The sequence below is a fragment of the Vibrio sp. 10N.286.49.E11 genome (assembly GCF_041469505.1).
In the GTDB taxonomy this organism is placed as follows: Bacteria; Pseudomonadota; Gammaproteobacteria; order Enterobacterales; family Vibrionaceae; genus Vibrio; species Vibrio crassostreae_C.
On sequence record NZ_JBFRKQ010000042.1, the window covers coordinates 57,672 to 105,897 of the forward strand.

Sequence of the window (48,226 nt, forward strand, 5' to 3'; positions counted from 1 at the left end):
CAACCTGGCGACACTATCCTAGGTATGTCTCTTGACGCTGGTGGTCACCTTACGCACGGTGCACGCCCTGCGCTTTCAGGCAAATGGTTCAACGCAGTTCAATACGGCGTAGACCGCGACACTCTTGAAATCGATTACGAAGCGGTACGCGCTCTCGCTATCGAATGCCAACCTAAAATGATTATTGCAGGTGGTAGTGCTATCCCACGCGTTATCGACTTCGCTAAATTCCGCGAAATCGCTGACGAAGTTGGCGCTATCCTTATGGTAGATATGGCACACATCGCGGGTCTTATCGCGACAGGTGCTCACCCTAGCCCACTACCACACGCACACGTTGTTACAACAACAACGCACAAAACACTTCGTGGCCCACGCGGCGGTATGATTCTGACGAACCACGAAGACATCAACAAAAAGATCAACTCTGCAGTGTTCCCTGGCCTACAAGGCGGCCCACTCATGCACGTTATCGCGGCTAAAGCAGTGGCGTTTGGCGAAGCACTTGGCCCAGAATTTAATACTTATATTGATTCAGTGATCGACAACGCAAAAGTTCTTGCTGAAGTGTTGCAAACTCGCGGTTGTGACATTGTGACTGGCGGAACAGACACGCACCTAATGCTGGTTGACCTTCGTCCTAAGGGCTTGAAAGGTAACGTAACTGAAGAGGCATTAGAGCGTGCAGGGATCACATGTAACAAAAATGGCATACCATTCGACACAGAGAAGCCTATGATTACTTCGGGTATTCGTTTAGGTACGCCAGCTGGAACCAGTCGTGGTTTTGGCACTGAAGAATTCAAACTTATCGGTGAATGGATCGGCGATGTACTTGATGGCTTAGTTGAAAGCCCTGAAGGCAACGCTGAAGTTGAGCAACGTGTTCGCAAGCAAGTTAAAGAGCTTTGCAAACGCTTCCCTCTTTATCGTTAAACCGTTTTTAAGATTTAAATTAAAACCTCATAAATTTTTGGAGAATAAGCAATGGACAATACACTAAAGTTTGCAGACAGCCACGAATGGGTAAAAGACAACGGTGACGGTACTGTGACTATCGGTATTTCTGAGCACGCTCAAGAGATGCTAGGTGACGTTGTGTTTGTTGACCTGCCTGACACTGGAGACGAAATCGAAGCTGGCGAAAGCTTCTCTCTAGTTGAATCAGTGAAAGCAGCTTCTGATATCTACGCACCAATCTCTGGCGAAATCGTAGAAATCAACGAAGAATTAGAAGATAGCCCAGAGTTAATTAACGAAGAATCTTATGAAGGTGGTTGGATTGTTAAAGTGAAGATGTCTGATGCGTCTGAACTAAACAACCTTAAAGATGCGGAAGAATACCTAAGCTCTATCGAAGAAGACTAATAGGTTCCTCATTACGATAAAGCTGCTCTTTGGAGCAGCTTAATTTTAGGGGCTAGCTCACGGCTCCAAAGAGAAAGTAGAACATATCATGACTGAATTACTTCAAAGCCAATTACTAAAAGACTTGGGTACTCAAAACGAGTTTGTTGCTCGTCATAACGGCCCAAATAAAGCAGACCAGCAGAAAATGCTTGAAGCGATCAACGCGACTAGCTTAGACGCTCTGATCGACGAAACGGTTCCTGCACAAATCCGTCTTGAAAAACCAATGACACTTGCTGCGCCACTGAGCGAAATGGACATGCTGACCTCTCTTAAAGAGATCGCTAACCTAAACCAAGTGAAACGTACTTTCATTGGCCAAGGCTACTACAACACATTCACTCCAAACGTTATTCTACGTAACGTTTTAGAGAACCCAGGCTGGTACACAGCTTACACACCATACCAACCAGAGATTTCTCAAGGTCGTCTTGAAGCTCTACTCAATTACCAACAAATGGTAATGGACCTAACCGGTATGGAAATCGCGAACGCATCCCTTCTCGATGAAGCGACAGCGGCTGGCGAAGCTATGACACTGTGTAAGCGTGCTGGCAAAAGCAAGAGCAAAGTATTCTTCGTTGCTGACGATGTTCACCCTCAAACACTAGAAGTTGTTAAAACTCGTGCTGAGTACATCGGTTTTGAAGTAATGGTTGGCGCTCTTGAAACACTTCCAGAGCAAGACGTATTTGGTGCATTAGTTCAATACCCTGGTACAACGGGCGAAGTTCGTGACCTAACAGACATCATTGCGAAAGCTCAAGCAAACAAAACTCTAGTAACCGTTGCTACTGACCTACTCGCATCTGCTCTACTTAAGCCTGCTGGCGAAATGGGCGCAGACGTAGTAATCGGTTCAGCACAACGTTTCGGCGTTCCTATGGGGTACGGCGGTCCACACGCTGCATTCATGGGTACTCGTGAAAAGCATAAGCGTACAATGCCAGGTCGTGTAATCGGTGTTTCTATCGATACTCACGGTAACCAAGCACTACGTATGGCAATGCAAACTCGTGAGCAACACATCCGCCGCGAGAAAGCGACATCGAACATCTGTACAGCTCAAGCACTTCTAGCAAACATGGCGTCTTTCTACGCGGTTTACCACGGTGCAGAAGGCCTACGTACTATCGCTCGTCGTACACACCACATGACAGCTATCCTAGCGGCTGGCCTGACTAAAGCGGGTTACGAGCTAACAAACAACAGCTTCTTCGATACCATCACAATCAACTCTGAAGAGAAGACAGATGCACTGTACGCGAAAGCACAAGCAGCAGACATCAACTTGCGCCTTCTTAAAGGTAAGATCGGTATCAGCTTAGATGAAACAACCACAGTCGACGACGTGAATGCCCTATTCGCTATCTTCGACGTAAAAGAAGACGTTCAAGCGCTATCTTCTGACATTGCATCAAATGAGTTTGCGGCAATTCCAGAAAACTGCCGTCGTGAATCAGAGTTCCTAACTCACCCAGTATTCAACACGCACCACAGCGAAACGCAAATGATGCGTTACCTAAAACAGCTTGAGAACAAAGACTTCTCTCTAACGCACGGCATGATCCCACTGGGCAGCTGTACGATGAAGCTGAACGCTGCTGCTGAGATGATTCCAGTAACATGGCCTGAGTTTGGTTCAATTCACCCATTCGCACCTCTAGAGCAAGCGGCTGGTTACACAGCACTAGCGAAAGATCTTAAAGAGAAGCTATGTGAAATCACTGGTTACGACGATTTCTCACTACAGCCTAACTCTGGTGCATCTGGTGAATACGCAGGTCTAATCGCGATTCAACGTTACCACGCAAGCCGCGGTGAAGGTCACCGTAACGTTTGTCTGATTCCTAGCTCTGCGCACGGTACTAACCCTGCAACAGCATCAATGGTTTCAATGAAGGTAGTGGTTGTTAAGTGTGATGAAGATGGCAACATCGACATGACAGACCTAGCAGCGAAAATCGAGAAGCACAAAGAAAACCTATCAAGCATCATGATCACTTACCCTTCTACGCACGGCGTATACGAAGAGCAAGTGAAAGAAGTGTGTGAACAAGTACACGCAGCGGGCGGTCAAGTTTACCTAGACGGCGCGAACATGAACGCTCAAGTAGGCCTAACTTCACCTGGCTTCATCGGTTCAGACGTATCTCACTTGAACCTACACAAAACATTCTGTATCCCACACGGTGGTGGCGGTCCGGGTATGGGTCCTATCGGCGTTAAATCGCACCTAGCACCTTTCCTACCAGGTCACATCGAAAACGGTGTACAAGGTTCAGACTACGCGGTTTCAGCTGCAGATCTAGGTAGTGCTTCAATCCTACCTATCTCTTGGGCTTACATCGCTATGATGGGCGAACCTGGCCTAACAGACGCAACGAAAGTAGCGATTCTGAACGCGAACTACGTGATGGAAAAACTACGTCCTCACTACCCTGTTCTTTACCGTGGCACTAACGGACGCGTAGCGCACGAATGTATTATCGATATTCGTCCACTTAAAGAAGACACAGGCATCAGCGAAGAAGATATTGCTAAGCGTCTAATGGACTTCGGTTTCCACGCACCGACTATGTCTTTCCCAGTAGCTGGCACGCTAATGGTAGAGCCAACTGAATCAGAAGATTTAGAAGAGCTAGACCGTTTCTGTGAAGCGATGATCGCAATCCGCCACGAAATGGCAGCAGTGAAAAACGGTGAATGGCCACTAGACAACAACCCTCTAGTGAACGCACCGCACACACAAGTTGATCTAGCTGGCGCAGAATGGGATCGCCCTTACTCTCGTGAACTTGGTTGCTTCCCATCGAAAGCAACGAAGAACTCGAAGTACTGGCCAACAGTTAACCGTGTAGACAACGTATACGGCGACCGTAACCTAATCTGTTCTTGCCCAAGCATCGACAACTACGAAGACTAATTCGTAGCGGCACTAAACAGCAAAACATAACAAAAGGCGAACCAAATGGTTCGCCTTTTTGTTTCCTGAAATTCGACGTAAACAAATGCATTGACCTTACCGTAAGGTAAAGGTTTAAGGTGACATGAAATCCACGACGAATTAGGAAACGATTATGGGATGTTGCAATAAAGCGCCAAAAGGTGGAGCCCCTCTTGGCCTGCTTCTAAAAGTCACGCTTGGAATTGGGCTTTTTGTGTTTCTGCTGGCTTTGTGGCAGTAGGAAGCTTATACGGCTCTAGGTTTAAAGGTGTAATAGATAGCGCCAAGTTGATATTGGCTCTACAGTTGTTTGTTAGCTTACAACTCTACAGGCATAAGATCCCACGTTTGTGCGTCAGGCTCGCACTTGAATACCCTACAGCCAAATGACTTCAAGAAATCGAGATCATCCTTAACGCGTTGTTCATGTGCTCCCTCTTCGATGCGAGCAACATTGCGGTATACATTAGCTCCAAGGTAAATTTCTTTAATACCTGACTTTGGGACTTTATAACAAAACAAGGGTTGTCCTAGATAACTATTTCTAACCTTATTCCACCTGCCATCATTTGTCAGAAACTGATCTTCCTTAGTGTGATAGCCAAACTTAAAATCGGTAAGGCTTTTTATGACACGAACTTCTTCTTCATAACCCCACTCTAATGATTTATATAAAAATGCTTGCTTTAAATAGTTCTTAATCTCAGGACTGAAAACCGTCGAAGTTCGTAGTTCATCTAGATGCTTTTGAGATGGCACACCATTTAAGTCTTTATTTTTTGTACTGACATAAATTATCTCACCTAATTGAGCAGGGATTATAAATTCTTGGTTTGAAGTAAGCCCACATTCTTCAGCATCAATACCAATCACAACCCCTCTATGACTATCCCCATAGTGCGACCACATTAGAGAGTTGAGAGGGTTTCTAGTTAACGATGACACCGCATATTTTCGCGAAAAATGCCCTTTGAAAACTCGAACAGCATTACGTGGTGAAATACTACCTGTGGCAGAAAAACCAAAATTTGTCCCCTCAAACGGGTCATTAAGATCCTCTAACCCAGTGAAACCGAGCGAGAGATTCTTAAGCATGAGGATTGCGGAGTTAAAAGACATATATTTATAAAGCATCATACTATTACTACTCAGTTGATATTTTCAATTGTATACAGTTATTAGACCGAAACATTCCCCATTTAAATACAGAATGCTTCTATCTAGTTCTTTATGCCACCAATTGTACTAGCCTTTGTCTTTCCATAACAATCACTTATACCGTCACCTTAGTGATTAGCGCGGCAAATATAGAATTTACCCGTCTAGTATGATTTCCACTAAATCATGAACTTACGTGCGTTAGACCCGTGTTGTAACCATCAGAACCTATCCGTACCTCGGAGTAAGTGAAACTCTATAAAGCCAATGCTTGACCCTATACGGTAAGGTGTTTATATTGTCGCCCGTCCAACGGGGCACATCCTAAAATGCACACCGGCCATCCTGCCATCACTGGTGCATTTATATTGGTGTTTTGAACTTCCATGCTAACGAAACTTCGTCCTTTTACTCGTGAATCGGGTGCGCTTATGCATCTTTCGATTCCAATCATTTTGACTCAAATAGCTACCCAAGCGATGGGATTTGTCGATACGACAATGGCTGGCCAAGTAAGCCCTGCTGATCTTGCCGCTATTGCACTTGGCACCAGCCTTTGGATTCCTGTGTTGCTGCTACTGCGTGGCGTGATTATGGCGTTAACGCCTGTTGTCGCTTACCACCGCGGCGCACGTGACTTTCAAAGTATCTCTGTTGAATTCTTCCAGATGGTTTGGTTGGCATTAATTGCTAGCGTACTGCTTATCGCTTACTTGGTGAGTGCGAAACCGATCTTAGAATGGATTGGCGTAGCCGCTGAGATCATTCCAATTGGCAGTGACTATGCGTTTGCCCTAGCCTTTGGTGTACCGGGTATTGCCCTGTTCTACACCTTGAACGGCTTCTGTGAAGGTATGAACAACACCAAAGTACCAATGATCATTTCTGTGGTTGGTTTGTTGGTGAATATTCCGGTCAACTACGTGCTTATTTACGGTAAGTTCGGCTTCCCTGAAATGGGCGCTGTGGGTTGTGGCTGGGCGACAAGCTTAGTGTATTGGCTAATGTCGGGAATGCTCTATTCCTACATTAAAGGTCATCACCACTACAAAACCATCATCAGCTTTGCTGACGCTAAACCAAAAGCAAAAGAGATGCTTCACCTTCTTAGGTTAGGTTTACCTATCGGTATGAACATCGCGGTATGTGGCAGCATCTTTGCGGTAATCGCATTGATGATTGGCCGTATTGGTGCAGAGAACGTGGCAGCCGCACAAATTGCACTTAACATATCGAGCCTAACTTACGTGATTCCGATGAGTATCTCTTTTGGTATTACGATTCGTGTTGGGCACGCTTTGGGTGAAAAAGATGAACTTGGCGCGATTGAACGCAGTAAAGTCGGTATCTTGGTTGCAGCGTTGATTTCATTGCTTTCAGTAGCGATGTTCCTGCTGTTCCCTGAGTGGATCATTAGGCTTTACACAACCGACCCTACAATAAGCGCGACAGCAGCGGTATTGTTGACCTTTACGGCGATGTACCAATTCAGTGATGCTCTGCAAACCTCTGCAAATGGTGCTCTGCGTGGCTATAAAGATACCAAGATCCCGATGATCTTAGCTATCGCTTCATACTGGGGCTTAGCGTTACCACTGGGTATGGTGTTGGGCTTAACAGACCACATTGTTCCAGCAATGGGTGAAGAAGGCTTTTGGATTGGTATTCTAACGGGCTTGAGTGTGTCAGCCGCTCTGATGCTACTTCGCTTACGTTACGTGATTAAGAAGCGTGACTTGCCACCAGCAGATGCGGTAACAGCAAATTAAGATAAACCAATAAACTGATACAAAAAAGCGTGTTACTGCCATTGCCGATAACGCGCTTTTTATTCGAAGTCTTAAAATCAGTTACAGGGTTCGGTTTAACAATTGTTGTTTACAATACGAACTGTACACTCACATCCTTCATCAGGACATTGGCTGCCATTTGTTCGGCCAAAAGAGTCATAAAGAACAAAGCAACCTTGGCGCGTCTCTAGATCCGCATCCGTTATGTTCGTACTATCTAATTCAGCTTGGGTAAAGTCGTATTCATACCCGATCACAGTGTGTCGATTACCAAAATCAGAAGTTAAGCTGTCATCATCTGATAAGGTCATAAAATCGATCATCGTCAATTTGTCGCCCGACTCCCCTCGGCTTTCCGGACAAAGTGTGCCCCAGTCAACCTCAACACTACCGATACCAAAATCGATCACATAGTTGCTCTGATCACCTGGGTTTGTTGCGTCAGGATCAAGCCCTGCGATAATAGCTTTAGAGGTTACTTGTGTGATCACCCCTTCCATTGCACCCGCAACACCTTCAAGCACCGCTTCTCTCGCTGATTCTTGGATATTAAGAAACCTCGGCGCTGCCGTTACAGCAATAATACCGAGTATCACGATGACAACGATTAATTCCATTAACGTAAAGCCGCTTTTCTTCATAACACCCGCATCTTTTGATAACTTAAATATTCAATAATCCAATGAATTACCTATAACTATACACCTCAAATAGGACTCATAACACTCCACGGCTATCGCTTTTTATAACGCTGGTTGTGGTATTTGTTCCCTTTAGAGGCTGAAAAGGTAACTGGAAGCGTTATCACATAAGGTGTCAGCGGGTTTAAATTCGATCAAATGCGTGGTGCAACTGAAAGTATCGATGGAAGAAGGTTTAATTGATTTATTTGAACTGAGGCTCGCTGCGTATAATCAAAGTTAGACCATTTTTGAGTCGCCCTTTGTGTTTCTACACTTAAGAAAGCAAGAAATGAAATAGAATCCATAAAAAAGCGCGTTATTGCCATTTGGTAATAACGCGCATCTATAATCGTTGTACGACTATCGCAACATTAGTTCACTGCTTTCACGTAAGGAAGCACTCGGAATCCATCACGTACTTTTTGGCTTGGAATGTAATGACGGAAAGCTAAGTTAAACACACCAGAATCGTTTTCTGTTTTGATGTTGTTTACTGCATCATCACCACAACCAAAGCTTACGGTGTAAGTGCCGTCTGCATTTTTCTCAGCCGTGTTTGAGCTAACGTTCGCCACTTCACCAAACATGAAACCTTGCTTGTTGTAGACCGTTACCGACCAAAACGCTTGGTTTTTAGGGTCATCAAAGGTCGCCTGATGACAAGTGTCTGCTAGGAAGTTACCTGAGACTTCGTAAATATTGTCATCTAACTGCGCGCCACCCCAATCGATAGCCGCACCCACTGCGTACTTCTCTTTGGTAAACATCTCTTTTGAAGCATCTTCAGGGCTGGTAAACATACCAAACGTCGCTTGAGCGCCATCTCGCTTAAGTATTGTTGGCATTTCCATCTTAAGGCTCGTCTCTACCTCTTCAAAAGATTTCTCATCCACTTGCATAGCAGTAAACTCGCCATCCGCTTTTGCATCAATGCTCATTTTATCTTGGATTTCATGAACTTCATTTTTCGAGAATGTCGCGTCGGTACGAACAATGACGTAAACGTGATCACCGCTATGAGTAGAAAGATCAAACGTACCTGAACCGTATTGCATTGGCTGAATGCGGTGATCTTCAGTAATCACTTCCATCGACATGTACTTGCCTTCAGGGATCTCAGGTAACGTGACGGTCGCCCCCTTTGATACATTAATTGCTGCCATTGAGTAGTAGGTGTCTCGGTTCATTCGAACCACATCCTGTTCATCTGTTGGCGTTAGCTCGCGTTACGTTCCTCTCTTTGATTAAAACACTTAACGACACCAATAAGTTTAGATCCAGCCGAGAAAGCTGTTGTTCGATAGTCATCATAAGACATGCATCTGAGTAATATCACTCGTTAAATAATTGCACCATTGTGACTAACAAACAAGTCTCTGTTTAAACGATGGCATTTATATCCAACTAAAAAGGCGAACCCATCGCCTTAATCATTTTGTTCGCCAGAATCGTTTAGTCGTTACGAATGGGTGATAACAACTCAGGGTTAACCACCAAATTTCTCACACCGTGGGCGTGATCTTCGTTAAAGTCATTGCCTTCACACCAGCTACCTACTGTCGCGATATTTACTTTCGCGACTTGTGGTCTAACGCTCCATGTTACTTGGAAAGGTGAACCTTGCTCATTATAACCAGGACCCGTTGTAGAGCCTGCGTATTGGATCGCTGAGCCCGTATCTTGTGGGATGTTTGGTGCTTGGTGTAAGCCGTTCACTTTTGAATGTTTAGCGAGCGCTTCAAAGTCGGGTGCTTTGTCGTCATTCACTAATACGTAAACTTGGGTTTCTACACGCAGTTGCGGGTTGGTAATCGCATCGTTAAAACAAGCACCCAGTGTTTCACCCGGTTCAACTTGCGCCGTTGAATAAACATAGTGAACTTCAATGGTGTCACCCGAATGCAAAGAACCATGCTCGCTCGGACAAACCTTGCCCTCAAATGGTTTCAGCTCAGCAGAACTCAGCTTGCCTGTGTATTTAAAGCCACTCTGGAATCCCTTACCATCACCGTTACCAGCGTATTGAGTAAACTCTCCACCTTTATGCTCAGCATTTTTATGGAAGTGAATATTACATAAGTTCATCGCTGTTGAATCAGGGGCATCCGAGAACAGCCTAGTATTTGTACCTTCTAATGAACCCAAATCTCTTGGAGCTTGCGGTCCAAAACCTTGTCCTTGGGTATTTTCAGAAAGCTTTGCTCTTTGTTCTGCGATAACACCATCTGATACAGACTCATGGTTCGCGTCTGATGCACTTGCATGAGCTGACAACATCACCAATGCGGCACTTAAAAACACACTCTTATTCTTCATTTTTCTTCCCTAGAATATTGATAACTAAACCCAAACCGACTTAACAGCAAACATCTTACTATGCTCATAAGTGAATATAAGGCTTATCTTTGTAAGATTAGATTTCATTGCTTACTTTGGGATGAGTATTAGAACCCTTGATGCATATAACAAGTCAAACAGGGTAAATTCGGCGACTCCCTTCCAGAACGAATAATTTCCTATTTACGTTAACCGTCGCCTGACTCAGCGCTCAGATAAGTGAGCACGATTCTTAGGAAGAACGGTGGCCAGATTTAGAAGATCAAAAAAGGCGAACCACTTGGATCGTCTTCACGTCTCATTTTATCTATTGGTTTGCTTTCTTGGTTGACGGTTTAACCGTTACCGGTGGCAAATATCCCAAACGTCATGACGTTCAATGCATCTGTCACGCCCTCTAGTGATTTAATCACCGTCTTAGTCGGTTTATTATGACGAATAAAATAGCTTCCGATGCCTTTTTCACCGCCACTCTTAGCATCGCTTTCAGTTGTTTCTGTCGCTTCTATTTGAGAAGGCTCCACTGATTCTGGCTCTGCATTGGCGTGAGCTATCGTGTCTTTATTTGAATCAAGGTTAGTGAGTGGTTGATGATTAACGATTGAATCATGGGAAGAATCAACGCTGGTCTCAGCGTTTGTATCCTTTGAAGTCTCGAGATTACTCTCTCCCTCTATACTTTTCGACATAGCGTCTTCGTTGCTCAATGTCTCGTCGTCTAGCTGATGATTACTCGTTGAAGAACAGGCTGTTAAGAAGAACAGGCTAACGATGAATATGAGTAAGTTTCTCATCATAATGATAAAGCACGAATTAATGAAACATTGTTCGATTGTATTTTATTTGGCTGACGACATCCAGTGATAAGCGGAGTAAACACGAACAGTCACGGTCTTGAAGAGTAAACAAAAGCGTACGGGTTTAGTGCTTAAGAATAATAATTCGAGAGCTCAATTAGGTTGCCCGCCGCTTATCATCTGAAAGGTGGTGTCAGTTAGGCTTGGGGATTCACACGCTATAAGCTTAATCTTTACTGGAACACAGTTCAGAGATTCGGTCACACATGGCTTGGTTGACTGCGAAGTGGGTGTTGAGGAATGCTAGTTGGGCAAGTGCCGATTCAGCGGTGCGCTCGTAGCCTTGGGTAAAGGTTGGTAGCAATTGGGCAAACTTAGGGAAGCGTGCTTCTAGCCTTCTATCCGACATAAATTCATCAACGAATTCAGGCTCAGACTGTTCAGTTTGATCCACAAGATCGATCAAACGATCGAGTGCGTAAGATTGAACGAACCGACTGCCCGACAGCTTTTCGCCTCGGTTATAACGAGACATACCCACATAAAGATTGGTTAGAGCCTCACCAATGATCCAATCTTGGGAATTAGTGTCTGTCTCCCCTTTTATTGGTGAAACACAACACTGTGTATCAAATTCATGTTGCTGCCAAACAATACGCCCTTCAGCAAACGGAATGTGCGCTAACTCGTGGGGTTCAAACACTGCAAACTCACAAAAGATTCCGTCAGCGTACAGAACTTTATAGCCATCGACGGTATTTCTCACTGCGTAGTCGATTGAGTGAATATCAGATAGCCAATGCAAACTGTCTAAGAAATACTGCTTGTGCCCTGTTTGCACTATTGCGAAAAAATCGACATCTGAGTACTGATCAAGTCGTTCTGTTTCAATACCTACTGAGCCCAATCCCAGCAAAGCATGAGCCTTACCCGATGCTTCCAAAGACTCCCCAATAGCATCTAAACGCTGGAGTAATTTTTCTGGTGTGTTTATGTGTCTTGTCTGTATCACTTTGTCCGTCTGCATTGCTCAATCCCTATCAAGTTGAATGCCACTCAACCTAACTGATAGTTAGAACATCTAAGAAGCTTAATTTATAAAATGTGTGTTTTGGATAACGATCTGCGCAAGTTATTGTTTGAATTAAGGTGGGATTTAGAGGTGAGAAAGAGTGTGTACAAGCTATAAACAACACTCTTCTATCATGACTTATCTTTTTAGCAGCTCATATTTGCAACAACGTTGACGCCATGCTCACGAAGTTTGCTTTTCTTCCAAGATCTCGCGTCTGCCGACATATGAACAGAGACCGTAAAATCCAATTTGGCACTCATGATACCGATCGACATGCCTAGATTACCCGTGGATCCTACCGCAATGCTGTATTGTTGGAAGAAGTCACGGAATTCAGGTTCGAGCAACTTACTATAGTCATCGCTCTCACACAGTAACCCGGCTTCAATCGCAAGCTTCTCGGCATGCGTTAGTACTTCATAAATACCACCGCGAGCTTTGATTGAACCTGAAATTGGCAAATGGCTGTCTTTCTTCATCATCAAACGCCCTTTTATAGGCTGCTGATAATGTACTCCCAATGCTGATTTCATAGATGGAATGTCAATAAGCTCAGACTCGATGATGCCATTGGTCGCTTGAGTTTCAGGAAACGCCTTGGCTAGATAAGGAGCAAACCTTTGTAGCCTCATGCTCGCATCGTGAATATCTTGTTCGCCTAATCCCACATAAAGCAAACCGCGCTCCAGAGTCGTCACATTTGGGTTAAACCAAACCACTTCTTCCAATGCAATCAATTGTTGAAGCAGTGGGAAGTCCGAGATGAGCTTGTCGATATTTAATACAGTCATGGGTGACTTTTCTGGCTAAGCGCGCACTGCGCAGGTTCAATCATTAGTAAACCTATTTAAACGGTATTTGTGTAATCATTCAATGATCTGTAGGCTAGCCTGTCTTCTCATAAGCAAACAGTAGAACAACCTATGAGCGCCTCTCTTCGTAATAGCATTTTCGTGATGTTAGGGATTCTATTCCTAGCACTTAACCTTCGTGGGCCTTTTACGAGCTTGGCTCCTGTGCTTTCTCAGGTTATGGAAGGCCTCAACCTTACGTCATCGGCTGCAGGCTTCTTAACAGCTTTGCCACTGTTAACTTTTGCCTTATTCTCACCATTAGTCACCAAGATATCCCAACGAATTGGTCTAGAGCCTAGCCTGTTATTAGGCTTAGTTCTGATCACTACGGGTATTACACTGCGCTCTGCTGGATTAACCCCAACCTTGTATATCGGCACGGTGATGATCGGGCTTGGTATCGCGATTGGTAATGTGTTGTTGCCTGTAGTAGTGAAAGTTAGCTTCCCGACACGCATCGCTACTGTGACTTCTCTGTACATCTTTACGATGGGCATCGGGTCGACGTTAGGCTCAAGTTTGATGGTGCCGTTTTCAAATCTAACCTTATTTACGATCACGGGTTGGCAATTAGCGCTGTTAATGAACTTGGTATTTCCAATATTAGCTTTGATGATCTGGTTGCCTAAAATCAGAAAACGCTCATCTTCATCTTCGGCCAGCAATAACAAGCAACAAGACAAACCTCTGCCGATGAAACAGATGATTAAAAGCGGCGTAGCGTGGCAAGTAACGTTAGCGCTTGGGCTTAACTCATTTACCTTCTATTCTTTGGCAGGCTGGCTTCCACAGATCTTAAACGACCTTGGCTACAGTGAAATCGATGCGGGTTATATCTACGGATTTCTACAATTTTCGACTATGGTTCCGGGATTACTGTTACTGCCGTTCTTAGGTAAAAGCGATAACCAACAATGGCTCATTACGCTTTGTACTTCGAGTGTATTTATTGGATTGATTGGGCTGCTGTATTTGCCTGAGTTTGCGATCTTTTGGGTGGGACTCTTTGGATTAGCCAACTGCTCTACGTTTATTATCGCTCTCTCTTTTGTTGGCCTGCGAACTTCGAATAGCAGCCAAGCCGCATCGCTGTCGGGTATGGCGCAAGGAATCGGTTATGCGTTGGCTGCCACTGGTCCAACATTGGTGGGTAAGCTTCATGCTCAGACAGATTCTTGGAGTGTTCCTATTCTGCTGATCGCATCTGTTGCCTTTGCGTGCACGATTTTCGCAGCACTGGCAGCACGAGATAAAAAAGTGAGCGTTTAGGCCAAACAGAATGATTATGGTGTCGCGACTTTATTGCTGACGACAGTTTTGATGTATTCACTTGGCGACAAACCAAACTTCCCTTTAAAGCGCTGGCTAAAACGCCCTTCCGATTGATAACCGCAAGACTGAGCTAACATCGCCACATTCTGCTGTCCGTTTTGCATCAGATAAAGCGCATGACTCAACCGAACTTCAGCCAAAACCTCACGATATTGCATGCCTTCAAGTTTCAATTTACGGATAAGCGTGGCGCGGCTCATCGCAAAGCGCTCTGCTACCGACTCTAACGGATGTTTCTCGTCCGGTGAATGTGAAAGGTAGTGGCTGAGTTTCTGGCTAAACGAAACGTTTGAGCTAATAAACAATCGATGCAGTACGCCCTTCTCGGCTAATTGCTGGTATAAGCCCTGCAACCAAAACTGCTGGGTCTCTTTACTCATGCTTTGTTTATCAAAGGAAAACAGAGCATTGAGTGAATCTTGTAAGCTACGATCCGCTTGTACTTTAGGCAGCCCCAGATCATTCGAGCGTTCCTCACTTAAATCAAGCATCGCCTGAGAAGGTTGGAATTGAAAGCTGAACACTCGTGATAAGAAGCGCCCTTTGTGGGGCATGTTCTCAAAACTTAGTGAAGCTGATGCCTCACACAACAACAGCTCAGAATGTGAGAGTTCTGCCGCTGAATCTTTCCAAAACAGGCGCTTACTGCCTGTAATGATCTGAATGATACTAGGGGATAGAATCCTCACATTGCGCAGTTTTTGTAACTGCTCTGCACGAAAGATCGTCACTTGATATTGATGATTCATCTCATCCCCCTTGTTTACTTATTATCAACGTGTATAAGCCATTAACGTGTGTAAGTTGTAGTCAGTTTCGCTTTGTCTAAAGCCATGCTGTTCAACGTGAATCCAACCACTGCCGACGGCGTATTTTCGTCGAGGTTAAGTTTGTCCGTTGGTAATGCCCAAACCGTGAACTGGTAACGGTGCATACCATCTTTTTCTGGAGGACAAACGCCACCGTAGCCAACTGTACCGTAATCAATGCGACCTTCTTTGCCACCGACTTTAGAGATGTCGACACCGCGAGGTAGCTCGTTCACAGTTGCAGGGATATCAAACGCAACCCAATGCCAAAAGCCACTTTCAGTCGGTGCATCTGGATCATAAGCTGTGATAGCAAAGCTTTTAGTACCTGCTGGTGCATCTTTCCACATCAATTGTGGTGATTGATTATCGCCGTCACAACCCCAACTAGAGTATTCAAAAGTCTTTGCCATTGGGTGACCTTCTTGAATATCGTTGCTGGTTAATTCGAACGCATGAGCAGAGCCTGTAGCCAAAATACTGATTGCCAATACTGATTTGATGATGAGTTTCATGATGGTTCCTCTTATTAGGTATGAGCCCAGTATAGTCCCCACATTTCGCCCAATAATGACAGTAAGTACACAATTATCTATTTTATTTCAAATAAATGATACTTACTGTATTTGTACTTTATTATTTAAAAGCATGACCCACTCGACAATTTGTTGTTAAAAGAACACTTGTTGACATTCAGGTTACAAATCGCGCCCAAAACTCTTTAGACTCGCCCCACGACTTTTAACGAGAATGATTGGATGCGCAGGTTTACATTAGCTCTTTGCTTGATCTTTTGGCTCCCAACCCTAGTCAATGCCCAAAGTTTGCAAGATAAGTGGCAAACTCTGTATCAACTGAGCTGGCAATCATCCCCACTCTTAGTATCTCAACAAGAGTTGGCTCAGTATCCGAAAGTACTGCTCCATGAAAATAGCCGCTATCCTGATTTCAACCAATTCAGTTGGGACGACATCGCAGCGTTAGCGTCAATACAAGATCACTGCCAAGCGATTGAAAGCAGTAACCCTTCATTACATGAAGCCATCGAGTTCGAGCTCGCTCTGTGTCAGCAACAAACATTGGATTCGATTTGGTTTGCAGCACACTCCAAACGTCACCCTGCCGGTGGCAGCTTTGCTGGTCGTTATTTAGCCGCTTACCCAGATGTGACCGAGCAGATACGCCCATTTTTGAGTCTTACCAACCCTCAGCACCCTTTATATAACAAACTAGAAAGCCTAAGTGCACAAGGCAGAGAAGCACTGCTCAATGGATACCGCGCTTGGCAACAAGATGATGTGCTTTGGTTAAGTGGCGAACAAGGCTGGAAAGCTATTCCCTTAGATGTTTGGCAACCTATCGCAGAGCAACAAGAGGTATCTTTGGCAGGTGAAACCTGTACTTTTCGTTACAGTAACGTGTGCTTAAACGAGCCTAGCAATGACAATCTGATCATGAAAACGTTGATCTTTACATTGCTGCTAACGTTGCTTTCCGGGCTCGCTAGAGTCTTATACCTAAGAACAAAACAACGAAAAGAGAGGCAGTTCGTTTTACAGCTTCTTACTCATGAACTGCGCACGCCTATTACTAGCCTAGGCTTAACCGTCGAAATGTTTAGAAATCGCTACGATGACTTTTCTGATGAAACTCAAAGTGCGGTTTGGCGTTTAATATCTGACTATCAAAGGCTTTCTCAGCTCACCGAAAACAGCAAAGTGTACCTAAGTTCGGATCAGTCAGAGCCTTTGTTGAAGCAAAACGCTTCATTAGAAGAGTGGCTCGATCATGTCTGTGAAAAGCACAATATTTCTTATCAATGTGAAGCGCGTGAAGTTGAACTGAACCTTCCCTATTACTGGCTAACCATCTGCTTGGATAATCTAATCAAGAATGCCAAACAACATGGTAAAGGTGAGGTTTTGGTAAAGGTCGAACTCGGTGACAAGCTGACGATTGAGGTACAAGACGAGGGGCACTTCCCTTCTTTTCTGCAACGGTTTGTATCTCGAGCAACACCGAATATCAATCACAGACAAGACAACATGGGCATTGGCCTTACTATTGTCGAACACTTGATGAAACAAGCGAATGGCCGTCTCATTATTCTTCGCAACCCAACCCGATGTATTTTGGAAATAGCTTATGAACACCCTACTGCTGATTGAAGACGACCAACTGCTTGGACAAGGCCTCGTCAGCATCTTTGAATCCAATGGTTACCAATGCCTTTGGGCGAAGGATTCAGAGAATGCCAGTAAGAAATGGTTTCGAGCCGATCTTGTGATACTGGATCGACAGCTTGAAGATGGGGACAGCTTGCAACACCTTCCAAACTGGTTGCTCCTCAAAGCGCTGCCTGTGATTGTGTTGACCGCTAAAGTAGAAGTTCAACAACGTGTTGAAGGTTTAATGGCGGGTGCCAAAGACTATGTGACTAAACCATTTTCGAACGACGAATTACTCGCTCGAGTCATTACCCAGCTACGTCCGTTAGGTGTGAGCCTCTTAACTTACGCAAATATCCAAATCAACTTGTCGGAACGGATCGCTTATCTGGATGAAAGCCCTGTAACACTAAAACCTAAAGAGTTTCAGCTATTGGTACTGTTTGTTCAGAACCAAAGTCGTGTGTTTCACCGAGATGAATTACTCAATAAGATTTGGGGATATCAGGCTTTTCCTAGTACCCGAACTATTGATAATCACATACTGCGCTTACGCCAGAAGCTGCCAACATTGAATATAGAAACACATCGTGGCGTTGGTTACCGCTTGGCCGGGGAATCATAATGAAAGTTACTTCGTTAACCGCACTGATCTACACATTGCCGCTCGCAAGTCATGCGGCATGGTTTACCGACACGCCATTGCAGCACACCTATCAATCTCTACTTGATGACCAACCTCAAGTTGCGTGGCAAGAGCTGCAAATCGCACTCGATCACAAATCACTCGATAGTGAGCTTTGGCTGCCAGTCAAACAAGAGATCCTGAGCCAGACTCAATGTGGAACCTTACTCAAACAAAGTGCTGAGCCAAAACACCACATCCAAGTCAGCTTCATTCGACGCTATGGCCTGTCGTCGCACGGTTATCAAATCAAAGTCGCTGCAGAGCAACTCAGTCAAGACACGAAAATCCAAACACAACCTATCTCTCTGGTTTCCCCAAGAGGTAAAATCCTTCTCGATGGACAACTCGCTTCTAACAATGAGTATCAAGAGATTGAGACCAGTGAAATGTTCATCAAACCCGAATCTGGTGTTTATCAACTAAGGATAGGTTCGAACCACTATCCTATTGTTGTCGCTTTAGACAACAGCAAGCGATGGTTAACACTCGAAAGTAAACTCAGCGAACCACATATCGTGATCACGCCACCGAAGGTGATCGACAACTGCCCTAACGCCAATGTGAGTTGGCAATGGTTCGATGAGAACTACAACCTGTTAGGCTACAAAGTGCCAATCAGGACAGCGCAAGCACCCGTTCCCACAGAAAGCCCGCTAGGGACTAATGCTAAACATTTGAGTGCCTCGGTTGAAATGTTTGAATACCAAGGTGCGATTGAAGTCCAATATGTGCAGCGTGTCGCGGTGCCTTTCTAATGGAATGCTTTCAGAAGAAGATTAGAAACTAGGTAATGCAGAAAATAGAGACATATAGGTGACAAAGCACTAGCGCTACTTAGGTGTAATAACCGTAGTTACCCTTTACGGAATCTAAATATGCTCAGCGTACGTCACCCACTCAATCTTTCTAATTTTGCCATTGTGGCTTTAACAACAGCTTGTCTGTTTTCATCCAACGCACAAGCGAGCCAAATAACGCTCACCAGTAACAACAATACCGTCGCTACCTCATCGAATACTTTAGAGGTCGATTGGAACGGCTTAAGCGTTAACAGTGCTGCTCTCACCGTTGATAGCCAACCACAGAAAGCGACCAATCTGGTCATTGGCTTTTCCGATAAAGCTGACTCAGCAAAAATCGCCACTTGGACCTTAGTACCCAGTGGAATAAACGTTAAGGCAGAGCTTAATCAAGACCAGCTCACTTTTCAGTTCAGCTTACCTTCAAATATACAGGTGAAACGAAACAAACCCATCGAATTGGCGTGGTTTGATCTTGCCGAACAACAAACTCAGACACTATTTCTTCCGTTTAGTGAAGGTATGCGCGTGCCTACTGACAACAAGCTTTGGGCAAGTTATCTCGTCGGTAACCATTCTGGAAGTAACACTACTCAAGACTTTAAGATGCCTTTTTGGACAGTACAGCAAAACAATCATTTCATTAGCTATCAAATGGTTAATGCAACCAACAATCAACTGTTCTTTTCAGATGCATCCTCTAATGCTTCCTCAAATACAAAAACCAATTTCGAATACGTAAAACAGCGTGCTCAAGACATTATGAGATTCGGCAACTTCAACAGCTTGTTCTTAGATGTTGATGCAACCGCCATGGCACGTGAAGATTACCGCGTCTCTATAGACAGTAATGGCAATACAAACGACGAATCAGACATGCTTTCTGCGTTCAACAACCGAATGAAGTGGCTTAGCGAGCAACCTTCGTTAGTATTAGGCTCTGAAGACGGCAACAGCCTAACAACAAAAGGCATCGCGTTTGCACACGGCTTAGAAACGGTTGGTTTTGGATGGACAGACAAAGACATGAAAGAGAACCGCCAATCTCCCTATTACTTAGGTCGTTGGTACCCAGACCACAAGCCTGACTTCTTCTTTAAGCCGGCCGAGGTTAAAGAGCCCTACAAGTCGCTACTATTTTCGCCACAATATCGAATTCCACTTTACCAAGCCGTTTTCCATGATGAAGCAATCAATACGCACCATTGGCATTCAGACAGCCTTAAGTTCACTAATGTACAAGCAGAACGTGACTTAACCGCCATGCTGTACAACACACCACCGATGGTTCACTTGACCAGAGATGAAGCTTTATCAAGTTCAAGCCAGAGAATCAAAGCACTCAAACACTATCAAGATGGCTTTGAACCAATGCACGAACAGTTATGGGATAAACAGTTAGTCGATTCCGAATGGTTAGATAAGAGCGGCGATGTTCAACAAACTGAGTTCAGTGACGGAAGTAAGATCATTGCCAATTTTTCAGATCAAACCTTTCATCAGAGAGGCCTTAAAGTCTCGCCGAGCGCTATAAAAGCCGTATTGAGCAACGGACAAACGTTAGAGTGGAAATCAGAGCCTAACTAGTTTGAACGTGCCGTTTTTAAGCCTCACCTTATTCACTATTACGGGTTAGCAGGTAGTGTTGTTAACGAGCAAAAATCCACACCTTTGACACTCAGGTACCAATCCCAATCGACACCTAATTCTCTCTATTTTTGTACAAGAAAATTGGGTGCCGACCACAATTTCAAACACAGATGTTTTCACATAAATCTCAAAAGTGATATCAATGCTTATATTGAATGATAATAATACAAAAGAGATATTTTTGATGAAAAAGACCCTACTCACTTGCTGTGCCCTTCTTGCCTTTTCTTCTTCGGCAATCGCTAATGTTCAGTTTTCGAATCCAGAAGGAGCTTTAGGCGAACCTTCTAATTACTCTCAATACCAAAATGTTTTGTCAGTTTCTGAACTTCAAATTTCAGATCCAAACGGAAAGAAAGGCAACAAAGACTATTTTGCGCTCGATAATAACTACGACGGCATTGTGAACAACAACTTCTATGTCGACAAAGAAAGTGAAGCGCTAGTCTTTACCATGAAGAATGACCACCTGCGCAACGAGCTACGCGTTCAGGAAAACTTCCGCACAGACTTAACAAATGAAACATACACATTAAGTTCGGAGGTGGAGATCATAAAACCTGAAGAGTCGATGAAGAACTCAGACTCTAAGCAAGACGAGATTACATTCCTACAAGTACATAACAAAGGCTTAGATGATCTTGGTACTCACAATGTCCCTCACCCTTTGCTTCGTGTTGTATGGAAACGTGACAATAATGGTATTGAAGGGCATTTCTGGGCAATCATTAAAAACAACGCTGTAATTTGTAAAGGATCGTTCGGCAAGAAAAACCAAGACAAGGAAATGTGCAAATCAGACGTAGCATATTCTCAGTATGATTTAGGCAAAGCACCACAAGGCAAACCAACAGCATTTGATTTAATCGTGGGTGATAAGAAACTTATTGTTGACGTAAACGGTGAACGTAAAGTTGAGCAGGATATTGACTACTGGCGTCACCTATTAAGCTACTTCAAAGCTGGCGTATACAACCAATTTACGAATGGACAAAGTGAAGCTCACTTCTACAAGCTAGAGTACACAGAGAAAAAGAGCTAGTTCGATACTTAGCCTACAACTACATTAGCAATCAGAAAAAAACGAACTTGTTAACAAGTTCGTTTTTCTCTTTTCAATGTTATTGGTCATTGTCAATGAATTACAACTAATCAACAGTTAGGCAGCCGATTCCTTCTGTTGCTCCCAATACAATATGCCTTTATTTCGTTATTTGATTGGCTCTATTTTGAAAAGCAGTCAGTAGATAGTCGATAAAGACCTTCTTACGTTTCGGCATCAACTGCCTGTCTGCATACACTAGGCTTACTGAAACTTCCGGCATCTCATATTCAGGTAGCAAACGAATCAGCTTACCTGTCTTAAAGTGTTCCCGACAAATGAATTCAGGAAGCACCGCCAAGCCGAGCCCATCCACACACGCTGTTAGGCATGCCGTGATGGTATTCACCCGCAACTGACACGGTAGATCGATCAAAATCGACTCTCCGCCTTCTAATTGTAAATGCCACTTGGGTAGACGCGCGGCCTTGTTCACCACCTCAATCATTCTGAATGGCGGTTCAAGATCATCGGGTGAAGAGACGTCATCGAACTGCTCTAAATACTCAGGGCTGGCTGCCAATACACGCTTTGATGTTGTGAGGTAGCGAGAAACCAAGCTCGAGTCCACTAGCTCACCAATTTGTGCGTAAAGATCGATCCCCTCAGCAATGATGTCGACTTCTCGATTCGACAGTTCTAAGTTCAAAGTCACGTTTGGGTGCTCTTTTAGGAAGCTGTGGATGTATTTAGCTAATACTTGATGCCCCAATTCGACAGGCAACACAACATTTAACTGCCCTCGGATCAAATCCTGATTGGCTGAAACCTCTAGCTCAGCTTGGTTCATGATCTCTTGCATCTGCATGCTCGACTGATAAAAGCGCTCACCCTCTGGCGTTAAGACTAAACTTCGTGTCGAACGAGTGATCAACCTCACACCTAGATGCTGTTCCAGCTCGTCTAGCTTTCGGCTGACGGTCGACTTGGTCATGTTCAATGCTTCAGCTGCGTGCGTGAAACTGCCACAATCAACAACTTGTGTAAAAACAGTCACAGCATTTAAGTCCATCGTACTTCTCCCAAAGCGCCATTAGTTAGATTTTTGCAACAGTGTTTCCCTTTTTTCCTATCTTATCAATCAATCGAATTCATTTACAATTCGTTACATCTAAATAAAAACAAAATGAGAAAGAAAAAATGACAGAGAACAACAACGCTTCGCAAACAGTAAGCACAAAAAAACGTAAAAAAGCTCCGCTTATTGCTACTGCGATCATGCTGTCATTGGGTTTAGCCGGTGCTGGATACTGGTACGGCTATGGCCAGTACTTTGAATCTACCGACAATGCCTACCTACAAGGCGACATCACGAATATTAGCCCTAAGGTCTCTGGCTATATTGTTAAGTCTTATGTGAGTGATAACCAATCGGTTAAAGAAGGTGATTTGCTGGTTCAAATCGATGACCGTGATTACCAGTCAGCACTCGCTCAAGCAAACGCCCATTTAAGCGTCGTGCAATCAGACGTCAAAAATCTAGTGGCACAACAAACGTTACAACGTAGCAAGATCAATCAAGCAGAAAGCCGCGTTGATTCTGCACAAGCTGAATACGAACGCGCGATTCAACAAGTGGTACGTTCTCGTAGCTTACTAAAGCGTAACTACGCGTCTCAAGATGAAGTCGATAGCATGGTTGCACAACAAAAAGTAACTCAGGCAGATTTAGAAGAAGCAAAAGCAAACCTCGTTGCAACCAATGACCAATTAACCGTTATCGCTAGTGAGATTGAGCAAGCAAATGCATCCGTGACCGAAGCTCAAGCCCAGAGAGATCAAGCACAGCTTAACCTTGATTACACCAAAATTTACGCGCCAGCAGATGGCGTGATTGGTAAACGCAGCGTACGTGAAGGCTTGCTGATTCAAGCAGGCGCACCACTGATGAGCTTGGTACCAAACAACCAAGTGTGGATTGAAGCCAACTTCAAAGAGACACAGCTAAGTGGTATTCACAAAGGTCAGACGGTTGAAGTAGAGCTGGATGCGTTCCCGGGGCAGCCTCTTGAAGGTGTGGTAGACAGTTTCTCCCCTGCGACTGGCGCTAAATTTGCGCTCCTACCACCAGAAAACGCGACCGGTAACTTCACTAAAATCGTTCAACGTGTACCGGTTAAAATTACTATTCCAGATCAGCAAGAGTTGAAAGGTCGACTGCTTCCTGGTTTGTCTGTGGTAGCGACCATCGATAAACGAGGCTAGACCATGAGTAACGCTGGTGTTGTCACCCAAACAAATGATGATGACGAGGTTTCGAGACGCCATTGGATCGCCCTATTTGGCGGCTTGATTGGCGCGTTTATGGCGATCTTGGATATTCAGATCACCAACTCGTCTCTCAAAGATATTCAAGGTGCGCTATCAGCCACCTTGGATGAAAGCTCGTGGATCTCTACGTCTTACCTAGTCGCAGAGATGATCGCTATCCCACTCAGTGGTTGGCTTTCTAAAGCGCTCGGTAAACGCCGTTATATCACGTGGACGACAGCCATTTTCACCATTTCATCTTTGTTGTGTTCGTTCTCTTGGAACATGACCTCGATGATCGTGTTCCGCGCGATGCAAGGCTTCAGTGGTGGTGCTCTAATCCCGCTTGCTTTCTCGCTGGTGATTCAGTTATTGCCGGTCAACAAGCGTGCTGTGGGTATGGCACTGTTTGGTGTAACCGCGACCTTTGCTCCATCGATTGGCCCTACCTTTGGTGGCTGGCTGACGGAGAACTTCTCGTGGCACTATATTTTCTACATCAATATTCCGCCAGCTTTGCTTGTGATCACCATGATCCGATTTGGCTTGGACGATGAAAAGCTCGACCTTGGCACGCTGAAAAAAGCCGATTGGTTTGGTATCGCCACCATGGCATTAGGGCTAGGTTGTTTGGAAGTGGTGTTAGAAGAAGGTAACCGTGAAGAGTGGTTCAGTTCGAGCTTTATTATTGGCTTGAGTATCGTGTCGGCGGTGAGTTTGGTTTACTTCGTGATAAACGAACTCCAACACAAGAAGCCATTGGTTAACCTGCGGCTATTGCGGGATGGGCAATTTGCGATGTCTTGTATCGCCTATTTGATTCTAGGAATGGCATTGCTCGGCTCTATCTATGTTCTACCGATGTATCTCACTCAAATTCAGCAATATAACGCGATGGAAATTGGTGAAGTGCTAATGTGGATGGGTTTCCCACAGCTTCTGATATTCCCAATTGTGCCAAAGCTAACACAGATCATTAAGCCTAAGTACTTGGTTACCTTTGGCTTCGCGATGTTCGGTTTTAGTTGTTACGTAAATACACACATGACAATCGATTTTGGCGGGCAACAGCTGATTTTATCTATGGTTCTGCGTGCTATTGGTAGTCCGTTCATCATGGTTCCGCTGTCTTTGGTTGCCATGAAGAACATCAGCAAAATGGACACGCCAGACGCATCAACGTTAACCAACGTAATGCGGAACTTAGGGGGCGCTTTCAGCATCGCGATTATCGCTACGCTATTGGATAACAAAACCCGTGAGCACTTAGCACACATCAAGGAGTCGCTACCTTCAGTGAGTCAACTTGGTTGGCAGACGCTTCAGCAACAACAAGCGTTTTTCATTCAGTCAGGAAGTGATGCCGCAACTGCGATGCAACAAGCACAAGCAAGTTTGCTCGGCACAATGCAACGTGACGCAGCCATCATGGCTTACAACGATGTGTTCTTAATGATGACGGCGTTCTTAGCTCTAGCGGCAGTATTGATTCTAAACATGCGTGATTAACGCTAGAGTTTCGGTAAATAAAACTTCAAGCAAAGAACAACATTTCGAATAAAAACTCGAACAATAAAACAGAGAGGTGAGCTTATCGGCTTGCCTCTTTTTTATTTCTAAAACACGTATAACCCCACTAAAATCAGGTAAAAGTCACCTGCGTTTGAAGGCTTTCATAAATGTTATCTAATACTCTTTAATTACCAATAGTTTATTGAGTGTTTGTATGTGATATAGGCACCTTGACAATGTGCAACTTGACACCTAAATTAAAAAATAACATTTGGTATTAAGGAAAATGGATTTGACCTTACCAACAGACCTTCGAATTTTGATCGTCGACGACTCTAAAAGCGCAACAATACTTATTAAGCAGCAACTGGCTAGTTTGGGAGTTTCGCGCGACTGTATTTTTATTGCGACCGACTATCGAAAAGCCATTAAAGCGGTCGAGACACACTCTTTTCATGTACTCCTCATTGACTACCACTTAGAACAGTCTTTTACTGGCTTTGAGCTGTTGGGCATTCTGTATCGAAACCGCCTCATCGATCATACTGTGGCGACAATCTTGCTCTCTGGGGATATGCGTCAGGAAACAGTATTAACCGCCCTTTCAGGTGAAGCACACCACTTCGTTTCTAAACCGATTAATACTCAAACGTTGGGTAAAAAGATCCAAAGTGCCGTGTCCGTTTCAAAGAAACTCACCCAACTGAATGATTTGTATCCCATTGCCAGTCAAGAGAGATTAGCTCAAGCTTTGGCGATCTCCCCTAATGGTACTAGCGTTCAGTTCGAAGCGACATTGATTGAACATTTAATTGCAGGTAAGAAATGGCAGTTACTCTCTAGCGTCATTAACAACTCCAAAACCAACATGCACCCAACCAAATTGGTGGCTGAGGCGCTGATTCTCGACAGCTTAGGCAAGCCAAATTTAGCCATAGATAAGCTCCACAATTTTCTAATAGCACAGCCACTCTCATTGAGCGTGATTGACTGCTTAAGCTGTATCTATGAAAAACATAAAATGCTGCTGCCTGCTCTTAAATTAGCGATTCGTGCATTTGAGATGACTCCCAGCATCAGCCATCGTGCAATCAGGGCCATCGACTTAGCTGAGAACGCAGATAACACACATATGATCATAAAGTTAGGTGAGATGTATGCAACCCACATTTCAGCTGCTGACATTGATGTCATCCATTCCATTGGTGCGCACTTTAATTCCTTAAAAGCAACGTATCAGCGCGAGACGCAACTAAAGTACAAACGTATTTTGCTTGAGCACGCCAACCAATTCACCGAGTTGGTAAACCTGAAACTTCCGGTAAAACAACAGCAGCAAGTTTTGGCCAGCCTTGCCCTATTTCAGAGCAGCATATTGCTCATCGAAAATAGCCCTCAGATTGCCCACAAAAAAGTGATTAGAGCTTCGACACTGTTAGCGAACAATTTCCACAGCCAACCGACTTATTTGCTCACTCAGTTATTACCCATGCTCGCCCACTTTGGTGAGTACTCTCTTTATCATTTAACAGTGGAATGTCTCAAATCTCGTGGAGAAGCCATAAATCACCAACTTGAGTCCAAAAATGTCGACCCTTCAACGTGTATAAACATTGAAAATTTGGGTTCGATCCAAGAAATAAAGGACTACATTCACAGTTACCCATATTCAGTTGCCGCCAAACTTGACTATATATACGCCGTCAATAAAGCTCATATAGATGAGAAACTTAGCGACGACTATCTAGAAGAAATCTTACAGTTAGAACTTCCTCCAAAATGGAATCAATGGATTAGTGATTCATCAAGGTATGGTTTTTCCACTAAGCCGCCTAGCCCATTTTCAACATTCAGCCGACAGGAGTCCACATGCTAGACTTTGATGCTTTAAACGCCTATTTAGACAATGACAGAGACGTCATTTACGCCGTTTTGTCTACATATCAAGAAGACCATGGCAATTCGCTACAAGAGATCGAAGAGTTGGTTCAACAACAAGATTGGGGCAAGCTTCATTTTACCGTGCACACCTTAAAAGGCATTTTAGCCAGCTTTGGTGAAGAAACGGCCACAGTTGCATTGGAAAGAGTAGAACAAAACACACTCAATAAGCTTGCGCCGCAAGATGATGATCTTTCGGTTATCTACAGCGAAATGAAGATCATTAATCAGCAAATCGATGAGGTTCTTAGCACTTATTAGTCGATAGAATTAAAACGTGCATGGCGATACTTAACAGCCGACACAGCTAAAAGAGTTGAGGTGCTTGGAAACATTGAACCTCGACTCTTAACATTTTTCTCATCATTTCTCCTCTCAATTATAGTTCTAACCCACACCTATAAATTCACGTCATTTATCTAGATAAACCGATGTATAACACATGCTTTATAAACTATCCGTCTTAATGTTTTAAACGAAAAACCAACACACTTGATGAGATGCAAAATAGTTAAATATTTGTAGATCTTTTTGTGACATAAACATACGAAATTGCATTTTATTTATTGGTAAAGAAGAAATTGTTATCTACACTCTAATGAAACCAAGCGTTAATCACTTGGTGGCATAATAAAAAAAACTAAAACGTTCAGTCGGCTAGATAAGGACAAGGAAATGAACAACGATAGTTTTGCTGCGTTTCAGGGGCTCACGGATGAAACACCCATTACCGAATCATTTTCTACCAGTGCAGACCCTTGTGCTCATTATCTGAAAGATATTGTTGGCATTGATCTGCTGTCGCGTGAAGATGAGGTGTATTACGCAAAATTGAATCGCGCGGGTGATAAAAAAGCGCGTGATGTCATGATCGAATCAAACCTGCGCCTTGTTGTGAAAATCGCAAAGAGTTACCTAAAACGTAAAGGCAATAATTTCACCCTGCTCGACCTGATCGAGGAAGGCAACATTGGCTTGATTAAGGCCATCGACAAATACGATCCAGAACCAGGCTATCGTTTTTCAACCTATGCTGTTTGGTGGATCCGCGAAAACATTGAAGCCGCACTCATGAACACGGGTCGAACCGTTCGATTGCCAGCCCACGTGTGTAAAGAAATAAACAGCCTCGCCTCAAAAAAGCTCGATGCAAGCAAAAAAATGAGTAAAGAGGTTTCAATTTCTGAGCTATCAGACAGTTCAGGTGTAAATGCCGAACGCGTCGATCAACTGGTGGCGTTAAGCGGGTTTATTGACGTGACGACAACGGTTGGAACTAGCCATGCGCCTATGGTGCTTGATCAATGCGAAAGTGAATATATCCCAGACCCTCAACAAGATTGTGAGGATCAATCCTTTACCCAAGCTCTAGAACAAATCATCTATACACTTCCTCCAAAATTACAAAAGGTGCTCATCCACCGTTTTGGTTTCTTTGATAACAAGGTGAAAACGCTGTCTGAGGTCGGACAAATGTTGGATGTGAATGTTTCTAATGAACGTGTTAGACAAATGCAGAAAGAAGCGGTCGAAAGAATTCAAAAACGACTCAAATTTGATGGTTGGGTGTAAGTCGTAACCCAGTTGAGAATTAGTTGAAAATAACGTTAAGCCAAAACAAAGACCTTTAGGGTGAGCCTCCAAGCTTGCCCTTTTTGTTTGCTGATTCGTTAGAAAAATTAAAAGATCGTAAGCACACGAACCCTAAGTCGCTAATGCCTAATGCCTAATGCCTAATGAAAAATGACAAATGCCACACCATTAACTTACCTTAAAGAAGTGACTCGCTCACTGCGCAAAATGAGATAATTGATATAAGTGGTTTCAAGACAATCTTGTTCCCACACTGATAAAATCCGTTTAGCCGCAAAATAATAATCTTTGTTTCTCAACAACATCCCAACGGTGCGGCTAAGCTTTTCAAATCGAACGTGATCGCTCGCAGAGATGTAGTCATCTTCACTTTCAATAATGGGCGCTAAACCATCAGCAAACCAATTATTCAATATTTCTCGCATCTCTAATTCGGACTCAGGCACATCCACACTCGACAACTCTCGATGTTGAGGTGGTGGCACTATGTACTTCGACGCTTGCGGTGAACTGACATAACGATACATGCCCTCACTCCTGTCTAACTGACCCTTCTCATAATTAAGGACATATTTACCTGTTCTCAAGTTTATTTATCGAAACAAACAACAAAAAAATTAAAAAAAGCCATGTATCAATAACTCTACATGGCTTTAATGAGGGCAACTTTACGCTGCCCTATCTCCTTGTTGGCTTAGACTAAATGTCGGTTTAGACTAAAACTAAGCTCTCTCGATTAAATCGAGCTTTGGTCGAAGTCGTTGCCTTGATCGGTTCCAGTTTGAGAATCTGAATCAAAGCTTCCAGAGTCATCCGTGAAGTCAACACCTTGATCTTGACCACCTGAACTTGTCCAGTCGCTGCCTCCAGATTCCATACCCGCCATGTCTGGTTGCTGCTCTTGAGTAGAACCTTGCATGGTGTATTGATCATCGACCTCAACCTCAACAGAACCGCTAGCACCGTCTATTGAACTACCCAATTCGTCGTAACCTTGGAATTGGATCTCGCTAGTACCTTCATAACCTTCTGGAAGTTCAACGGATACAGGCTGCTCTAGGTTGCCACTGATTGTGAAGCTACCATCACCGTTATCCAGTGCGTTGTTCACAGTAGCGCCCTCAGGTAAGCCAGACATATCAGCGTAATCAACCGATTCGTTACCACTCACCTCATCTGGAATCGAGATAGAGATGGTATCGCCCGGTGCCGCGGTTACATCTGCTGTGCTGCCTTCAGCTTCAGCATCTTGAGCTTGGTCATCAGCTTGTTGAGCCACTTCCACTTGTTGCTCTTCTGTTGCTTGAGCAGCTTGGACTTGTGGTTCATCACTTTGTACTGAATCATCTTCAACTTGGATGCTTAAGCTGTGACTTGATACTTCACCGCCGTCGTTAACTTCAACATTCATCGCTAAATTGCCATCGAAGTCTTCGTTCGGCCAGTAAGTCCACTCACCTTCACCTGATTCGGCAAAGAAGCCAGCATCGTTCGCGTCTGCAACATCAACAACTTGTGCAGAATCACTGACGCCTAACTCATCCACCAGCTGTGCATCCGTGATAGTTAGTGAACCATCATCAGCTAAGGTATAACCTTCGCTCGCCGCTGCTTCATCGCCACTTTGGATATCCACATTGAAGAAGCTTTCGATGCGATTTTCGCCATCGGTCGCTATAAACCCAACTTGAACATCGCCGGTGTAGTCTTCAGCAGGAGTGAATTGATAGTTACCTTGGTTATCGCTCTCAATTACGCCCTGACCTTCCATCAAGCTTACTGACTCAATGCTCAAGCTGTCGCCTTCTGCATCGCTCAGATTCGCTAACATGTCTTCATCAGTGAACGACAAGGTGGCATCCGCTGCGATTTCCGTCGTTGTGATGCTGTTAACTTCTGGTGCTGCATTCCCTTGCGAGTCACCTTCTTTCACGACTACGCCAGTTTGCTCATCATGAAGCACGCCATCTTTATCAACTACGTACGCAATGTCTGCTTCGCCCGTGAAGCCTGGTGCTGGTGTGAACGTCCAAGTGCCATCGCCATTATCGACAATCTCACCTTGGCTGCGGTCGGCAAGATGAACCAGTTTCACTTCATCATCGCTGTCTGCATCCACATTCTCAGCCAAACCAATTAGGTCGTCCGCCGTTAGGATGATGGAATCACCCGCCACAGTTTCGAAATCACCTGAATCGATACCATCATCAAACGCTTCCGGCTCATCTCCGTAATCAACCGTTGTTGCGCTTACGGTTACGAAGAACTCACCATGGAAGTCTTCAGGCGGCGTCATTTGAATGTTTGAGATATCCCAGTCGAACAGGTCGATGTATTGACCCGGCTCGGTGATCATCACGGTATTCACACCATCTGTTACCTCGAATCCAACAGGGAAACCTGTCATCACCAAGTTACTTAGTGTTTCTGAATCATCGACTAGGCCAACGTTCAGTCCCAAGTGACCCGTTTCATCTTCGCCGAAGACTAATGGACCGTCATGGTCAGTTGAAATAACCGCGCCATCTGCGACAGGACGTACGTACACAGGAACATCGAGAACCGTTTCGAACTCACCGTCACTCACGACAACTTGTAGGTCAGAAACACCCGCAAAGTCGCCTGTTGGTGTGAATGTCCAAGTACCATCACCGTTGTCTGTAACTTCTCCGCCATCTTCACCGTCTGCGGTGATAATGCGAGAAACAACAAGGTCTGCGGTATCAATGTCACCGAACAAGTTCATCAAGTCGCCAGCATCGAAGGTGAACGCGCCATCTTCGTCTGTGGTCATCATTGCGTTGCCGACATTGAATGGTGCGTCGTTAACCGGAATGACATCCACATTCAGCGAGCCATCAACCACTTCTTCACCGTCAGTAGCTTGATAACCGAGTTCTACTAAGCCATTAAAGTCTTGAGTAGTCACTAAGTGATACATGCCGTCTGGTTGCTGAGTTAAGGTCGCATTCGCTGGTGCTCGTACTGTGATGCTCTCAATGCTGATCTCGTCGCCATCAAGGTCTGTCACTTGACCCGCGATGTAAGCAGGGTCAATCACCATGACCACATCTTCTTCGCCTTGCATCTCAATCGTTGGCGCTTCAGGTGCATCATTCACTGGCGTAACATCGATGTTGCCGTCGACTGAAATTGTCTCTTGGCCATCGCTAACGTTAAACGTCATTGGCACATCGCCATTGAAGTTTTCGTTTGGTGTAAATGACCAAGTACCATCTTCGTTATCTAGCAACTCACCCAAGCTAGGGTCGATTTGTAGACCAGAAGCCGACAGCTCGTCTGCAGTGTTATCGATGTCGGTAGCTTGAGCTAACAACATGTCTTGTGTGATAAGAATGGTGCTGTCTTCGGCTGTGGTTAGTTTCACATCCTCAGATTCAGGTCCATCGTTCACAGCCAGAACTTCGATACCTGCCGTTGTTGTTGCCGTTGCACCGTCATCATCGGTCACGACCACATCTAGGCTGATATCACCATTAAAGTTCTCGTTTGGCGTGAAGGTCACAGACCCATTATCGTTTTGAACCAAGGTGCCGTCAGAGCCTGAGTAAGTCACGCTTTCAAGTGACACTTCACCATCAACGTCAGAGCTATTAGCAATTAACTGCTCAGGGCTGATTGTGATGGTGCCATCTTCGTTCATTTGGTAAGACGTAGAACCCGCTACCGGCGCATCGTTAACATCCGTTACCGTCACACCAATATTGGCATCGACTGTCTCAGTGCCATCAGTCACTGTGAAGCCTAGGTTGACATCGCCATTGAAGTTCTCGTTCGGAGCAAAGCTATAAGTGCCGTCACCGTTATCAGTGAACACACCTTCTGCGCCCGTGTAAGACACGTCAACGATAGACAAGTCATCGCCGTCAATGTCTGCAGCACCTGCTAGTAGGTCTGCATCCGTGAAGATTAGCGTTCCATCTTCCTCAACAGTAAAGTTTTGGTCTTCTGCTGTTGGTAGGTCATTGACTGGGTTAACCGTTAGGTCGACTCCAGCTTGAACAGTTTCAAGGCCATCTGACACATCGAATCTCAAATCAATGTCACCGTTGAAATCAGCATCCGGAGTGATAGTAAATGAACCATCTTCGTTCGCTGTTACGGTCGCATTGTCACCTGCAGATAGGTTGCTTGCGGTTAGTGCATCACCATCAACATCGGATGCGTTAGCCAGCAACTGCTCTTGAGATAGCGTAATTGAACCGTCTTCATCAACCGAGTAAGCCACGTTTCCGGTCACTGGTGCGTCGTTAACTGCAATAACTTCAATACCAGCGGTAGTCTGAGCCGTTGCACCGTCGTCATCAATAACCGTCACATCAAGGTTGATGTCGCCGTTAAAGTTTTCGTTTGGTGCGAACGTTACCGACCCATCTTCATTTTGAACCAAGATACCGTCTGCACCTGAGTAGCTCACGCTATCAAGCGACACTTCACCGTCCACATCGGAGCTATTAGCAATCAACTGCTCAGGGCTCAATGTGATGGTGCCATCTTCGTTCATTTGGTAAGACGTTGCGCCTGCCACTGGTGCATCGTTAACGTCTGTTACCGTTACGTCAATGTTAGCATCGACCGTCTCTGTACCGTCAGATACTGAGAAGTCTAGGCTTACGTCACCGTTGAAGTTCTCGTTCGGTGCAAAGGTGTAGGTTCCATCGCCATTGTCGGTAAACACACCCTCTGCGCCAGTGTAAGACACGTCGGCAACTGAAAGCTCATCACCATCAATATCAGAAGCACCTGCTAGCAGTTGCTCGTCCGTAAAGGTAAGCGAACCGTCTTCTTCAATGGTGTAAGCGACATCTTCTACAACTGCGATGTCATTCACTGGATTCACAGTAAGGTCAGCCGTTGCAACAACCGTTTCAGTACCATCAGAAAGGTCGAAGCTTAGGTCAATATCGCCATTAAAGTCAGCATCCGGGGTAATGGTAAATGAACCATCATCGTTTGCCGTAACGGTCGCGTTATCACCGGCGGTTAGGTTGGCAGCGGTAAGATCATCGCCGTCCACATCCGATGCTTGAGCAAGCAGCTGCTCTTGGCTTAGTGTGATTGAACCATCTTCATCCACTGAGTAAGCCAAGTCACCTGACACTGGCGCGTCGTTAACCGCGATAACTTCAATACCCGCAGTGGTTTCAGCCGTTGCACCCTCTTCATCAGCAACGGTGACATCTAGGCTGACATTGCCGTTGAAGTTTTCATTTGGTGCGAAGCTGTAAGTACCATCACCATTGTCAGTAAAGATACCGTCTGCGCCTGAGTAGGAAACGTCGCTAACGGATACATCACCTTCAATGTCTGAGCTGTTCGCAAGAAGCTGTGCTTCAGAGATGGTAATCACGTTATCTTCGTCAACGCTGTAGGTCGTTGAACCTGCAACTGGCAAGTCATTAACGGCAATGACGTCGATACCTGCGGTTGTTTCAGCGGTTGCGCCATCTTCATCCATAACAGAGACATCAAGACTGATGTCACCGTTAAAGTTTTCGTTTGGAGCAAAGGTGTAAGTACCATCACCATTATCAGTGAATACACCATCAGTGCCGCTGTAGCTTACATCGCTGACAAACACTTCCCCTTCAACGTCCGAGCTGTTCGCCAGAAGTTGTGCATCGCTTAGGGTAATACTGCCGTCTTCTTCAACGCTGTAAGAGGTTGTGCCTGTAACCGGTACGTCGTTGATTGGAACCACTTGAACATCAATATTCGCCGATACAACATCTGTACCATCACTCACATCGTAAGTTAGGTCGACATTACCATTGAAGTTCTCGTTTGGAGCAAAGGTATAAGTACCGTCGCCGTTATCCGTGAACACACCGTCTGTACCTTCGTAGTTAACCGACTCGACAGAAAGATCATCGCCGTCAATATCCGTTGCACCAGCCAATAGCTGTTCATCGGTAAAGGTCAGCGAACCATCTTCATTAATGGTGTAGTCGTGGTCGTAAATAACCGAAAGGTCGTTAACTGCTGTTACAGTAACGTCTAGTTCCGCAGGCGTAACCCCGCCGTTACCATCGTCCACGTTGTAACTAATCGAGAATTCACCATTGAAGTTCTCTTCCGGTGTAATGGTGTAAGTACCATCACCATTGTCAGTGATAAGAGCGTTCTCAATTGAAACATCTCCAACACTTGGTTCGTTACCACCCGTTTCACCAGAATCATCACCTTCCTCGCCGGTTAGCAATTCAGAGATATCAATGCCGTTTTCATTCGCAAGCGCTTCTTCTGCCGTTGGTAAATCAAACGCATTCTCGCTGCCTACATCTTGGCTTGGAACAATAACGCCATTCACGATATCAAATACATGCCAATGGTCACCTGATGGGTTATCAGATAAATCTGGGCTGAAGGTTTCAACCAATGTATCGCCTACAAACACCTGAACTTGTACATCTTCAACACCATCTACATCCCAACTTCTGCTGGTGTAGTTGTGTACTGAATAGTGCATGTCCGCATCTTGGTAGTTTGGAATGGTGATGGTTTCAGGGCCGCCACCATTTGTGTCATCTACATCTTGTTGAACAACGTTACCTTCACCAAGATCATGGCTCATGTCGCGATAGTAAATATGGTCTAGCTCATTGCCATTCTCTGTATCGTAGAGCCATAGGTGGTTGTCCATATCACGTGGACTGTCGCCCCATGTGACCACGATACGCATATCTGTTTCTTCAAGTACTTCCGATATTGCGGTTACGCCGCCATTCACATCTTCGCCCGCAGGGACTAGGAAGCTACTGGTAATTGAACCTTCTTGTTCAATGGTTACCGTGCCTTGGTCAACGACTGAACCTGTAACAGAGTAATTACCTGAATCATCCGTTACTGTGGTGTAGCTATTGCCAGCGCTGTCGGTCAGGGTGACTTCTGCACCAGACACTGGATTACTGGTTTCAGCGTCCAACACTGTACCGGTTACGGTTGTTTCATCGCCCTGTTCTCCAATAATTGCGGTCATGTCATCGTCTTCGATGTCAGTCGCGAATTGTAGGAGCTCTTCTTGAGTAATGGTGTATGAACCATCTTCTTCAATGGTTATCGCCACATCAGCAGAAACAATCGGTGCGTCGTTCACTGGGTCAACGGTTAAGCCTAAGTTAGCGGCAATTGGAGTGTCGCCATCGCTGATGCTGTAGGCAACATCGATGTAGCCATTGAAGTTTTCGCTTGGAGTGATTGAGAACGTGCCATCGCCATTGTCGACAATCGTTGCATCGTCACCCACTAAGGTTAAGTCGGAAGCGACAAGGTCGTCGCCCTCAATATCAGCGGCATTCGCAAGTAGCTGCTCCTGCGTGATAGTGATGACATGATCTTCATCAACGTTCGCGTAAACATCAGATGTCGTTGGCAAGTCATTGACTGGGTTTACCGTCAGATCGGCGTTCGCCACAATTGACTCAGTGCCGTCTGAAATATCAAAGCTTAGGTCGATATCGCCATTGAAGTTAGCATCTGGCGTTACCGTAAAGGTGCCATCGCCATTATCAACAACAGTTGCATTATCGCCTGCGCTTAGGTTGCTTGCGGTCAGGTCATCGCCATCCACATCAGATGCTTGAGATAGCAACTGCTCTTGAGTCAGAGTAATCGAACCATCTTCATCAATGCTGTATGCCAAGTCACCCGATACTGGTGGATCATTAATTGGAAGAACATCAATACTTGCGCTGGTGGCTACTGTCGCACCGTCTTCATCTGTCACCACTACATCGAGGCTAACATCGCCATCGAAGTTTGCGTTCGGTGCAAAGCTGAATGTGCCGTTGCCGTTGTCAGTAAAGATACCGTCAGCGCCTGTGTAAGTAACACTATCAATCGCCACTTCACCTTCAATATCAGAAGAGTTCGCCAACAGTTGCTCTGCACTGATGGTGATAACTTCATCTTCGTTGACTGAGTAACTGGTTGAGCCTGCGATTGGCGGATCGTTCACCTCAAGTACAGTGATTCCCGCGGTAGTCGCTTCTGTTGCCCCTTCTTCATCGGTAACAACAACCGCTAAACTCACATCACCATTGAAGTTCTCGTTTGGCGAGAAGGTGTAAGTACCGTCACCGTTGTCTTCGAACACACCATCACTGCCAGTATAAGTCACGCTATCAATCGCAACCTCACCTTCAATATCTGAAGAGTTGGCTAATAGCTGTTCGTTACTGATCGTGATTGAGTTATCTTCATGCACAGTGTAAGACGTACTACCCGCTACAGGTGGATCGTTCTCAGGCGTCACGCTCACATCAATGTTGGCTTGAACCGTATCCGTGCCATCTGACACATCAAAGCTGAAGTTCACATCACCATTGAAGTTCTCGTTTGGCGCAAAGCTGTAGCTTCCGTCACCATTGTCGGTAAGCACACCATCAGCACCCGTGTATGTCACACCTTCGACTGTTAGGTCGTCACCTTCTACATCCGTTGCTCCCGTTAACAGGTCAGCGTCAGTGAAGTTAAGAACCCCATCTTCACCAATAGTGAATACTTGATCTTGTGGCTCTGGCGCATCATTGACAGGTGTTACCGTCAAGTCTAGGCCAGCAGCGACCATGTCCTCTCCATCGGTGACATCGTAACTAAATTCGATATTACCGTTGAAGTTTTCACTCGGTGTAATGGTGAAACTGCCATCGTCGTTCATTTGAACGGTCGCATTTTCATCATTGGTGGTTAGGTTGATTGCTGATAGGTCATCACCATCAATGTCGACAGCGTGCTCTAGCAACTGCTCTTGAGTTAGCGTGATGCTATTATCTTCTGCCGTAACGGCACTGATATCACCGTCAACTTCTGGAGCATCGTTCGCTGGCGAGATGTGAATCGTCACATCTTGTGTTGCCGTTGCGGTGGTGCCCGTATCAACATCAGTCGACGTCGCATTCACCGTTAGAACCACATCACCATTGAAGTCACCTGAAGGGATAAACTCTAGCCCTTCTAGCTCACCTGGTTGCAATGACCATGTGCCATCACCGTTATCGGTACCTGCAGAAAGCGAACTGCCTTCTGGCACGTCTTCAATCAAGATAGCAAGGTTTTCTGAGCCATCGGTATCGGTTAGAGCGGCATCAATATCGAGTGGTACAGGTGTGTCTTCAGTACCAATGATTTGGTATTCCGCGTCAGACACTGTGATTTCGATGTTGTCGATACCAAACGACTCGTCATTGACGCTTTGATTCAGGGTTGAACCAAAGCCTAATTCAAGTTGACCGTCTTCAACAGGTACCGTTAAGTTGATTTGGTGCGCTTGGTCGTTCCAACCACTGAAACCTTCACCTTGCGATACGCCATGAACGACTTCACCGACTTCATTGCCCGCTGAATCGTACAACGTTGTCGTGCCATCTTCGGTACGGAACGCAGAGTTATCTAACGAGGTAAGCTCTTCGCCACCAACAAAGATTTGGAACGACTCACCATCCCAAGAGTCAATTTCATAGAAGCTGAACGAGATATTAACTTCGCTCACATCACTTGGAATGTCGTAAGTTTTGCTTACGGCCTCCTCGCCACCAGTGCCACCAATACGACCTAGCATGTCGCCAGATTCGAAGCCTTGTGAGCTTTCAGTACCGGTATTCCAGCCGTTTGAGCCAGACTCGAAGTTGTCTGAAGCAATCACTAGGTCAGAAGCAATCGACAGCTCTGGCATATCAACCACAGACTGAACATCAATCGTCGCTTCTGCTGGTACTGTCGCGGTACCGTCATTCACGTCGAACGTCACATTCACATTACCGTCGAAGTTTTCATTCGGTGCGAATGTGTAAGTGCCGTCGCCGTTATCAACCAAAGTACCGCTATCTGAAGCCACATTTTCAACCGATAAGTTATCGCCATCAATGTCGCCCGCATTTTGCAGCAGTTGCTCTCCTGTGAAGGTGAAGCTGGTGTCTTCTTGAGTCACAAATTGTGGCTCACCGACTGTTGGCAAGTCATTAACTGGGTTAACCGTTAGGTCAGCCGTTGCTTGAAGCGTCGCATCACCATCGGTAATGTCGAAGTTCAAATCAATGTCGCCATTGAAGTTAGCATCTGGCGTGATAGTGAAACTACCATCATCGTTTGCTGTAACTGTCGCATCACCACCAACGGTTAGGTTAGCCGCTGTTAAGTCATCGCCATCCACGTCACTCGCTTGAGCAAGTAATTGCTCTTGGCTCAAGGTAATTGAACCATCTTCGTCCACGCTGTACGCCAAGTCGCCCGATACCGGAGCATCGTTAACAGGCAGAACATCTATGCTTGCGTTGGTCGCTACGGTTGCGCCTTCTTCATCAGTAACGACAACATCAAGGCTTACATCGCCATCGAAGTTAGCGTTAGGTGCAAAGCTGAATGTTCCGTCACCATTGTCGGTAAAGATACCGTCTGAACCTGTGTAGTTAACGCTATCAATCGCCACTTCACCTTCGATATCAGAAGCGTTCGCCAACAGTTGCTCTGAACTGATGGTGATAACTTCGTCCTCGTTGACTGAGTAGCTCGTTGAGCCTGCGATTGGTGGATCGTTCACCTCAAGTACAGTAATACCGGCGGTGGTCGCTTCAGTTGCGCCCTCTTCGTCGGTAACAACAACATCAAGGCTAACTTCGCCGTTGAAGTTTTCGTTTGGAGAGAAGGTATAAGTACCGTCACCGTTGTCTTCAAAGACACCGTCAGCGCCAGTGTAAGTCACGCTGTCAACGGCCACATCACCTTCAATGTCCGAAGAGTTAGCAAGCAACTGTTCGTCGCTGATAGTAATGGAGTTGTCTTCATGAACGGTGTAAGACGTGCTACCTGCAACCGGTGGATCGTTCTCTGGTGTCACGCTGACATCAATGTTGGCTTGAACTGTATCCGTGCCATCTGACACATCAAAGCTAAAGCTCACATCACCATTGAAGTTTTCGTTTGGCGCAAAGCTGTAGCTTCCGTCGCCATTATCAGTAAGAACACCATCCGCACCTGTGTAAGTAACGCCTTCAACCGATAGGTCATCCCCATCAATGTCAGTCGCACCTGTCAGCAAGTCTTCATCAGTGAAGTTCAAGATGCCATCTTCACCGATGCTGAACGTTTGGTCTTGTGGTTGTGGAAGGTCATTAACTGGGTTAACGGTTAGGTCAGCCGTCGCAACCAGCGTATCTGTACCATCACTAATGTCGAACGTTAGGTCAATGTCACCATTGAAGTTCGCATCCGGCGTAATGGTAAAGCTGCCGTCATCATTAGCAACAACCGTCGCGTCCCCATCAACAATCAAGTTAGAAGCAGTAAGGTCGTCGCCATCAACATCACTCGCTTGAGAAAGAAGCTGCTCTTGGCTCAAGGTAATCGAACCGTCTTCCTCAACACTGTATGCCAGGTCGCCTGATACTGGTACGTCATTGATTGGTAATACATCAACCGTAATAAACGTATCAACTTGAGCGCCGTCTTCATCTTGAATGGTCACATCCAACTGCACTTGGCCGTTGAAGTTTTCATTCGGAGCGAAGCTACATGTACCGTCACCATTGATTGAGAAGATACCGTCTGGACCGTCGTAGTTAATCTCAACAAGCTCAACATCACCTTCAATATCAGAAGCGTTAAGCAGAACTTGAGACTCATTGAAAGTCAGTACTGAATCTTCATCAATGGTGTATGACGTTGGGCCAGCAACTGGCGGATCGTTCACCTCAAGGACAGTAATACCCGCCGTTGTTGCTTCGGTCGCGCCATCTTCGTCGGTCACGACAACATCTAGGCTAACTTCGCCATTAAAGTTCTCGTTTGGCGAGAAGGTGTATGTACCGTCACCGTTGATTTCCAGAACACCGTCGCTACCACTGTAAGTCACGTTATCAATTGCGACTTCGCCTTCGATATCCGAAGAGTTCGCTAGCAGTTGTTCGTTACTGATCGTAATAGAGTTGTCTTCATGAACCGTGTAAGACGTGCTACCAGCAACCGGTGGATCATTCTCTGGCGTCACGTTCACATCAATGTTGGCGGTTACCGTATCGGTACCATCTGATACATTGAACGAGAAGTTCACATCACCATTGAAGTTTTCATTCGGCGCGAAGCTGTATGTGCCATCGCCATTGTCGGTTAGGACACCGTCTGTGCCAGTGTACGTTACACCTTCAACACTTAGGTCGTCCCCTTCAATGTCCGTCGCACCTGTTAATAGGTCTTGGTCATTGAACGTTAACACGCCATCTTCGCCGACTGTGAATGTCTGGTCTTGTGCTTCTGGACCATCGTTCACTGGTGAAACCGTTAGCTCTAGGTTGGTAGAGACAACATCATCACCATCAGACACATCAAACGTAAAGTTAACATCGCCATTGAAGTCAGCATCTGGCGTTAATGTGTACGTACCATCACCGTTATCGGTGATAGTTACGCTCTCATCATCGGTTGCTAAATTCAGAGCCGTCAGCTGGTCGCCATCGAGATCACGAGCATTAGCTAACAAGTCTTCTTGCGTAATGGTGATAGAACCATCTTCTTCTACTGTTGCTGCAACAGGCAGCGCTTCAGGTGCGTGCTCAATGTGCGCGCCTGTCGCGTTAATGTAGATGGTTTGAGAGACCGTTTCAGAATCATCATTCGATAGCTCTGTTGCGGTTGCCGTTACATGAACTTCAAGCTGTTCGTTGAAGTCTTCTGGGAACTGGATTTGTAGTGAATTTTCGATAGCCGTTGTCGGTAAGCTCACCGTACCATCAGGGCCAACCGTTACTTCACCGCTGTAGATTTGGCTGTTCACTTCACCCACATCGATTGTGAAGTTGAAATCTGTGTAGTCAGCATCACCGCCGCCATACAAATCTTCAAAGCCGTAAACCAGCTCGCCGTCTTCATTAACCGTCGTGCGAGTATGTTCGATACCATCTTGGTTTAGCTGAGAGCTTGAACCACCATGGAAGATCGCGTCACCATTCTGGCCTTGAACCACGGTTTCGGTTCCATCAGCGGCAACAAATACAAGTTGAGGATCAACCGTATCCATGTTCGCAGGCGAACCATCCTCAGCACGGAACTCGTACTGACCGTCTTGCATCGCATCAAAGTCATTGTGCTGATGTCCGTTTGGAATTAAGAACAGGTTAAAGCTTTCGCCTTCCGCAACTTGGAAGCTGAACTGTTCTTGCCCAGGAACAAGGTCACCACCACCATCGACTTGTGAGGCATTCTCGTAGACGATTTCAACGCCCGTGATGTTGCCGTCTTCGTCAACTTTGTAGTAACCCGCTGTGTTTTCGTAACCAGCCGTCTCACCCTCAAATGTGACTGTGATTTCAGTATCGTTGTAACTGGTGATACCGTTGTCTTGGTTATTGATTACCCCTTCGTTGTCGTAGGTAATCACTGAGCCTTCAGGCACACCATCAACCGTTACCGTCAGTGTTTCTGATAGATCTTGGTCTACTAGCGCAGCCGCAATATTAAGCTCAACAATGCCGCCTGGCTCAACCAGAATTGCTTCATCATCAACGTTGACACCATCGCCATCCGTGATCACTAAGTCAGGCGCATCAGCTACGGCTTCAATGTGAACATTGATGTCTTGTTCAACTTCATCCGTACCGTCTGTCACCGTAAAGCTGAACTGTAGGTCACCACTGAAGTGCTCTTCAGGAACGAAGCTGAACGTGCCGTCACCATTGTCAGTGACTGTGCCTTCATCGCCAGAGTAATTGATGCTAGTAACGCTTAGGTCATCGCCATCAATATCAATCGCACCACTCAAAAGATCTTCTTGAGTGAACAGGATGCTGCCATCCTCTTCAATGTGGTACAGGCCTGGAGCAACAATTGGAATGTCATTCACCGGATTAACGGTCAATGTCATGTCATTCGACGTGCTCAGCTCACCGTCGCTCACCTCATAAGTGAATGCAATATCACCGTTGAAGTTTTCAGAAGGAGTCACTGTGTACGTGCCATCACCGTTGTCGACAATGCTAGCGTTCGGATCATTGGTTTCAAGCGAAGTAGCAAATAGCTCATCGCCATCTTGGTCGCTCGCGTTCTCCAGTAGCATTTCTTGTGTAACGAGGATTGAACCATCTTCGTCGACATCAGCCACCATTGGCGTCGCTTCTGGCGCATCATTGACGAACTCAACTTTTAGGTCGATGTTTGCGGCAACCACATCAGTGCCATCGCTCACATCAAACGCTAAGTCAACATTACCGAAGAAGCCTTGCTCTGGTGTTAATGTGTATGTTCCGTCGCCATTGTCTGTGACTTCTACCGTGTCGCTTGCACTCGTCACATTCACAACTGACAGTTCATCACCTTCAACGTCTGTCGCTTGTGCCAGTAACTCAGCTTCGGTAATAGTAATCGCTTGACCATCTTCCGTAGTAAAAGACATGTCAGGCACGTCTGGCGCATCATTGATTGGATTTACGGTTAGGTTGAGGTCAGCCGCAACAGTTTCGATCGCGTCAGTGACATCATAAGTAAACTCAATCTCACCAAAGAAATCTGCACTTGGTGTAATAGTGAAGCTACCGTCTGGGTTTTCTACAACAACCGCATTTGGATCGTTGGTCGCTAAGTTAACGGCTTCAAGGTTGTCGCCATCGACATCCGTCGCATTCGCTAACAGATCCTCTTGAGTGATAGTGATTGAACCATCTTCATCAACAGCGGCTTCAATTGGACCACCAACCTCTGGGCCTTCATTGACAATTTCAACGTCAACTCTTGCTGTACTTGGTGCACTTGCTTGGCCATCACTGATATCGAAAGTCAGATTCACTTCACCGTAGAAGTCTTCTGCAGGTTCGAAGGTAAAGGTATTATCACCGTTATCCGTTAACGTACCTTGCGTTTGGTCTGCAAGTAATAGGTTTTCGACATGAAGAATGTCGCCATCAACATCGGTCGCACCAGACAATAGGTCTTTCGCTTCGATGATCATGGAGCCGTTTTCAAGCACTTGGGTGTGCAATGGTTCACCCGGAACCGGCACATCATTGACTGGTACGACCGTTAGGTCTAGATGCGTTGCAACTTCATCAGTTCCATCAAACACCTTGTAGTCGATGTCGATTTCACCATTGAAGTTTTCATTCGGCATGAAGGTAAACGTACCATCGCCGTTATCAACTAGCTCACCGTTATCACCACCGTAAGTGATGTCAGAAATAGACAGCGTATCGCCTTCCACATCTGTGGTGTTCGCTAGCAAGTCATCTGCACTGAACGTGATACCTTCATCTTCATCTGTCGATAGAACAATCGGGCCAGAAACGATTGGCGCATCATTTACTGATTCGAAATTGATATTGATGATATTGCTGTCTGTCAGCTCACCATCGGTAACTTGGTAACCAAGTTCGATTTCACCATGGAAGTTTTCATCCGGTGTTACCGTCCAAGTGCCATCACCATTATCGGTGAGTGTTGCATGCTCTGAGTTTTCACCCACTAGCTCTAGATTTTCAATATCAAGGTCGTCGCCATCAATATCAGATGCTTGCGCCAGTAGTTGCTCTTCGGTAATCACAACCGAAGCAAACTGGGCAGAACCATCGGTATCGACAGTAATATTCGGAAGATCAGCCGTTAACTCGATTTCGTTGTCACCCGCATGGATATTCAACTCAACCGTTTCAGTAATCTCTGAACCATCTACACCAATCGATGTAAACACCGCTTCATCATGACAAGTTTGTGACACTGTCATGTTTTGAACCACGTAAGTACCATTACCTTGCACGGTACCAAGCTCAAAGTAGGACACTGGTTGATCAACCGTTAGCGTGTAATCTGTCTCGAAAGTACCACGGTCTTCTTTGTGGTAAGTCATCGAGTCAATTAGGTCGCCTTCCTCATTGAACGCTTTGATTTCTACTTCTGTAAAGTGACGAGACTCTTCCATGAACCAGCCACCCAAACCATCTAGGTGGAAACTGATTTCATTGATGTCTTGACCTTCAACTGAAACCGTCAGTTTCTCATCACCACTTAAGCCTTGGCGGTCAGTATCACCGATACCATGACCAATGTGGGTGTTGCCATTCCAGGCACCAAGAGGGTCATCGTTACTTTGAACAGTTACCGTTAAGTCACCATCTGAGAACTCACGCGTATAAGGGTCAACTTCTGTACCCCAATCATCCACACTCGCGTTATCGTCAAACGTACCGATTTGTGTGGTGTGTGTACCTTCAGCAAGAGCATCTTCACTTGGAACAAAGCGCACTTCGGTATCTGCAGGAACTTCTTGTCCTACTTCCAGTACCACCCATTCGTCATTCACATTTGCTTCAATGATGCCGTTTTCTGGCGCTTGGTCTAAACGTAGTGCTGGTTCTTCACGAAGTGTCACACCAACTGTTTGGTCTTCTTGCGCTTGGATGAAGATTTCATCGCCCGCTTCTGGCGCATCGTTGACAGGGTTAACCGTCAAGTCGAGTGTCGTCAGAACTTCATTCTCACCATCACTGATGCTGTATGTGAAGTCCAACTCGCCATTGAAGTTTTCTGTGTGCGTAATAGTAAATGAACCATCGTCATTAGTAACAATTGTCGCATCTGGATCGTTGGTTTGTAGGTTAGATGCCGTTAACTCATCACCTTCAACATCGGTCGCATTAGCGAGTAACTGCTCTTGAGTAATGGTGATTGAATTATCTTCATCGACTTCAGCCTGAATGCCCGAAGTTTCAGGTCCATCATTCACAGCAATAACATCGATGCCAGCGGTTGTGGTTGCGGTTGCACCGTCTTCGTCAACGACAACAACGTCTAGTGAAATATCACCATCGAAGTTTTCATTTGGCGTAAAGGTGTAAGTACCATTGCCATTATCAACAAAAGAGCCGTCATCACCGGAGTACGATACTCCAGACAGTGAAACATCACCTTCTACATCGGAAGAGTTTGCCAATAATTGCTCATCACTGATCGTGATTTGGCCATCTTCTTGAACTGTGTACGATGTTGAGCCCGCTACTGGTGGGTCATTCTCAGGCGTTACGCTGACATCAATAACAGCTGATGTTGAATCAGTACCGTCAGAGACATCGAATGAGAATTGAACATCACCATTGAAGTTCTCGTTTGGAGCAAAGCTATATGTGCCGTCGCCATTATCGCTAAGAACACCATCTGCACCAGTGTAGAGCACGTTTTCAATCGACAGTTCATCACCATCAATATCCGACGCACCTGCAAGCAGGTCAGCATCGGTGAAGAGTAACGTACCGTCTTCTTCAATCGTGAACTGTTGATCTTGCGCTTGTGGCAAGTCATTAACCGGATTCACGGTAATGTCTAGGCCAACTTGAACTGAACCACCATCGTTATCGATGATATCGAAGTTCAGATCTAGGTCACCGTTGTAATCTGCGTTCGGTGTGATGGTGTAGCTGCCATCATCATTGTGTTGGATGGTCGCATTTTCATCAGTAGATAGATTGATAGCTTCTAAGTTATCGCTATCGATATCACCTGCTCTTGCTAGCAATTGCTCTTGGCTTAGCGTGATGGAGCTATCTTCATTGATGGTGTAAGCCAAATCGCCCGATACTGGCGCATCATTGATTGGCAATACATCAACGTTAATGTGTGTTTCAACCGTTGCGCCATCTTCATCTTGAATGGTCACACCCAGTTGAACCTGACCATTGAAGTTTTCGTTGGGTGCAAAGCTGCATGTACCATCACCATTTACAGTGAAGATACCGTCAGAGCCATCGTAGTTAATGCCAACAAGTTCTACATCGCCTTCGATATCCGAAGCATTCACAAGAATCTGAGATTCACTGAACGTCAGAACCGAATCTTCGTCAATGGTGTATGACGTTGGACCCGCAACTGGTGGATCGTTCACTTCAAGAACGGTAATACCTGCTGTGGTTTCATCAATTGCACCTTCTTCATCTGCAACAATCACATCAAGGCTGATATCACCGCTGAAGTTTTCATTAGGAAGGAAGGTATAGCTGCCATCGCCGTTATCTTGGAACACACCATCAGTGCCACTGTAAGTCACAGTATCAACCGACACCGCACCTTCAATATCCGAAGAGTTAGCTAGCAACTGTTCATCAGAAATTGTGATGGCATTGTCTTCATTGACCATGTATGAGGTTGAACCCGCAACTGGCGGATCGTTCTCAGGAGTCACACTCACATCAATGTTAGCGCTGACTGTTTCTGTGCCATCAGACACATCGAAACTGAAGTTCACATCGCCATTGAAGTTCTCGTTTGGCGCAAAGGTATAAGTACCATCACCGTGGTCGGTCAGTACGCCATCACCACCTGTATAGCTAATACCTTCAACGGTTAAGTCGTCGCCATCAATATCGGTGGCACCGGTAAGTAAGTCGGCGTCTGTAAATTGAAGCGTACCGTCTTCTGCGATACTGAATTGTTGGTCTTGAGGAACCGGCAAGTCATTAACTGGGTTAACAGTAAGATCGGCGGTTGCTTGAACCGTGTCAGTACCGTCAGTGATGTTGAATTGAATATCAATGTCACCATTGAAGTTCGCATCTGGTGTGATGGTGAAACTGCCGTCATCGTTAGCTACAACCGTCGCATCACCACCAACTGTTAAGTCACTTGCGGTTAGATCTTCGCCTTCTACATCGGACGCTTGAGACAACAGCTGATCTTGGCTCAGTGTGATTGAACCATCTTCGTTAACGTTGTAAGCCAAATCACCAGACACTGGCGCATCATTGATTGGTAATACGTCAACATTGATGACGGTTTCCACTTCTGCACCATCTTCATCACGAATGGTGACATCAAGCTGAACTTGGCCATTAAAGTTCTCATTTGGAGCGAAGCTGCAAGTGCCGTCACCATTTACTGAGAAGATACCCTCAGGGCCATCGTAGCTAATACCAACAAGCTCAACATCCCCTTCTACATCTGAGGCGTTAAGCAACACTTGAGACTCACTGAAGGTAAGTACTGAGTCTTCATCAATGGTGTAAGACGTAGGGCCTGCAACCGGCGGATCGTTCACTTCAAGAACATTGATGCCCGCGGTCGTTGAGTCGGTCGCACCATCTTCATCAGCAACAACCACATCCAGTGCAATTTCACCGCTGAAGTTCTCATTTGGCGAGAAGGTGTAAGTGCCGTTACCATTGATTTCGAGGACACCGTCGCTACCAGAGTAAGTCACGCTGTCTATCGATACATCACCTTCAATATCTGAAGATGTTGCCAATAGTTGTGCATCAGAAATGGTAATCGAATTATCTTCATTCACCGTGTAGGACGTTGAGCCCGCAACAGGCGGATCGTTCTCAGGAGTCACGCTAACATCAAT

The 48,226-nt window shown here is 45.4% G+C and carries 25 protein-coding genes and 2 pseudogenes (1 of these 27 running past the window's edge); 15 read left to right on the forward strand and 12 right to left on the reverse strand.

What is annotated here, in order from left to right; all coding sequences use genetic code 11:
- From AB4167_RS09975 to gcvP, 3 genes are all read left to right on the forward strand, one after another.
- Positions 1–936, forward strand: partial view of a serine hydroxymethyltransferase gene (locus AB4167_RS09975; protein WP_171732595.1) — the 3' portion only. The gene continues 357 nt to the left of window position 1, outside the view; 936 of the gene's 1,293 nt are visible here — the last part of the coding sequence; its start codon lies off the left edge, out of view; it ends in the stop codon at positions 934–936.
- Positions 937–987: 51 nt separating this feature from the next.
- The gene (gene gcvH / locus AB4167_RS09980) at positions 988–1,368 is read left to right on the forward strand and encodes a glycine cleavage system protein GcvH (RefSeq protein ID WP_004730871.1); all 381 of its coding nucleotides are present in this window, start codon (positions 988–990) and stop codon (positions 1,366–1,368) included.
- An 88-nt stretch (positions 1,369–1,456) separates the two neighbouring features.
- Positions 1,457–4,336: an aminomethyl-transferring glycine dehydrogenase gene (gcvP, locus tag AB4167_RS09985; protein WP_372136474.1), complete on the forward strand. Its 2,880-nt coding sequence runs from the start codon at positions 1,457–1,459 to the stop codon at positions 4,334–4,336.
- A 339-nt stretch (positions 4,337–4,675) separates the two neighbouring features.
- Here gcvP and AB4167_RS09990 read toward each other — a convergent pair whose 3' ends face one another.
- Positions 4,676–5,494: a DUF2971 domain-containing protein gene (locus tag AB4167_RS09990; RefSeq protein WP_372136475.1), complete on the reverse strand. Its 819-nt coding sequence runs from the start codon at positions 5,492–5,494 to the stop codon at positions 4,676–4,678.
- A 407-nt stretch (positions 5,495–5,901) separates the two neighbouring features.
- Between AB4167_RS09990 and AB4167_RS09995 the strand changes: the two genes are divergently transcribed.
- A complete protein-coding gene (locus AB4167_RS09995; RefSeq protein WP_136982775.1) occupies positions 5,902–7,284 on the forward strand; it encodes an MATE family efflux transporter in 1,383 nt (460 codons plus the stop codon).
- A gap of 95 nt (positions 7,285–7,379) precedes the next feature.
- Here AB4167_RS09995 and AB4167_RS10000 read toward each other — a convergent pair whose 3' ends face one another.
- The 6 genes and pseudogenes from AB4167_RS10000 to AB4167_RS10025 form a co-directional block, all read right to left on the reverse strand.
- The gene (locus AB4167_RS10000) at positions 7,380–7,922 is read right to left on the reverse strand and encodes an MSHA biogenesis protein MshA (protein WP_206361188.1); all 543 of its coding nucleotides are present in this window, start codon (positions 7,920–7,922) and stop codon (positions 7,380–7,382) included.
- Positions 7,923–8,359: 437 nt separating this feature from the next.
- A pseudogene (locus AB4167_RS10005) lies at positions 8,360–9,214 on the reverse strand (DUF1214 domain-containing protein); the annotation flags it as partial.
- A 226-nt stretch (positions 9,215–9,440) separates the two neighbouring features.
- Positions 9,441–10,304 (reverse strand): delta-class carbonic anhydrase, encoded by an 864-nt coding sequence (locus tag AB4167_RS10010; protein ID WP_136982778.1) that lies wholly within the window; start codon positions 10,302–10,304, stop codon positions 9,441–9,443.
- A 356-nt stretch (positions 10,305–10,660) separates the two neighbouring features.
- Positions 10,661–11,122: a hypothetical protein gene (locus AB4167_RS10015; RefSeq protein ID WP_029235242.1), complete on the reverse strand. Its 462-nt coding sequence runs from the start codon at positions 11,120–11,122 to the stop codon at positions 10,661–10,663.
- A 226-nt stretch (positions 11,123–11,348) separates the two neighbouring features.
- Complete coding sequence (locus AB4167_RS10020; RefSeq protein WP_065583740.1) at positions 11,349–12,149, reverse strand: hypothetical protein; 801 nt, start codon at positions 12,147–12,149, stop codon at positions 11,349–11,351.
- A 209-nt stretch (positions 12,150–12,358) separates the two neighbouring features.
- Positions 12,359–12,988: pseudogene (locus AB4167_RS10025) on the reverse strand (D-serine ammonia-lyase); the annotation flags it as partial.
- Positions 12,989–13,120: 132 nt separating this feature from the next.
- Between AB4167_RS10025 and AB4167_RS10030 the strand changes: the two are divergent.
- Complete coding sequence (locus AB4167_RS10030; RefSeq protein WP_136982779.1) at positions 13,121–14,320, forward strand: MFS transporter; 1,200 nt, start codon at positions 13,121–13,123, stop codon at positions 14,318–14,320.
- A gap of 14 nt (positions 14,321–14,334) precedes the next feature.
- Here AB4167_RS10030 and AB4167_RS10035 read toward each other — a convergent pair whose 3' ends face one another.
- Entirely contained in the window at positions 14,335–15,132 is a 798-nt protein-coding gene (locus tag AB4167_RS10035; RefSeq protein WP_017079143.1) for a helix-turn-helix transcriptional regulator, read from the reverse strand.
- A 41-nt stretch (positions 15,133–15,173) separates the two neighbouring features.
- Positions 15,174–15,707, reverse strand: a complete 534-nt coding sequence (locus AB4167_RS10040) for a YbhB/YbcL family Raf kinase inhibitor-like protein (RefSeq protein ID WP_136982780.1) — start codon at positions 15,705–15,707, stop codon at positions 15,174–15,176.
- Between the two features lie 243 nt (positions 15,708–15,950).
- On the opposite strand from AB4167_RS10040, the gene AB4167_RS10045 reads away from it, so the two are divergent.
- From AB4167_RS10045 to AB4167_RS10065, 5 genes are all read left to right on the forward strand, one after another.
- A complete protein-coding gene (locus AB4167_RS10045; protein WP_136982781.1) occupies positions 15,951–17,360 on the forward strand; it encodes a DUF3404 domain-containing protein in 1,410 nt (469 codons plus the stop codon).
- On the forward strand, positions 17,338–17,985 hold the full coding sequence (locus AB4167_RS10050) for a response regulator transcription factor (protein WP_372136476.1): 648 nt from the start codon (positions 17,338–17,340) through the stop codon (positions 17,983–17,985). Before AB4167_RS10045 ends, AB4167_RS10050 begins: the two co-directional genes overlap by 23 nt.
- Entirely contained in the window at positions 17,985–18,803 is an 819-nt protein-coding gene (locus AB4167_RS10055; protein ID WP_372136477.1) for a DUF2861 family protein, read from the forward strand. The genes AB4167_RS10050 and AB4167_RS10055 overlap by 1 nt, the downstream gene beginning before the upstream one ends.
- A gap of 120 nt (positions 18,804–18,923) precedes the next feature.
- Entirely contained in the window at positions 18,924–20,435 is a 1,512-nt protein-coding gene (locus AB4167_RS10060) for a glycoside hydrolase (protein ID WP_372136478.1), read from the forward strand.
- Between the two features lie 247 nt (positions 20,436–20,682).
- The gene (locus AB4167_RS10065; RefSeq protein ID WP_017060503.1) at positions 20,683–21,540 is read left to right on the forward strand and encodes a polysaccharide lyase family 7 protein; all 858 of its coding nucleotides are present in this window, start codon (positions 20,683–20,685) and stop codon (positions 21,538–21,540) included.
- A 160-nt stretch (positions 21,541–21,700) separates the two neighbouring features.
- On the opposite strand, the gene AB4167_RS10070 is transcribed toward AB4167_RS10065, so the two are convergent.
- A complete protein-coding gene (locus tag AB4167_RS10070) occupies positions 21,701–22,612 on the reverse strand; it encodes a LysR family transcriptional regulator (protein ID WP_017060504.1) in 912 nt (303 codons plus the stop codon).
- Positions 22,613–22,740: 128 nt separating this feature from the next.
- On the opposite strand from AB4167_RS10070, the gene AB4167_RS10075 reads away from it, so the two are divergent.
- From AB4167_RS10075 to AB4167_RS10095, 5 genes are all read left to right on the forward strand, one after another.
- The gene (locus tag AB4167_RS10075; RefSeq protein ID WP_017072190.1) at positions 22,741–23,805 is read left to right on the forward strand and encodes an HlyD family secretion protein; all 1,065 of its coding nucleotides are present in this window, start codon (positions 22,741–22,743) and stop codon (positions 23,803–23,805) included.
- A gap of 3 nt (positions 23,806–23,808) precedes the next feature.
- The gene (locus AB4167_RS10080; RefSeq protein ID WP_372136479.1) at positions 23,809–25,359 is read left to right on the forward strand and encodes a DHA2 family efflux MFS transporter permease subunit; all 1,551 of its coding nucleotides are present in this window, start codon (positions 23,809–23,811) and stop codon (positions 25,357–25,359) included.
- Positions 25,360–25,648: 289 nt separating this feature from the next.
- On the forward strand, positions 25,649–27,238 hold the full coding sequence (locus AB4167_RS10085; protein WP_017064673.1) for a response regulator: 1,590 nt from the start codon (positions 25,649–25,651) through the stop codon (positions 27,236–27,238).
- Entirely contained in the window at positions 27,232–27,564 is a 333-nt protein-coding gene (locus tag AB4167_RS10090) for an Hpt domain-containing protein (RefSeq protein WP_017060508.1), read from the forward strand. Before AB4167_RS10085 ends, AB4167_RS10090 begins: the two co-directional genes overlap by 7 nt.
- Positions 27,565–27,978: 414 nt before the next feature.
- A complete protein-coding gene (locus AB4167_RS10095; protein ID WP_136982784.1) occupies positions 27,979–28,875 on the forward strand; it encodes an RNA polymerase sigma factor RpoD/SigA in 897 nt (298 codons plus the stop codon).
- 194 nt (positions 28,876–29,069) lie between these two features.
- Here AB4167_RS10095 and AB4167_RS10100 read toward each other — a convergent pair whose 3' ends face one another.
- Together AB4167_RS10100 and AB4167_RS10105 are read right to left on the reverse strand one after the other, a co-directional pair.
- Positions 29,070–29,423, reverse strand: a complete 354-nt coding sequence (locus AB4167_RS10100; protein ID WP_017072193.1) for a hypothetical protein — start codon at positions 29,421–29,423, stop codon at positions 29,070–29,072.
- A gap of 209 nt (positions 29,424–29,632) precedes the next feature.
- The coding region (locus AB4167_RS10105) for a tandem-95 repeat protein (protein WP_372136480.1) at positions 29,633–48,226 on the reverse strand (18,594 nt) is incomplete at its 5' end.

Coding starts and splice junctions, on each gene's coding strand:
- AB4167_RS10050 (WP_372136476.1), top strand. CDS start 17,338: ATGAACACCCTACTGCTGATTGAAGACGACCAACTGCTTGGACAAGGC.
- AB4167_RS10045 (WP_136982781.1), top strand. CDS start 15,951: ATGCGCAGGTTTACATTAGCTCTTTGCTTGATCTTTTGGCTCCCAACC.
- AB4167_RS10065 (WP_017060503.1), top strand. CDS start 20,683: ATGAAAAAGACCCTACTCACTTGCTGTGCCCTTCTTGCCTTTTCTTCT.
- AB4167_RS10075 (WP_017072190.1), top strand. CDS start 22,741: ATGACAGAGAACAACAACGCTTCGCAAACAGTAAGCACAAAAAAACGT.
- AB4167_RS10020 (WP_065583740.1), bottom strand. CDS start 12,149: ATGCAGACGGACAAAGTGATACAGACAAGACACATAAACACACCAGAA.
- AB4167_RS10090 (WP_017060508.1), top strand. CDS start 27,232: ATGCTAGACTTTGATGCTTTAAACGCCTATTTAGACAATGACAGAGAC.
- AB4167_RS10080 (WP_372136479.1), top strand. CDS start 23,809: ATGAGTAACGCTGGTGTTGTCACCCAAACAAATGATGATGACGAGGTT.
- AB4167_RS10085 (WP_017064673.1), top strand. CDS start 25,649: ATGGATTTGACCTTACCAACAGACCTTCGAATTTTGATCGTCGACGAC.
- AB4167_RS10010 (WP_136982778.1), bottom strand. CDS start 10,304: ATGAAGAATAAGAGTGTGTTTTTAAGTGCCGCATTGGTGATGTTGTCA.
- AB4167_RS09995 (WP_136982775.1), top strand. CDS start 5,902: ATGCTAACGAAACTTCGTCCTTTTACTCGTGAATCGGGTGCGCTTATG.
- AB4167_RS10095 (WP_136982784.1), top strand. CDS start 27,979: ATGAACAACGATAGTTTTGCTGCGTTTCAGGGGCTCACGGATGAAACA.
- gcvH (WP_004730871.1), top strand. CDS start 988: ATGGACAATACACTAAAGTTTGCAGACAGCCACGAATGGGTAAAAGAC.
- gcvP (WP_372136474.1), top strand. CDS start 1,457: ATGACTGAATTACTTCAAAGCCAATTACTAAAAGACTTGGGTACTCAA.
- AB4167_RS10030 (WP_136982779.1), top strand. CDS start 13,121: ATGAGCGCCTCTCTTCGTAATAGCATTTTCGTGATGTTAGGGATTCTA.
- AB4167_RS09990 (WP_372136475.1), bottom strand. CDS start 5,494: ATGATGCTTTATAAATATATGTCTTTTAACTCCGCAATCCTCATGCTT.
- AB4167_RS10060 (WP_372136478.1), top strand. CDS start 18,924: ATGCTCAGCGTACGTCACCCACTCAATCTTTCTAATTTTGCCATTGTG.
- AB4167_RS10055 (WP_372136477.1), top strand. CDS start 17,985: ATGAAAGTTACTTCGTTAACCGCACTGATCTACACATTGCCGCTCGCA.
- AB4167_RS10035 (WP_017079143.1), bottom strand. CDS start 15,132: ATGAATCATCAATATCAAGTGACGATCTTTCGTGCAGAGCAGTTACAA.
- AB4167_RS10000 (WP_206361188.1), bottom strand. CDS start 7,922: ATGGAATTAATCGTTGTCATCGTGATACTCGGTATTATTGCTGTAACG.
- AB4167_RS10070 (WP_017060504.1), bottom strand. CDS start 22,612: ATGGACTTAAATGCTGTGACTGTTTTTACACAAGTTGTTGATTGTGGC.
- AB4167_RS10040 (WP_136982780.1), bottom strand. CDS start 15,707: ATGAAACTCATCATCAAATCAGTATTGGCAATCAGTATTTTGGCTACA.
- AB4167_RS10100 (WP_017072193.1), bottom strand. CDS start 29,423: ATGTATCGTTATGTCAGTTCACCGCAAGCGTCGAAGTACATAGTGCCA.
- AB4167_RS10015 (WP_029235242.1), bottom strand. CDS start 11,122: ATGATGAGAAACTTACTCATATTCATCGTTAGCCTGTTCTTCTTAACA.